Genomic DNA, 55702 nt, shown 5'->3' with positions numbered 1-55702 from the left:
ATTGGGGTTCTTCTCGAGCACCACGCGCGAGCTGCGCCGCCACTCTGCCAGGCGGAACGCGTTCGTCCCGACCGGATGCTCCATGATCTTGTCGCCATAGAACTCGACCACCTCGCGCGCCACGGCGCCGAGGAAGCCGGCGTCGCTGAACTGGTAGATGAAGCGCGGGTCGGCCACGCCCAGCTTGAGCTGGAAGGTGTAGCGGTCCAGCGCCTTCAGGCCTTCGACGGGGCGGTCGTAGTCGAAGGGCTTCCTGGCGCGCATGCCCTCGGTGCGCAGCTCCGACAGGCCCAGGATCTTGACGTTCTCCAGCAGGTAGAGGTTGCCGCTCTTCCAATACGGGTCGTAGTGGCGCTTGACGCTGTAGACATAGTCCTCGGCCGTCAGCTCACGCTTCCTGCCCTTGAAGGCCGGGTCGTCGGAGAAATAGATGCCCGGCTTGACGCGCATCGTGATGGTCTTGAAGTCGGCGCTGATCTCGGGCATTTCCGAGAGGGTCGCCGGCCGCAGCTTGAAGGGGCGGGCGCCGAAGTCGTATTCGAGCGGCGCGTCGAGGATGCCGCCGAGGATGTCCTTGGAATACTTGTCGGTCACCTGCACCGGGTCGAAGCCCGTCTCCGCCACCTTGAAGGCATAGCGCAGCACCTTCTGCGGTGGCGTGCCCTGCGCTTGCGTGGCGGTCAGCGCGCTGGTCAGCAACAGGGCGGTCAGCAGGGCGTGAAGCTTCATTGCGAGGGGTTGCGCGGGCGCTGGAAAAGCGCGCAGTCTAGTGAAACCGTCAAGCCGTGCCCCGTGCCGACTCGCATAGACTCCGACGCGTTTTCCCGTGTAACCCCGCATCCGTCGCGGGGTTTGTAGTTTCTAGGAGCCCCGATGGCGGCCTATCTCGTCCGACGCCTGTGGCAGATGATCCCGACGTTGCTCGGCGTCGTGCTGCTGGTGTTCTTTCTGTTCAAGTACTTCGGCAACGACCCGACCGTCATCCTCGGCGGCCTGAACGCGAGCCCGGAGATGATCGAATCGATCCGCGAGCAGCTCGGCCTGAACAAGCCGGTCTGGGAGCAGCTGTGGATCTTCGTCAAGCAGATCGTCACCTTCGACTGGGGCCGCAGCTGGGCCACCAACGAGTCGGTGGCCAATCTGTTTGCCACCCGGCTGCCAGCGACGCTGACGGTGACTGTGCCCGTCCTCATCCTCGAGGTGTTGCTGGCCATCCCTTTCGCGCTGGCCGTCGCCACCGTCCGCGGCAGCCTGACCGACCGCGCCGTGATGATCTGCACGACGGTGGCCGTGTCCATTTCGCTGCTGGTCTACGTGATCCTGTCGCAGTACTTCTTCGCCTTTCGCCTGGGCTGGTTCCCGGTGCAAGGCTGGACGGGCAGCCACTGGACCAACCTAACGACCTATGCGCCGCTGCCCATCCTTGTTGCCGTGGCCGTTTCGCTGGCGCCGCAGATCCGCCTGTACCGCAGCTTTTTCCTTGACGAGCTGGGCCATGACTATGTGCGCACAGCGCGCGCCAAGGGGCTGACCGAGGGCACCGTGCTGCTCAAGCATGTACTGCGCAACGTGATGATCCCCATCCTGACCAATGTCTCGGTGCTGCTGCCGGGCGTGCTGGTAGGCAGCTTTCTCATCGAGGTGTTCTTCTCCATCCCTGGCCTGGGCCGTGAGCTGTATCTGGCGGTCAACCGCGGCGACTACCCGGTCATTCAGGCGTTCGCCATCTATCTCGCCGCGTTGACGATGACCGTGAATCTTGTCGTCGACCTGCTCTACAAGCTCGTTGACCCGCGAGTCGTCCTCAAATGAACGCCGTGTCCAATTCCTCCGGCGGCGTCTGGGCCGCTTCCTGGCGGCGCCTGCGCACCGACCGCGTCGGCGTCGTGTCGATGGCCGTCGTCGGCGCCTTCCTCCTCCTGGTGCTGCTGGCCGCCACCAACCTGGTCGCATCCAGATGGCAGCAGGAGGTGGGCGTGCCGAATGCGCCGCCGACCCTGCTCGGCCCTCAGCCTCAGGAAGACACCGGCACCATCGCCGCGCCCAAGGGCCCTAACGTCGACCTGTCTGACATCGACCCCCTGGCGCCGCGCTATGCCGAGTGGGCCGAGCGCGCCAAGGCCTTCAAGACCGACGAGATGGTCAAGTCCGAGACGCTGCCGTTGGGCGGCGACCGCCTGGGCCGCGACGTGCTGGCCAAGGTCATCAAGGGCGCCGAGGTGTCCATCTTCGTGGGCCTGGCGGCAGCCGTCGTCGCGACGTTGATCGGCACCCTGCTTGGCGCCATCTCGGGATTCTTCGGTGGCAAGGTGGGCGACCTGCTGGAGTGGGTCTACAACGTCTTCACGGCCATTCCCAGCATCCTGCTGATCTTTGCCTTCGCGGCCATCTTCCCGCGTGGCGTGGGTGCGGTCGTGTCCATCCTTGCGCTGACCGGCTGGACCGGCATCTACCGCCTGATCCGGGCGGAGTTCATCAAGCACCGTGGGCGCGAGTATGTGCGCTCGGCCGAGGCCATCGGCGCCTCGCAAGCCTCACGCATGTTCCGGCACATCCTGCCCAATGTGTCCCACGTGGCGCTGGTACAGCTGTCGCTGCACGTGGTGAGTTTCATCAAGAGCGAGGTCATCCTGAGCTACCTGGGCCTGGGCGTTCGCGTTGACCAGGTGTCCTGGGGCACGATGCTGGCCGAGGCGCAGAACGAGCTGATCCTGGGCTACTGGTGGCAGCTCGCCGTCGTGGCCGCCTTCATGGCCGTGTTCGTCACCGCGTTCGCGCTATTCACGGATGCGCTGCGGGATGCGTTGGACCCGAAGTTGAGAGGTCTGGAGTGACCATGTTGCTCAGTATTCAAGACCTCAAGGTCGCCTTCCGCATGGGCAAGGCCGGCGGCGTCATGCAGCGCCAGCTGGCCGTCAAGGGCGTCAGCTTCGACGTGCCCGAGAACAGCACCGTGGCGCTGGTGGGCGAGTCGGGCTCGGGCAAGAGCGTGACGGCCATGTCCGTCCTCAACCTGCTGCCCAGCAATGCCGAGCGCGAAGGCCGCATCCTGTTCCAGGGCCGCGACCTGCTGCAGGCCAGCATGCGCGAGCTGCAGGCCATCCGCGGCAAGGACATCGCCTGCGTGTTCCAGGACCCGATGAGTTCGCTCAACCCGGTCTTCGACGTCGCCACGCAGATCAGCGAGCCCTTGCGCAAGCACTTGGGGCTCAGCCGCCGCCAGGCGCTGGTGCGCGCCGAGGAACTGCTGCACGAGGTCGGCATCCCCGAGCCCAGGCGGCGCCTGAAGGCCTATCCGCACGAGATGTCCGGCGGCCAGCAGCAGCGCGTGATGATCGCCGTGGCGCTGGCCTGTTCGCCCAAGCTGTTGATCGCCGACGAGCCGACGACGGCGCTGGACGTGACCATCCAGCGCCAGGTCATGGAGCTGATGGCGCGGCTCAAGGAATCGCACCGCATGAGCCTGCTGTTCATCTCGCACGACCTCGGCGTCGTCGGCGAGATCTCGGACCAGGTCGTCGTCATGCGCCATGGCCAGGTGCGCGAGAACGCGCCGGTCGCGCAGATCTTCAACGCCCCGCAGGACGCCTACACCAAGGCTCTGCTGGCGTGCCGCCCGTCGCTGTCTGACAACGCGCCGCGGCTGATGGTCATCGACGACCACATCGCGGGCCGCGCTGCCGGCAGCCCGGGCAAGGCCAAGGACCCCGACGCACCGGTGGTGCTGGAGGTCAGCGGCCTGAAGAAGAGCTTCTGGCTCAAGGACGGCCTGTTCGGCCGGCGCGAGTTCCAGGCGGTCAAGGGCGTCAGCTTCAAGCTGAAGCGCGGCCACACGCTGGGCGTCGTCGGCGAGTCCGGCTCGGGCAAGACGACCATGGGCCTGGCGCTGCTGCGGCTGCACGAGCAGACCGGCGGCACGATGAGCGGCCAGGCGCTGTTCGACGGCCGCGACCTGCTGACGCTGGGCGGTGCCGACTGGCAGCAGATGCGCCGCCGCATCCAGGTCGTGTTCCAGAACCCCTATGCCTCGCTGAACCCGCGCTTCACGATCGGCCAGACGCTGCGCGAGCCGATGGAGATCCACGGCATCGGCGCCAGCACGGCCGACCGCGAGGCGCGCGCCGTGGCGCTGCTGCAGAAGGTGGGCCTGGACGAGAGCGCGATGGCCAAGTACCCGCACGAGTTCTCGGGCGGCCAGCGCCAGCGCATCGCCATCGCCCGCTGCCTGACGCTGCAGCCCGAGGTGCTGGTGCTGGACGAGGCCGTGTCGGCGCTGGACGTGTCGGTGCAGGCCCAGGTGCTCAACCTGCTGAAGGACTTGCAGGACGAGTTCGGCCTCAGCTACATCTTCATCAGCCACGACCTGGCGGTCGTCAAGTTCATCGCCGACGAGGTGCTGGTGATGCAGAACGGCGACGTCGTCGAGCAGGCGCAGACGCAGGCGCTGATCGCCGCCCCGCGTGAGGAATACACGCGCCGCCTGCTCGGCGCCGTGCCGCGCGGCTACCAGGGCCAGGCCGGCTGAGGCCAACGCCTCGCTGCGCGTGCAATTTGGACGTTCCGCCGTCGCGGTGCCCGCGGCTTGCCGGCGGAAACGCGATGAAATGAGTGGACCCGGCGCCATCAATGCGTGCCGCTATTGCCGCGATGCTCCAACCTTTGGCTTCCCGTTCGACGCTGTGTGCAGCGCTGGCCGCGCTCGCGCTGGCGGCCGCCTGCTCGGACGGCGGCGAGGCCGGTGGGCGCGCCACGCGGGCAACGGCCGCCGCGGCCTCGGCGCCGGGCGATGCCAGCCTGGCCCAGGATTTCGAACGCCTGGAGCGTGCCGCACGGGCCAAGCCGGCCCTCTACGAGCAGCAGCTGCGCGCCCGCGCGGCCCGGTTGCCGGCGGGCAGCGCCGCGCAGCTCGACGCGCTGGCGCTGCGCGGCCTGCTGGCCGCCTATGCGCGTGACCGCCCGCTGTGCGACCAGATCGCGGAGCAGCTGCGCCAATGGCCGGCCGGCGCGCTGCGGGCCGACGCGGTCGTCGCGGCCGCCAACGTCAGCGCCGAGTACCTGGTCACCCAGGGCGACCTGCGCGAGGCGCGCCGGCTGCTGACCGCGGTGGACCCCCAGCAGCTGGGCGCCGCGGGGCTCGCCTTCCGCTGGCGCCACCACTACCAGCTCGCTGCCGTCACCAGCGACATCGGCGACCTCGACGCCGCGCTGACCGAAAGCCACAGCGCGCTGCGCCTGGCCGAGCAGCTCGGCCGGCCGTGGCGCGTGGCGGTGACGCTGTCGGACCTGGCCTTCACGACGCTGCGCGCCGACACGCCGGCGCGCGCCCGCCAGATCGTCGCGCAGGCGCTGGCCGAGGCGCTGAAGGACCCCGACCCGATGACGCTGAACCAGGTCCACACGATGCGCGGCATCGTGCATGCCGACGATGCGGACCAGTCCATCACGCTGCAGGCCACCTTGGATGCGCTGGAGGAGGCTACGCGCGCCGGCGCCGACGCCGTGCGCGCGACCGGCCTGGCCAACTTCGCCGACTACTACCTGCAGCACGCCCAGCCGGCGCGGGCGCTGGAGCTGGCCGGCCAGGCCCTGCCGCTGGCGCGCGCCACGGGCAACATCGGCGCCGAGAGCATCGCCCGCTCCAACATCGGGCTGGCCAAGATCGCGATGGGCCGCGTCGCCGAAGGCCGTGCGGACGTGCAGGCCGGCATCGCGTTGCTGGAGCGGCAGGGCGCGCTCGCCTACGCGTCGGGCAGCTGGAACGAACTGGCCGGCTACCTGGAGAAGGCCGGCGACCTGGCCGGCGCCTTCGGCGCCTACCGCGAGCACCGCCGCGTGGGCGAGCAGGTGTTGCGCGACGAGACACGCAAGCTGCTGCTGGAAGCCCAGGAGCGCCAGGACGCCGAGCAGCGCGCCCGCGACATCGAGCTGCTCAACCGCGACAACGCGCTCAAGTCCGAGCAGGTCCACCAGCACAACCTGGCGCTGATGCTCTGGGCCGCGCTGGGTGGCTGCGTGGCGGCGTCGCTGGGCCTGCTCTACCAGGCCTTCCGGCGCGTGCGCCGCACCAACGAGGCGCTGGCGCACAGCAATGCGTCGCTGAAGCGCCAGAGCGAGACCGACCCGCTGACCGGCCTGGCCAACCGCCGCCATTTCCAGGCCGCCATCAAGAGCCTGTCAGGCCCCGAGGGGCTGACGGCCAGCGTCTTCCTCGTCGACGTGGACCACTTCAAGCGCATCAACGACAGCTTCGGCCACTCCGCCGGCGACGCCGTCCTCGTCGAGATCGCGCGGCGGCTGCGCGAAGCGGTGCGCGACGACGACCTCATCGTGCGCTGGGGCGGCGAGGAGTTCCTCATCGTCGCCCGCACCCGCGAGGGCCTGTTCGCGCCGCAGCTCGCCCAGCGCCTGCTCGACCTGATCGGCGGCAGGCCCGTCGCCCACGCGGGCCGCGACATCCCCGTCACCGCCTCCGTCGGCTTCGTCAGCCTGCCGGTGCCGCCGCACGGCCTGCGCTTGTCGTGGGAGCGTGCCATCGACCTCGTCGACACCGTGCTCTACCTCGCCAAGGGCCATGGCCGCAACAAGGCCTATGGCGTCGAGCGCATCGATGCTGCCGACGCCATCGCCGCGGCCCAGCTGACGGCGCGCCTGGAGGCCGCCTGGAGCGAAGGCCGGGTCGGCCTGCTGGCGCTGAGCGGCCCCGGCGTGGCCACGGCGCCGTCCGCCAGCGCCGTGCCCTCCCTCGACGGCGGCCCGCGGCCGGCCAACGCATGAGAGCCGCCCTGATCGCCTTCGTGCTGCTGCTGCTGGCCGCTGCGGCGTCACCGGCCGCGCCCGCCGCTGACCTCCGGACCGACCTTCTGGCCGAGCGCAGCCTGCTGGCCACCCTCACGCGCCGCGCCTTCGACGACCCCGACGCCATGCGGGCCGAGCTGGACCGCCGCTGGCCCGCAGACATGACGCCCGCACGCGAGGCCGCCTGGCTGCTGGCGCGCGGCCGCGTGCTGCTGGCCGGCGGCCAGACCGATGCGGCCGATGCCGTTGCGGTGCAGCTGTTGTCGCACGAGGGCGGCGTCGACCGCAGCTGGGTGCTGCGCGCGCTGATCCAGGAGCGCCTGGGCAAGCCCGCCGGCGCGCTGGCCGCGCGCGCGCTGACGGGCCTGGACAAGCACTGCCCGGCCGGCGACGAGGTGCGCGCCGTGGAGGTGCTGGACTGCGATGTCCAAAGCGCCTGGGAGGCGCTGCGCCTGCTGCACCGCCAGCAGTACGCCCAGGGCGCCTTCATCGACGCCGAGGCCAGCCTGCGCCGCGCGCTCGCGCTGGCCCGCGCCGGCAAGGACCGGCATCTCGCGGCGCTCGCCCACGGCATGCTGGCCGGCGTGCTGCAGACCCGGGAGCATGGCGACGCGGCCCGCGCCGAGATTCGCGCGGCACTGGCCGAGGCCCAGGGCGACCTGGTCGCAAGCGCCCGCGTGCGCAACTACGAAGGCGTCGTCGAGCACCGCGCCGGCAACCGCGAAGGCGCGCGCGACGCGCTGGATGTCGCCCTGCAGCTGGCCGCGCAGGCCGACGCGCCCCACCTGACCGCCATCCTGCAGTCCAACCAGGTGGACGCCCTGATGCGCCAGGGCTTGCTGAAGGAGGCCCTGGTCACCGGCCAGCGGGCGATGCCCGTGCTGCAGCGCTTCCGCGATCGGCTCTTCGAACGCGGCCTGCACCACAACCTCGCCCTCGCCCACATCAAGCTGCGCCAGTTCGACGCGGCACGCCAGGAGCTCGCCCGGGTCGGCGAGTTCGGCGCCGACCCGGCCGAACTGGTGCCGCGCGCCCGGGAACTGCGCGAGCTCAGCGACAGCTGGGCCGAGGCGGGCCAGTACAAGGAGGCGCTGGCCGCCTTCCACGCCGAGCGCGAGCTCAATGCGAAGAGCAACGAGCGCAATCGCGCCAGCGCGCTCGAGGAGCTGCGCCGCAAGTACGACAGCGCCGCCAGGCAGCGTGACCTCGACCTCTTGGCGCGCGACGGCCAGCTCAAGGACCAGCAGCTCGAGAACCGCCGGCTCGCGACCCAGCTGGGCATCGCCGTCGGCGCGCTGCTGCTGCTGTCGAGCGCGCTGATCGGCCTCACGCTGCTGCGCATGCGCCGGGCGCAGGCGCGGCTGACGGCCAACCAGCGCCTGTTGCGCGCGCAAAGCGAGCGCGACCCGCTGACCGACCTGTCCAACCGCCGCCATTTCCTGGCCGTCATGGACCAGCGGGCGCGCGAGATGCGGTCCGAGGGCTTCCAGGGCGCGCTGATGATGATCGACATCGATCACTTCAAGAACGTCAACGACCAGCATGGCCATGCGGCCGGCGACGCTGTCATCGTCGAGGTCGGCCGGCGCATCAGCGCCGCGGTGCGCGACACCGACCTGGTGGTGCGCTGGGGCGGCGAGGAGTTCCTGGTCTTCGCGCCCGAGCGGCCCGGCAACGACCTGGCCCTGATGGCCGAGCGCGTGCTGCGCAGCATCGGCAGCGAAGCGATCACCACGCCCGACGGCCCGCTGCGCATCACGGCCTCGGTCGGCTTCGCCAGCTTCCCGCTGGGCGGCAGTGGCGGCTCCGCGCTGCGCCTGCATTGGGAGCAGGCCGTCAACTGGGCCGACATGGTGCTCTACAAGGCCAAGTCCGAGGGCCGCAACCGCGGCGTCGGCATCGCCGCCGTCGAGGCGGTGGACGCCGACACGCTGGCCGCCATCCTGCAGGACTTCGACGCCGCCTGCCTGCACGGCCAGGTGCGGCTCACCGTGCTGCTCGGGCCGCAGGGCTGAGCCGGTACAGCGATGCGCAAATGGCCACCGACATGACGCCGATCCCGCGCCGCAGCCTGCTGTTGTGGCTGGCCGCTGCCGGCGCCCCTGTCGCGTCGGCGCAGCCCTTGGCCGCGTGGCCGACGCGGCCGTTGCGCATCGTCGTGCCCTACCCGCCGGGTGGCGCGGCCGACCTGGCCGCGCGCCTGCTCGCACCCGAGCTGCAGCGTGGCCTGGGCCAGCCGGTCGTCATCGAGAACCGGCCCGGTGCCGACGGCAACATCGGCAGCGCCGAGGTCGCCGTCGCCAGCGACGGCCACACGCTGCTGATGGGCAGCGTCAGCACGCACGCCATCAACCCGCTGCTGTCGCGCCGCTTGCCGTATGACGCGGTGAAGGACTTCGCGCCCGTCAGCCTGATCGCGACGATGCCGCTGGTGCTGGTCATCAACCCGGCCATCGCCCAGAAGCTGGGCATACGCCGGCTCGCCGACCTCGTGCACGCCGCCAGCGCCCAGCCGGGCCGGCTGCACATCGCCTCGGGCGGCAACGGCAACCCCTCCCACCTGGCCGGCGAACTCTTCAAGCGCCTGACCGAGACCTACATGCTGCATTTCCCCTACCGCAGCCCGGCCTCGGCCCAGCAGGACGTCATCGCCGGCAACATGGACTTGATGTTTGACTTCCTGCCCGCGGCGCTGCCGCAGATCCGCGCCGGCAAGCTGCTGCCGCTGGCCGTGACGAGTTCGCGGCGCATCCCCGGCCTGCCCGACCTGCCCACCGTCGAGGAGGCCGGCGGCACGGCGCTGAAGGGCTACGAGGCCAGCGCCTGGATCGGCCTGTTCGCGCCCAGCAGCCAGCCGGCCGAGCAGCTCGCCCGGCTGGAGCGCGACACGGTTGCGGCGCTGTCGGCCGCCCCGCTGCGCGAGCGCCTGACGGCCCGCGGCATGCTGATGCCGGGCAGCGGCGGCGCGGAGTTCGCCGCCCTCATCGCCGCCGAAACCACCAAGTGGGCACGTGTGGTGCAGCTGTCTGGCATCAAGGTCGATAGGTAGAGTAGGCCTCTCGCCCGATCTTGCCCTGCTGAACGCGGGCGAGCACATCGCCAGGCGGGCCGGCTTGAGGCGGCCCTCGGCCCGGATACGAAAGCCAGAGGAGATCGCCATGACGCTGAACCGCCGCAAGATCTGCAGCTTGGCCGGCGCCTTGTCGCTGCCTGCCATGGCCCAGCCCGCCTGGCCGGCCAAGCTCATCCGTCTCGTCGTGCCCTTCACGCCCGGCGGCACGACCGACCTGCTGGCGCGCGCGATGGCGCCCGAGCTGCAGCAGCGCCTGGGCCAGGCGGTCGTCGTCGACAACAAGCCTGGCGCGGGCGGCAACATCGGTGCTGCGGAGGTTGCCAAGGCCACCGACGGCCACACGCTGCTGATGGGCACCGTGGGCACGCATGCGATCAATGCGGCCCTCTACCCCAAGCTGCCCTACGACCCGCTGAAGGACTTCGCGCCCGTCACGCTGGTCGCGGCGGTGCCCAACGTGCTGGTGCTCAACCCCGCCAATGCCGAGCGCCACGGCATCAAGAGCGTGGCGGACCTGATCCGCGTCGCCCGCACCCATCCCGGCAAGCTCAACATGGCGTCCAGTGGCAACGGCACCTCCATCCATCTGGCCGGCGAGCTGTTCAAGACGATGACGGGCAGCTTCATGCTGCACTTTCCCTACCGCGGCTCCGGCCCCGCGCTGCTGGACCTGATCGCCGGCAACACCGACCTGATGTTCGACAACCTGCCCTCGGCGCTGCCGCACATCAAGTCGGGCAAGCTGCTGGCCCTGGCCGTCACCAGCGCCCAGCGCAGCCCGGCGGTGCCCGAGCTGCCGACCGTCGCCGAGGCCGGCGGCGCACAGCTGGCCGGTTATGAGGCCAGCTCGTGGTTCGGGCTGCTGGCGCCCGCCGGCCAGCCGGCCGAGCAGGTGGCCCGCCTGCAACGCGAGGCCGCCGCGGCGCTGAACACGCCGGCGCTGCGCGAGCGCATGGCCGGGCAGGGCGCCGTGGCCGGTGGCGGCTCGTCGGCGGAGTTCGCGGCGCTGATCGCCAGCGAGACGGCCAAGTGGGCCAAGGTCGTGAAGGTCTCGGGGGCCAAGGTCGACTGATGCGCCTGCCGTCCACCTGGCGCGCGGACCTGCTTGCCGGCGCCGTCGTCGCCGTGTTGCTGATCCCGCAAAGCCTGGCCTACGCGATGCTGGCGGGCCTGCCGCCGCAGGTGGGCCTGTACGCCAGCCTGCTGCCGCTGCTGGCCTATGCCGCCTTGGGCTCCAGCCCGGTGCTGGGCCTGGGGCCAGTGGCGGTGCTGGCGCTGATGATCGCGCAGGCCCTGGCCGGGCTGCCGGCGGGCGTGCCGGCGGAAGCGGGTGCGCTGGTGCTCGCGGCCGAGGTGGGGCTGCTGCTCGGGGCCGCCGCGTTGCTGCGGCTGGACGCGCTGTCCAGCCTGCTGTCGGTGCCGGCGCTGCGCGGCTTCGAGAACGGCGCGACGCTGATGATCGCGGCCAGCCAGGTGCCGGTGCTGCTGGGCAGCGCGGCGGTGGGGTTCACGCTGCCGGACCTGCTGCTGTCCGCGCGGCACGGCGGCTTCGTCATCGCGAGCGCTGCATGGGGTGGCGCCGCGGTGGCCTTGCTGCTGCTGTCGCGCCGCGCCGGCCCGCGGCTGTTGGCGCGGCTGGCGCCGCTGGGGCTGCTCGTCGCGGCGATGGCGCTGTCGGCCTTCACGCCGACGGCCGCCGGCGTGGCCCAGGTCGGTGCGCTGCCGTCGCTGGCCCTGCCGTTGGGCCTGCCGTCGCTGGACAAGGCGCTGTGGCTGCAGCTGCTGCCGCCGGCCGCGTTGATCGCGCTGATGGCCTTCGTGTCCAGCCTGGCGGTGTCCGAATCCCTGGCCCAGCGTCGCGGCGAGAAGCTGCTGCCCGCGGCCGAGCTGCGCGGCCTGGCGGCGGCCAACGTCGTCGCCGCGCTGAGCGGCGGCATGCCGGTGGCCGGCAGCTTCTCGCGCAGCATCCTGCTGCACGAGGCCGGTTCGCGAAGCCGCTGGACGCTGGTCTTCGTCGCCGCCTTCATGCTGCTGGCGATGCTGTTGCTGGCCGTCCCGCTGGCCCACCTGCCCAAGCCGGTGCTGGCGGCGACCATCGTCGTGGCCGTGCTGGGCGGCTTCACGCTGCGCCATTACGGCGAGGCCTGGCGCTATGCGCGCGCCGAGGGCCTGCTGATGATGGCCGTCACGGCGACCGTGCTGCTGTGGAGCGTCGGCGCGGCGCTGGCGCTGGGCGTCGTCGGGTCCATCGCGCTGCTCATCCAGCGCACCGCGCGGCCGCACATGGCGCGCATCGGCCGCGTGCCCGGCACCCAGCATTACCGCAACGTCGAGCGCTATGCCGTCGAATGCCAGGCCGAGGTGGTCGGGCTGCGCATCGACGAGAGCCTGGTGTTCACGAACGCCCGCGGCCTGGCCGACGTGGCGCTGGCCCTTGTGCGCGAGCACCGCGAGAAGGTCGGCGTACCGCGGCGCGTGCTGATGCTGATGGCGCCGGTCAACCACATCGACGTGTCCGGCCTCGTGGCGCTGCAGGAGCTGCATGCCGCGCTGGCGGCCGAGGGGCTGCGGCTGGAGTTCTCGGAGGTGAAGGGCCCCGTGCTGGACCGCCTTAAGGCCATTGGCTGGCTGGAGCGGCATGACGTTTCCCTCTACCTCAGCCACCACGACGGCATCCAGGCCGGCCAACATGACCTGAAGCCCAGCCTGGCCGACATGGACGCGCCTGGGCAGCTGTAGCCGGCATCTGCTACCGTGTCGCGCCCTGCTGCCCAACCGCCATGGACGACAAAGAGACATTGCTCGGCATCCGCCGGGGCATCGAGAAGGAAAGCCTGCGCGCCCTGCCCGGTGGCGGGCTGGCGCTGACGCCGCATCCCATCGCCCTCGGCTCCGCGCTGACGCACCCGCACATCACGACCGACTACAGCGAGTCGCAGCTGGAACTGATCACCGGCGTGCATGCCGGCGTGGACGCCGTCCTTGGCGAGCTGACCGAGATCCACCAGGCCGTGTATCGCGCGCTGGCCGACGAGCGGCTGTGGGTCAGCTCCATGCCCTGCGGCCTGCCGACCGACGAGACCATCCCCATCGGCCGCTACGGCTCCAGCAACGTCGGCCGCGCCAAGAGCGTCTACCGCATGGGCCTGGGCCAGCGCTACGGCCGGCGCATGCAGACGATCTCGGGCATCCACTACAACTGGTCGCTGCCCGGCGTGTCGACCGAGGGCTACTTCGGCGCCATCCGCAATTTCCGCCGCGAAGGCTGGCTGCTGCTGTACCTGTTCGGTGCCAGCCCGGCGCTGTGCGACAGCTTCGTGCACGGCCGCGAGCACGGCCTGGAGCGGTTGTCCGAGCACAGCCTGTACCTGCCGCATGCCACCTCGCTGCGCATGGGGCGCCTGGGCTACCAGAGCGACGCGCAGGCCAGCATCGCCGTCAGCTACAACTGCCTGGAGAGCTACGCCGCGTCGCTGCAGGCCGCGCTGAGCCAGCCCTATCCGGCGTACGAGGCCATCGGCGTGCAGACGCCCGGCGGCGACTACAACCAGCTGTCCACCAGCCTGCTGCAGATCGAGAACGAGTTCTACAGCACCATCCGCGCCAAGCGCGTGATCCGCTCCGGCGAGCGCCCGCTGCATGCGCTGCGCGAGCGCGGCGTCGAGTACATCGAGGTGCGGCTGATGGACCTGGACCCCTTCGAGCCGGTCGGCATCGGCGCCGACGCCATCCGCGTGCTGGACGCCTTCCTGCTGCACTGCCTGAAGAGCGACAGCCCCGATGACACGCCGGACGAGATCGCTGCGAACGCGCGCAACCAGCACCGCGTCGCCGCGCGCGGCCGCGAGCCGGGGCTGGTGCTGGAGCACTGGCAGGGCGGCGAGCGCAGCCTGCAGGACTGGGCCGGCGAGATCCTGGCCGGCTGCGCGGCCCACGCCGAGGCGCTGGACGCAGCTCATGGCGGCAACGCCTACCGCGCGGCGCTCAAGCGCGTGGCCGAGCGTTTGAAGCATCCCGAGCTGTGCCCGTCGGCGCGCGTGCTGGCCGTCATGGCGCAGGACTTCGACAACAGCCACGTCGGCTTCATCCGCCACCAGAGCGACGCGACCCGCGCGGCGCTGCTGGCCCTGCCTTTCCCGGATGAACTGCAGCGCCGCTTCGAGAAGCTGGCCGCCGAGTCACTGGCCGAGCAGGCCCGCATCGAAGCGGCGGACACGATGGACTTCGAGGAGTTCCGGCGCCATTACGTCGCGCCGGAGCGGATGAAGGTCTAAACGCCCGCGCCCGTTTCAAGCCAACCGTAGACGGACGAGCTGAAGCGCAGCTGGGAGTTGGCGGCGTCATGGCCGCGGGCCCAGCGGGTCAGCGCCTCGGCCGGCATGGGCCGCGCGAACAGGAAGCCCTGCAGCTTGTCGCAACGCTTGCCGCGCAGCACCTCGGCCTGCCCTTCGGTCTCGACGCCTTCGGCCACCACCTGCAGGCTCAGCGCATGGGCCAGCTCGATGACGGCCTTGACGATGGCGCGGGCGTCGGCGCTGGTCTCCAAGTCCTGGATGAAGCTGCGGTCGATCTTCAGCTGCGACACCGGCAGGCGGCGCAGGTAGGCCAGGCTGGAGTAGCCGGTGCCGAAGTCGTCGATGGACAGCGACAGGCCCAGCGTGGCCAGGCGCTGCAGCGCGCGCTCGGTGGCCGCGGCGTCGTCCATCGCGACGGATTCGGTGATCTCGCAGGTCAGCTGGCGGGCGTCGACGCCGTGCGCGGCGATGGCCTCCTCGAAGCGCCGCACCAGCGCGTCGGGCTGGCGCAGCTGCTGCACCGACAGGTTGACGGCCACGCGCATCTGCAGCCCTTCGTCGCGCCAGGCGGCCAGCTGGCGGCACGACTCCTTGATGACCCAGTCGCCCAGCGGCACGATGAGGCCGAAGCGCTCGGCCACCGGGATGAAGACGCCCGGGCCGACCGCGCCGCGCCGCGGGTGCTGCCAGCGCAGCAGCGCCTCGACGCCGGCGACCTCGCCCTCCGCGGTGGCCACCTTGGGTTGGTAGTGCAGGGCCAGCCGCCCGCTGCCGGGCTCGCGAGCCAGGGCGGCGCGCAGGTCGTGGGCCAGCTCCACCTGCTCGCGCACGCCGGCCTGCATGTGGGCCTCGAAGAAGGCGAAGCCGTTGCCGCCGGCGCGCTTGACCGACTGCGCCGCGGAATCGGCCTGGGCGATCAAGACCTCGCCGGGGCCCTCGCCGCCGTACAGCGCGATGCCGATCGAGGCCGACAGGCGCAGCGGCTGGTTGGCGGCACCGGGCACGCCGTGCATGGGCTCGGCCAGCGCGTCCAGCAGGCGCTGGGCGATCTGCGCCAGCGTGGCATCGGCGGCCTCGCCCTCCAGCAGCAGCACGAACTCGTCCGCGGCCAGCCGCGCCAGCGTGTCGTGGCCGCGCGCCAGGCCTTGCAGGCGGCGGGCGGCCTCGCGCAGCACCTCGTCGCCGGCGGCCAGGCCGAAGCTGTCGTTGATGGGCTTGAAGCCGTCCAGGTTGACCGTCAGCAGCGCCAGGCGGCTGCCGTCGCGCTGGCCGCGCGCGGCGGCGTGCTGCAGGCGGTCGTTCAGCAGCTGACGGTTGGCCAGGCCGGTCAGCGCGTCGCGCAGCGCGATCTCATGCAGCTCCGTCGTGGCGGCGTGCAACGACTGCTGCAGCCGGCTGCTGCGACGCTCGCCGCGCGCGTCCAGCGCCGAGGTGAACAGCGTCAGCAGCAGCAGCGCGAAGGTGGCGCCGGCGACCAGGGTGCCGAGGTTGTCGCCGCGCAGCGCATCGGCGCTCAGGCAGACCGACGCGGCGTCGATGCCGGCGGCCGCCATGCCGGTGTAGTGCATGCCCGCGACGGCCGCGCCCATGACGAGGGCGGCCGCGAGCTGGCCCCAGCGCGCCCAGGCGCGCGGCAGCCGGCGCAGCCAGAAGAAGATGTACAGCGCCGCCGCCGCCGCGCCGGCGGCCACCGCGGCCGAGGCGGCCACCAGGTCCCAGCGCCAGCGAACGCCCGGCGCCAACACCAGCGCGGCCATGCCGGTGTAGTGCATGGCGCAGATGCCCGCGCCCATGCTGACGGCGCCGACGGCCAGGCGCGTCGGTGTCAGCCGGTCCTGGGCCGCCACGCGCAGCGCGATCGCCGATGCGCCCACGGCGGCCAGCCAGCTCAGCAGCGTGATGCCGGTGTCGTAGCCGGCGGCGAACGGCAGCTTCAGCGCCAGCATGCCGACGAAGTGCATGGCCCAGATGCCCGTGCCCATGGACAGCGAGCCGGCGATCCACCAGCTGCGCGCCACCGCCCGGTCGGGCGTGCGCACGCGCTGGGCCAGGTCGAGCGCCACATAGGACGCGAAAACGGCGGTGAGGTAGGACAGCACGACGACCGCGGGATCGAAGCGCAGCGCGAGGTCGGCGGGCATGCCGTCAGTATCGAAGCGCAAGCGGGGTTTGCGGCGTGGCGCAAACGGCAGGCCCGTGAAGGGATGACGCCCGACACAAAAAAAGACCCGGTCAGCAAGCTGCCGGGCCTGGAAGCCCCCGGGTGGGGGCGTCGTTGGGAAGAGGCACTTTAGGCCGTGCCTCCGGGGCGTGTGCAGGCAATATTCACTGGCGGCTGCCGATAATCCCGTCATGACCGCCCCCTTGCACCGCGCCACCGAAGCCCTGTCCGAAGCCGACCTGGAGCGCCTGCAGGCGCTGCTCGATGCGCTGCCGGCGCCGCTGGAGCCGCTGGACGTCAGCATGGTGGACGGCTACCTGTGCGGCGTTCTGCTGCAGCCCGAGGCCGTGCCGCTGGAGCGCTGGCTGCCGCCCATCTTCGACACGAACCATGAGCCCCCAACCCCCCAGGGGGGCGCTGCCGGCCTCGGGAGCGGCCCAGCGGCCGGCGGCCGGCCCATGCCGGCGCGCATCAACGACGAGCTGATCGCGCTGCTGCGCCGCCGCCACAAGGAACTCAACCTCGCCATCGTCGGCCGCCAGTGGTTCGACCCCTGGGTGTTCGAGCTCGACGAGGACGCCAGCCCCAGCGAGACCGTGCTGCCCTGGGTGGCCGGCTTTGCGCACGCGCTGGACGCCCATCCGGCGCTGATGAAGCTGCCCGAGGAGCCGCTGCTGGAGCCGCTGGCCGCGATCTACCTGCACCTGGACCCGGACGACCTGGAAGACGCCGACACGCTGCTGGAGGAGATCGAGGCGCTGGAGCCGCCGGCCGATCTGGAACAGGCGGTCGAGGGGCTGGTCAGCGCGGTGCTGATGCTGGCGGACGTTTCGCGCCCGCTCAAGCCGCAGCAAAAAGCCGCTGGGCGTGCAGGCCCAGGCCGGTCGCGACCGAGGCAAAGCGGTCGCCGGTGACGCGCGCCGCCTGCGGGAAGCCGGCGGCCATGCCGTCCACCAGCAGGCGCAGCCCGGTCGAGCCGCCGGTGAAGTAGAGCGCATCGACCTGGTCGGCCTTCAGGCCCGCCAGGGCCACGGTCTCATGGGCGGTGGCGATGATGCGGTCGAGATCGGCGCGCAGCGCGTCCACCGCCAGCCGTTCGCTCAGCGGCAGCACCAGGCCGCGCTCGACATGGCTGAGGTCCACCGTCGTGTCGGCGCCGCCCGAGACGGCGATCTTGGCGCCCTCGGCGCGCGCGGCCAGTTCGTGGCCCAGGCGTTCCTCCAGCACCGTCATCAGCCGCGCATGCTGGCGCACGTCGTTGAACCAGCTCTTCATGCCGCGCCACTCGGCCACGCGCAGCGGCGCGTAGCAGGTGTTGATGAGGTGCCAGGTGCCCAGGTCGAAGTAGATGCCGCTGGGCACCTCGCGGCCGGTGGGCCCGAGCGCCCGGTAGCCGAATTCGGGCAGCAGGCCGGCCAGCTCGATGTGGCGGTCGAAGTCGGTGCCGGCGATGTGCACGCCGTGGCTGGCCAGGATGTCGTCGCGGCGCGCCAGGCGCTGCATGCGCTCGGGGCCGACGCGCACCAGCGAGAAGTCGCTCGTGCCGCCGCCGATGTCGGCCACCAGCACGATCTGCTCGCGCGTGGCCCGCTGCTCGAAGTCGAACGCCGCGGCGATGGGCTCGTATTGGAAATGCACCTCCTCGAAGCCGACGGCGCGGGCGCAGGCCTCCAGCTGCGTCTGCGCGGCGGCATCGCGCTCGGGCTCGCCGTCGACGAAGAACACCGGCCGGCCCAGCACGGCCCGCGGCGGCTCGCCGGCCAGGCGGCGCAGGCGCTTCAGGTAGCCGGCGACGATGTCCGAGTACTTCGCACCGCGGCCGCCGCCGACGTCGGTGGTCTGCGCGATCAGCGGCGAGCCGAGGATGCTCTTCATCGAGCGCATCAGCCGGCCGTCGTGGCCGTCCACATAGGCCGCGACGGCGGCGCGGCCGAAGGCGCGCGGCGGGCCGTCGGCGTCGTGCCGGCCTTCGGCGAAATAGAAGACGGCGGTCGGCATGGTGCGCTGACCGGGTTCGAGTTCGATCAGGCGCATCGTGCCTGCATCAGGCACGGCGACCGCCGAGTTGGACGTGCCGAAGTCGATGGCGCAAAAGCGGGGTGCGGCATTCATGGCGCGTTTCGTGTCCTATGGCCGGCCCACGGGCCAGCCCTGAGAAGGGGCGCGCATTCTAGGAACACAATCCGCGCCGACAAGGAGACCCCATGAAAACGCGCGCCATCGCCCTCATCCTGACCGCCGCTCTGGCCGCCTGCGGCCAACGCTCGGAGCAGGAGCTGCTCGCCGCGGCACACAAGCGCATGGAGCAAAAGGATGCGGCCGGCGCGGTCATCGAGCTGAAGAACCTGCTGCAGAAGAATCCCGACAACCCCCAGGGCCGTCACCTGCTCGGCAAGGCGCTGCTGGAGGCCGGCGACCTGGCCGGTGCCGAGATCGAACTGCGCCGCGCGTGGGAACTGGGCGCGCCGCGCGACGAGCTGGCGCCGCTGCTGGCGCATACGCTGCTGAACTCCGGCCAGTCGCGCAAGCTGATCAGCGAGTTCGCGGACCAGAGCCTGGCCGACCCGCAGGCCATGTCGACGCTGCAGCAGCACCTGGCCATGGCCTTCCTGGCACAGGGCAACCTGATGGAGGCCAAGGCCGCGTCCACCCGCGCGCTGCAGCTGGCACCGGAGTCCGAACCAGCCGCCATCGTCAGCGCGCGCACCAAGCTCGCCGCCGGCTTCGCCGATGAGGCGCTCGCGGCGCTGGACGAGTTGCTGCTGCGTGCGCCGCGGTCCACCAAGGCGCTGCAGCTGAAGGCCGAGTTGCTGCTGTCGCGCGGCAAGTCGGAGGACGCCGAGCCGCTGCTGGCGCAGGTGCTGGCGCTGGACCCGAACAGCTATGAAGCCCGATCGCTGCTCGTGCGCCTGGCATTCAGCCGCCAGCAGGTGGACGCGGCGGCCAAGCTCGTCGACGGGATGCCCCCGGCGGTGGCCAAGCGGCCGCAGGGGCGCTTCCTGCAGGCCCAGCTCGCGCTGGCCAGGAACGACGCGGCCAAGGCCCGCGAGCTGGCGCTGCCGCTGCTCAAGGCCATGCCCAACTACCTGCCGCTGCTGCGCCTGGCCGCCGGCGCGCACCAGCAGCTGGGCGAACTGGCCGACGCGGAGAACCTGCTCAACCAGGCCCTCAAGCTGGCGCCGGAGGACCCGTCGCTGCGCCGCCAGTTCGCCAGCCTGCAACTGCAGCGCCGTGCGCCGGGCAAGACGCTGGAGACGCTGCGCCCGCTGCTGGACAGCGGCAAGGCCGACGCCGAGACGCTGCTGCTGGCCGGCAAGGCGCAGCTGATGCTGGGTAATTTCGAAGGCGCCGACCAGGCCTTCGGCGCGGCCGCCAAGCTGCGCCCCGATGACAGCAAGACCCAGGCCGCGCTGGCGCTGTCGGCCATTGCGCGCGACACCGTCTCGCCCGGCGGCGGTGGCCGTGCCAAGGCCGATGCGGCGCTGGGGCAGCTGCGCGAGCTGGCCGCCAAGGACAGCGGCAGCAACTACGACCTGATGCTGGTCAATGCGCTGATGCGCCGCCAGGACCTTGCCGGCGCGCTGGCCGCGTTGGACAAGCTGGCACCCAAGATGAAGGACAGCCCGGTGCCGGACGGCCTGCGCGGCCGCATCCAGCTGGTGCGCAAGGACACGGCCGCGGCGCAGGCCGCGTTCGAGGCCGCGCTGAAGACCGATGCCGGCTACCTGCCGGCCGTGCTGGGGCTGGTGGCCATCGACATGCAAGCCAGCCGCGGCGACGCCGCCGTCAAGCGCCTGGACGGCTTCATCGCCAACCAGAAGCACGTGCCGCAGGCCCGCCTGGCGCTGGCCGAGCTGCTGCTGCAGACCAAGGCGCCGGCCGAACGCATCACCGAGGTGCTGAGCACCGGCGTGCGCGAGGAGCCCGGCGAGGCCGGCCTGCGCCTGGCGCTGATCGACCACCTGCTGCGCCACGGCGAGACCGCCAAGGCCGCACAGGCCGCGCAGGAGGCCTCGGCCGCGCTGCCGCTGAACCCCGACCTGCTGGAGCGGCTGGCGCGCACCCAGCTGGCGGCCGGCGACAAGGCCCAGGCCGGCAAGACCTATGCACGGCTGACCGCGCTGGCGCCGGCACGCGCGCACGGCTGGCTGGGCCAGGCGCAGCTGCGCTTCATGGACAAGGACTACGCCGGTGCGGAGCGCGAGGTCAAGCGGGCATTGGAGGCCGAGCCCGGCTCCGCCATGGCCCAGCGGCTGCTGATCCAGCTCGCCGTGCGCCAGGGCCGTGTGGACGAAGCCCAGGCCGCCCTGCGCGAGCGCCAGAAGAAGTACCCGCAGGAGGCCTACGCGCTCGTCGCGGAGGCCGATATCGAGCTGGGCAAGCAGCGGCTGGAGCCGGCCATCGCGCTGCTGCGCAAGGCCACCACGCTGCGCGACCCGGGCGACGCCGCGCCGCGGCTGTTCGCGCTGCTGCTGTCGGCCAGGAAGCGCGATGAGGCGCTGGCCTTCGAGGCGCAGTGGCAGGCCTCGCATCCGCAGGACGCCGGCTTCGCCGCCGCCACGGCCGATGTGCTGCTCGCGCGCGGCGATGCCGAAGGCGCGCTGAGCCGCTACGAGGCGCTGCTCAAGCGCAACCCCGATGCGGTGCCGCTGATCAACAACGTCGCCTGGCTGCGCAGCAAGTCCGGCCGGCCCGGCGCGCGCGAGCTGGCCGAGCGCGGCCTCAAGCTCAAGCCCGACGACGCCGCGCTGCGCGACACCTACGCCACCGTGCTGGCCAACGAGAAGGACTTCGGCAAGGCCATCAGTCTGCAGCGCCAGCTCGTCAACGACCAGCCCGACCAGCCGGGCTACAAGTTCAACCTCGCGCAGATCCTCATCCAGTCCGGCGACAAGGCGGCCGCCAAGGCGGAGCTGGAGAGCCTGGCCCGGCTCGGCAACAAGTTCGCGCAGCAGAAGGAAGTCGACGCGCTGCTGAAGGCGCTGTAGTCAGGCGCCGTAGAAGCTGAAGGCCATCTCCGGCCTCCGGCCGGCGATCAGTTCGGCCATGGCGCGACCGGATCCGGCGCCATGCGTCCAGCCCAGCGTGCCGTGGCCCGCGTTCAGCCACAGGTTGCGCGCCTTCTTGCTGCGGCCGATGTAGGGGATGTTGGTCGGCGTGCTGGGGCGCAGGCCGGTCCAGTAGTTCGGCTCACTGGTGTCGGCCACGCCGGGGAAGAGCTCCTCGTAGCGCTTGACCAGCGCCGCGCAGCGCACCCGGGCGGTGGGCGTGTCCAGGCTGAGGTCGAAGCCCGACAGCTCGGCCGTGCCGGCGATGCGGATGTGGTCGCCCAGGCGCGAGATGGCGATCTTGCGGCTGTCGTCCAGCAGGCTGACGACGCTGGCGGCCTCGGGCTTTTTCAGGCGCAGCGTGGCCGAGTAGCCCTTGGCGGGGTAGATGTTGAGGTGCTCGCCGAGCGGCCGCACCAGCGCCGGCGTGTAGGAGCCCATCGCCGCGACGAAGGCGTCGGCCTTCAGCGCCTTGCGCTCGCCGGTGCGCGTGTGGGCGACCTGCACGGCCTCGATGCCGTCACCGGCACGCTGCAATGCCAGGATGTCGTGCTCGTACAGGAATTGCGCGCCGCGCCGGGCGCAGAGTTCGGCCAGCTTCTGCGTGAAGACCTTGGCATCGCCGCTTTCGTCGCTGGGCGTGAAGGTGCCGCCGAAAACGTGGGCGCCGAAGCTGGCCAGCGCCGGCTCGACCTTGAGCACCTCCTCGCGGTTCAGCACGCGGCGGTCCACGCCGTGGCGGCGCATGATCTCGGCGCCGGAGGCGCCGGCGTCGAAGTCTGCCTGGCTGGAGAAGAAATGCAGGATGCCGCGCTCCAGCCGGCAGTACTCGATGCCGGTCTGCGCGACGAGCTCCTTCAGCGACGCATGCGAGTAGCGGCCCAGCTGCACCAACTCCTCCACATTGCGCTCGAATGCGGAGGTTGTGCACTGCGCCAGGAAGGCCAGGCCCCAGCGCCATTGGTTCGGGTCCAGCCGCGGGCGGAACAGCAGCGGCGAGTCGTCGCGCAGCAGCCACTTGGCCACCTTGAACGGCGCGCCGGCATTGGCCCAGGGTTCGCAGAAGCTGACCGAGATCTGCGCCCCGTTCGCGAAGCTGGTCTCCAGCGCCGCATCGGCCTGGCGGTCGACGACGATGACCTCATGGCCCTCGTCCAGCAGGTACCAGGCGGTGGCGATGCCGATGATGCCGGCGCCGAGAACGACGATCTTCATGAGGGGCCTTGTTGTTCTTAGAGCGGTTGAAGCAGGAGTTGTAAACCGAGGCCGGCCATCAGCGCAGCCACCAGGGCATCGATGACCCGCCAGGTGTGGGCGCTTTGCAGCCGCGGTGCCGCGGCCGCCGCGCCGAAGCCCAGCAGGCTGAACCACATCGCCGACGCCACGCCCGCCCCGGCCGCAAAGGCCGCGCGCAGCTCGGGCGGCTGGCGCGCGCCCAGGCCGCCGAGCAGCACGACGGTGTCGAGGTAGACGTGGGGGTTCAGGTAGGTGAAGGCGAAGGCGGCCGAGACGGTCGCGCCGAGGCTGGCGGTCGCACCGGCGGCCTGCAGCCCGGCGGCCGGCCGCCAGGCGCGTTTCGCGGCCAGCAGCGCATAGCCGAGCAGGAAGGCGGCGCCGCCGAAACGGAACACCTCCAGCAGCAGCGGGCTGCCTTGGATGAGCGCGCCAAGGCCGAAGACGCCCAGCGCGATCAGCAGCCAGTCCGACAAGGTACACACGGCGACGACCGCGCCGACATGCTCGCGCTTGAGGCCCTGGCGCAGCACCAGCGCGTTCTGCGCGCCGATGGCCAGGATGAGTCCGGCGCCCATCGCCCAGCCCTGCAGGAACACGGCAGGCGCGGTGCTGGAAGCGAGGCTGGTGGCGGGCATCGGTGGATTCTCCGCAGTGCGGCTCGTTTCAAGAAGGGCGATTCATATTCTTCGTTCTACATTAGAGATGCTTATGAACGACTTCGATCCCGCCGCGCTGGACTGCCTCGCCGCCCTGGCCGACGAGCAGGGCTTCGAGCGTGCGGCTCAAAGGCTGTCCATCACGCAGAGCGCGGTGTCGCAGCGGCTGCGCACGCTGGAGATCCAGGTCGGCCAGCCGCTGGTGGTCCGCTCCCGGCCGCTGCGCCTGACCGAGGCCGGCAAGGTGCTGCTGCGCTTCGCCCGCCAGCTGCAAGCCTTGCGGGTCGATGTGGCACGTGAACTGGGCCAGCGCGTTGCACCGCAGTCGCGCCTGGCCATCGCGGTCAACGCCGACAGCCTGGCCACCTGGGTGCTGCCGGCGCTGGACGGCCTCGTCCAGCAGGGGCTGCGCGAGGGCTACGGGCTGGAGTTGGTGGTCGACGACCAGGACTTCACCCACGACAGCCTGCGTCAGGGCGCAGTGCTGGGCTGCGTGTCGACGGTGGCAGAGGCGCTGCAAGGCTGCCGCGTGCAGCCGCTGGGCGTCATGCGCTATGTGGCGGTGGCCAGCCCGGGCTTTTTGTCCGAGCAACTGCCCGGGGGCCTGCATGCGGGCAACTTCGCGGACACGCCCTTCCTCGTCTTCAACCGCAAGGACGACAGCCAGGTGCAGTGGGTCTCGAAGGCTTTCGGCGTGCGATCGCCGCGGCTGCGCGAGCGCTTCGTGCCGTCCAGCGAGGCCTATGTGAATGCAGCCGTGATGGGCTGGGGCGTGGGCGTCGCGCCGGAGATCCAGGTGCGGGCCTTTGTCGAGGCGGGGCAGCTGGTGCGGCTCAGGCCGGAACTGGGCGTCGACGTGGCGCTGTACTGGCACCAGTGGCAGCTGCAGGGGCGTGGCGCCCTGCTGGACCAGATCGGCCAGGCGCTGGCCGAGGGTGCGAGGCGCGCGCTGGGCTGATCAGCGCAGCGGTGCCGAAGCGCCCTGCTGCGCTGGCGCGGCGACAGCCTGCGCCACCAGCACGGCGCTCGGGTCCACGGCACCGGGCTGCACCGTCTGAGCCATCCACAGGGTGCCGACCACGACGAGACCGATCACGCCGTTGGCGATCCATTTCAAAACTGCTGAACTCATGCGGGTAAGCCCGGGGGGAGGGTGGGAGCGCGGAGCTTAAGTGCATCTGCACTGTTTGAGTCAGCTGAGTTAGGGAGCTTTGTTGTTCATTTGCGTTCACGCAACGCGCAACGAATGATGCAAATCGACCACAAACCCCGATGCCTATTGGGCCGGCGCTCCCCCCTGGATGTGTGGTAATGCGCCCGCCGGCAATATTTACTCACACGTGGGGGTGCTCTTGTCATATGGATCCCGCACACTGGCCGCACTGAGCTGATGCGGTTGTCGGCTACCAGCTAGGGGATTTGCCATGCGATTCGTTCCAGCGCTGCGTTTTTTCCGCCGTGACGCTGCCGTTCGCAGCGAACCGGATCCCGCCGACCTCGGCACCGCCTTCGGCCTGGACGCCTGCCTGGATGGCGGCATGGTCAGCGAGTACCGCAACCAGTCGCCGGGCGACTTTCTGGAATCGCAGTCCGACCGCTCGTCGCAGGACTCGCCGCTGAGCTGGCTGTCCCGCCGTACCGCCTAAAGCTTGGGAATCCGGATCCGGCTCACCATCAGCGAGCCGGACAGCGCGAACAGCAGTGCCAGCGGATGCAGCCGGAAGCCGGCAATCCACCAGACGCCTCCCCAGAGCGCGTCGCCGATGGCGCCCTGCGCCGCAGCCGCCCACAACACGGCCACCAGCACCATCGAAGTCGGGATCGGCGTGCCCTCGAAATAGGCCACCTTGTCCGAACCCGCGCTGAGCTTCTCGGCCGTCACGTTGTAGCGGGCCAGCCGGCTGACGCCGCAAGCGACGAAGAACACCAACACGATGCGGTCGTACAGGCCCTGCATGCCGCAGCCGTAGGCAATGGCGGCCGGCGCGACGCCGAAGGAGATGACGTCCGCCAGCGAGTCCAGCTCGCGGCCCAGCGCCGAACTCTTCTGGCGCCAGCGCGCGATGCGGCCGTCCAGCACGTCAAAGACCAGGGCCAGCGGGATCAGTGCGCAGGCGTACTGCAGGTGGTGCGTGTCGCCGCTCTGCAGGAAACTCATCACCGCGAACAGCGCACCCATGCCGGCGCAAGCATTGCCCAGCGTGAACCAATCGGCGAGGTGGAACTCGCGGATCATTGAAAACGGCTTGGGACGGTCCATCGGGAGTCAGTGGCGGTTGTCTTCCAGGGCCTCGGTATGGGCGGGCCGCAGCGCCTTGTGCAGCAGATGGTAGGCGAGCAGCGGCAACGGCATGCGCAGCCAGTGTGAGCGAACGTAGAGGGCGCGGCAAGCCCAAGCCGTCCAGGCGTCTGATGCGGTGGCATGCATGGGCCGAAGCGCGCGGGCGTACATGAAATCCAGCATGCGTTCCCGCCAACTGGCCGAGCGGTCGGCGCCGCTGCGCTGCATCACTTCCGGAGGGACGGGTGTCTGCAGCTCTTGCTGGCAGTAGCGCAGCGCGAGGCGCAGCGCGCCGGCCAGACCGTGCGCCTCGGCGCGGGCAAGCAGGCGCGGCCAGAAGTCGGCCTGGGATCCGAAATGCCGCATCAGGAGATCGAGGTCGCTGAGGTCCCGCAACAGGTTGTCGGGCTCGCCCTCGTGGAACAAGTGTGCGGCGCTGTGCAGCACCATGTCGACCGGCGCCAGCACGTAGACGCCGGGGGAGCCGGGCAGCTCGACGCTGTCCTTCAGCAGGGCGGCCGCGTCGACATGGCTGCGGCTGGTCGGCGGCAGGATGGTGTGGTGCACGTCCAGCGCCGTGCCGCGGAACAGGTGTTGCAGCGGCGGCAGCTCGTGCATCCAGCGGCGGTAGTAGCGCTGGTCATAGGCGCCGAGCTTGTCGCCGCTCCAGCCTTGCACGGTGAGCAGCGATTCGGCCTCGTCGAGCCGCTCGCGGGCGACGAGGATGTCCACGTCGGCGAACACGCGGCCAGACGCCGCCGGCAGGCCGGCCATCACATAGGCCGCGCCCTTGAGCAGCACCAGCGGGCCCTGCAGCGGCTCGAGCACCTCCAGCAGGGTCCGCACCTCGTAGCGCACGGACAGATGCTGGCGTGCCGCCATGGTCGCCGCCGACAGCAGGTGGCGCGCGGGGCGCTCGGGCACGGCCACGCGCGCCGCGGCCAGGTGGTGGTGCAGCCGGCCCAGCAGATTGGCGTGCCGGGCCTGGCGGACCAGCACGTCCCAATGCGGCATCGGCAGGTTGCGGGCCACGTCCGCGTCCCGCATCACGCGGGTCAGCAGGGACGGCGTCATGCCGAGCCGCGGGCCAGGTCGTCGAACACCTGCATGGCTTCGTCGAGGTTGCCGTAGCGGAAGCTGAAGTGGGCGCAACGCGCAGCCAGCGCGCCCACCGTCTCGAAGCCCTGGCGGCCGAGGATGTTGTAGTTCATCGCGTTGTCGGCGATCTGCAGGAAGGCTTGGCCGCGCGGCATGGGTGCCAGTGTCGCCGCGGCACCGGCCTCATAGCGGGGCAGCACCATCCAGCAGGGCCGTGCCGGCGCACTGCCGTCCTGCACGCTGGCCACCGGCGGTGCCATCAAGGCCACGGTGCCCTTGCTGGTGTCGTGCACCGGTGCGGTCAGGTAGGCCTCGGGCGCGAAGCGGCGGATCACATCAATGGATGCGTTTTTCAGGTTGACCGGCCGCGCCAGCCCCCGCACGAGGCCGGCGTCGAAGTCCACCAGCGTCAACTCGTCGCTGAGCAGGCGCCAGCCGCGGTTGACCAGGGCGGCGCACAGCGTGCTCTTGCCCGAGCCGGGCGGCGCCGGCAGGATGACGGCGCGGTCGTCCCGCGCGACGCAGGCCGCATGCAGCACGAGCAGGTGGTGGCTGTAGGCGGTGACGCACCAGTTCAATCCCCACTCCAGCATCGGCAGGGCCTGCGCGCGTGGCAGGGGTGTGAAGGGGGTGACGCCGTCGGCCAGGAACTGCACCTGCGGGCGCAGCCAGCGCCGCAGCCCCGGCGTCGAGGCGACCTCGACGTGGAAGTCGATCATGTCGCCGGCCGGCGCAAGTTCATGCTCGCCGTACAGCGCCGCCAATTCGGCGGCCACGCCATCGACATCCGTGCGCAGCGAGCAGTTGAAGGGGCCTGTGACGATGCGCAACCCGCCGCGCAGCGCGGCCCGGCAGCCGTCGACTCCCAGCTCCTTGACGCGCATCACGCGCCGCCGCCGTGGGTCACCAGGCCGGCGCGCTGCAGCTCGTTCAACGCCTGCGCCACCAGCTCGGCGGCAACGTCCTTGTCTGCTGTCGAGTCGTCCACAGCCAGCACCTCGGCCAGCAGTTCGTCGTGCACCATGGGCCGGCCGGGGTGCTGCGCCCAGAGCTCCAGCAGAAAGCTGGAGAGGTGCGACAACAGCAGGGTTTCGCTGGTCTGCGGGTCGAAGCAGACGGTGCCGTCCTCGAACTCCCGGGCCAGGAGCCTGGCGGCGGCGGGCGTGGCTACCCAGCTCTGAGCAGCGCTCAGAAGCATGGGCTCAGACCACTTGGGCGGTCAGGAACTTCAGGTAGGCGATGACCTTGGCCTTGGTCCAGGCGGTCGTCTGGTTGGCCGGCAGGTAGCTGCCGCCAATGACGCCCTGGTTCCACATAGCGAGGATCTTTTCCTTGCGCGGGAACGTGCTGTCGTTGCCTGCCAGGCAGGCGTCCAGGTAGCACGCCATGATCAAGCCGGTGTCCGAGAGGTCGCTGCTGAGCCAGGTGTCAACCGTCGTGTTGGCATCACCGTAGCCCGTCGTGGTGAAACCCAGCGACGAAACCTTCGTTCCCTTGTGAATCGTCAGCACCGAGCCGCGGGTGTAGCGGTACTCATATTTGTTGACGCCGACCATCACCTTCGTGACGCTCGACTTCCAGGTCAGCGGCTTGTAGGCCGGGTCGGCGCAATTCTTCGGGCCGCGGCTGGCGTTGCCCGACACCGTGAAGCCCGAGGGCAGCTTGCAGGTGCAGCCGATCACGGGGGCCGGCTTCAACGCGATCAGCGCCGGGGCACCCAAGGCACCGGCACGCAGCAGTGTGCGGCGCGTGGGAGATACGCCACGAGCGGCCACAGCCGCAGGCTGCGCTTCGGGCAACTGCTGCGGGTCGTGGGAGTGATGTTCGCTCATGACAATGGCCTCGCGGATCCGTTTTTTGCTCTGTTTTGGAGTGGGCCGATGCTAAGTGAGGGCCCGGCGGATTGAACGGCAGTGTTTCACACAAAGCCGCCGCGGGGTCATCTGGCGCCCCCTCGATTGGGTGGGCCGCCGCTATGGGGTTAGAGGGCAGTGGACGAAAAAGTGTCACACGCCTTCAGGTCGCCGGCCTCCAGGCCGCGTTTGAACCAGCGCACGCGCTGGGCGCTGCTGCCGTGGGTGAAGCTTTCCGGCACGACGGCGCCGCGGCCGCGCTTTTGCAGCGTGTCGTCGCCGATCTGGGAGGCGGCGTTCAGCGCCTCGTCGACGTCGCCCTGTTCGAGCCAGCCTTTGCCGCGCTGCGACAGGTGGGTCCAGGCGCCGGCATAGCAGTCGGCCTGCAACTCCAGCCGGACGCTCATCGCGTTCATTTCACGCTCGGAGACGCGCCCGCGCGAGCTGTCGAGCTTCGCGGTCGTGCCCATCAGGTTCTGCAGGTGGTGACCCACCTCGTGCGCGATGACGTACGCCTGGGCGAAGTCGCCCGGCGCGCCGAGGCGCTGGCGCAGCGTGTCGTAGAAGGCCAGGTCGATGTAGACCTTCTGGTCGGCCGGGCAGTAGAACGGGCCCATGGCGGCCTCGCCGGTGCCGCAGGCGGTGGGGTACTGGCCGCGGAAAATCACCAGGCGCGGCGCGGCGTACTGCTGCCCGCTGCGCTGGAAGTAGGCCCCCCAGACGTCTTCAGTGTCGGCAAGCACGACGCTGACGAACCGCGCGGCCGGGTCGGTCGGGTGCGACGGCTCGGGCGCCGTTTCCTGGACAGGCGCGCCGCCGCCGCCCTCCAGCAGGCCCAGCACCGTCAAGGGGTTGATGCCCAGCGCCCATGAAGCCAGCAGCGCCACGACCAGGCCACCCACCCCCAGCCCGCGCCCGCCGATCGGCAGCCCGCCCAGCCCCCGGCCGCTACGACCGCGGGCATCTTCGACGTTGTCGCTCTCGCGCTGGCCTTCCCATTTCATGCTGGTCTCCTGGCTGGTCGCCCGATCCTACGGCCCATGACCGCGGAAATGCAGTCCATCGCGCGTCGCGGGCCCCACGCCGCGCGACTGGCCACACTAGCGCCGCACCGCTGAAACGGGAGTTCCCAGATGAAACGCCTTGCCCTGCTGTCCCTAATGGCTGCCTTCGCCGCCAGCGCCGCCGTCGCCGGTGATGACGATTGGAAACTTCGCATCAAGAAGGAGTCGGACGGCTGGTCCGCCAGCTTCACCGGCCCGATCCAGTACGGCAGCAGCCACAACCGCGTCAAAGGCTCGGGCATCAAGGTCGAGAAGGTGCGCCCGCTCGGCGCCTTCAGCAAGTTGCGCATCGAGGGGCCGTTCGACGTCAAGCTCATGCAGGCTGGCAGCGACCAGGCCACCGTCATCGCCGATGACAACATCGAGCCGCTGGTCGAGACCGCCGTCGAGGGCGACAGCCTCGTCGTGCGCATGAGGCGGGACGCGGGCTTCACGACGCGCTCGGCGCCGGTCGTGCGACTGGACGCCCGCGCGTTGCAGGCCATCACGGTGAACGGCTCGGGGGACCTGGCCGTCGAGCGATTCAAGGCGGATGGCCTCAGCCTGAACGTCGTCGGCTCGGGCGACGTGCATTTCGGGCTGGTCGAGCTCAAGGACTTGAGCGTGGGCATCAGCGGATCGGGCGATGTGCGCCTGGCCGGCCGCGCCGAGCAGCAGAGCTGGAGCATCAGCGGCTCGGGCGACGTGGACGCCCGCGCGCTGGCCGGCCGCACGGCCAAGGTGGCCATCAACGGTTCGGGGGACGTGGCGCTGGGCGTGACCGAGCAGTTGGACGTGCAGCTCAGCGGTTCCGGCGACCTCAGCTATGCCGGCCGGCCGCAGTTGCGCCAAAGCGTCAGTGGTTCGGGCGAAATCCACCGCCGGTGAGTTCCAATCGCCCGGGTGAATCCGAGCGATCTCTGGTGGCAGACGCTGGCCGATGGCCCGCTGCTGCTGGCCCTGTTTGACGCCGACGGCCGGCTTCGGCTGGCCAACCCGGCGTTTCGCGCCGCCTGGGCGCTGGGCGACGAAGACAGGCCGACATGGGCCGGGATGGTCGACGCGGCCCGCGCCGCCAACATTGGGCCGGTCGACATGCCGGCCCGGCGTCCACGCACGGTGCAGTCAGGCCACGAGCAGGTTTGGCGCGACGGCCGCCGGCTTTGGTGGGTGGAGCAACCCGCGGACGATGGCGGCTGGGCCTGCACCGGCGTCGACATCAGCGCCTTGGCGCGACCGCGGCCGCCGTCGGGGCTGCTGCTGCCCGCCCAGGCCGGGTTGGAGTTGCTGCAATCTCTGTTGACCGACCCGCGAGCCTGGCCGCTGTGCGTGGCGACCACCCGCCCCGGCGCCGATGAGCAGGCGTTGTTGGCGCGCATCCGCGGCGAGGACGGCTGCGCCCGGCTGGACGACGGGCGGTTGCTGCTGATGCTGCCGTCCACCGGCCCGGCGCAGGCGGCGGCCCTGGTCGAGCGCTTGGGCGGCTTGGTGCTGACCGAGGCGCAGTGGGGCGAGTCGGCCGAGGCGCTGTTGCTCAGGGCCTGAGCTTCAGGTCCCGCCCCTGGGCCTGCGCAGGCGCGGGCAGTCCGGCAATGGCGGCCAGCGTGGGCGCCAGGTCCGCCACCTCGACACGGGCCTTCACCTCGCCCTGGCCGACATGGCCCGGCCCCCAGAACAGCAGCGGCACATGGGTGTCGTACGCGTAAGGGCTGCCATGGCTGCTGCCGCCGGCGCGGTAGCTGAAGATCCAGTTCGGTTTCAGCACGACCTGCAGCTGTGCGGCGCGTGCCGGGTCGAAGGACTTTCGCATCGCTTCCAGGTAAGGCGTCGTCGTGTCGCCGCCCAGCAGCTGCTCGCGCGTGAAGACGGCTGCGACGCCGGGCAGCGTCAGCAGCGCATCCCGGGCGGCGGCCTGCACATCGGCGAGCTTCAGGCCGCGTTCCGCGGCGAGTGTGTCGTTCAGCAGCAGGCCGGCGGCGGAGAAGTCGCGCGCCAGCTTGTCGACGCCGAACTTGGCCGACAGCGCCGCGTTGACGACGGCCAGCGAGGGCGATGAGGCGAAGCGGCCGGCGTCGCGCCCCTGGGTGGCGGCCCATTCCGGCGTGTCGGTGAAGCCATGGTCGGCTGTCAGCGCCATCACGTAGTTGCCGGCGCCGACCTGGCTGTCCAGGAACTGGAAGAAGGCCTGCAGGTGGCGGTCCAGCTGCAGCAGGTGGTCGTGCGACAGCCGCGACTCGGGGCCGAAAGCGTGGTTGATGTAGTCGTGGCTGGACAGGCTGACGGAGAGGAGGTCCTGCACGCCACGCTGGCCCAGCTTCTCGTTCGTGACGGCGGCACGCGCAAAGGCCAGCGTCAGCTCGTCGCCGAACGGCGTGGCCAGCAGGTTGCTGTAATAGCGCGGGCCGGGGCCGTCCATCTTGTCGCCGATGACGGCCGGCAGGCGGTTGCCGTTGCCGCTGGCGATCTGCCAGGACTGGCCGTCGGGGACCGAATGGGCATAGGCCGCCTCCGGTAGCAGGGGCGTCCATGTCTTCTTGAAGAAGGCGTCGGCCGGCTTGGCGGCGTTGAAGTCCGTCACCCATTGCGGGTGGCGTTGCATGTAGTAGGTGCTGGACGCGAAACGGCCCGTCTCGGTCATGTACATGTAGGCGGTGCCCTTGTGGCCGGCCGGCAGGATGGCGCCGCGGTCCTTGCCCGAGATGCCGATGACCTTGGACTGTGGCGAGCGTGTCCGCAGCACGTCGCCGAGCGTCTCGACCTTGAGGTTGCGCGGGCTGGTGCCCGACAGCGGCGCCGTCGGACTGTCGATGTACTGGTAGTCGGCGTCGCCGGTGTTGTAGACCGGGGCGCCCGTGGCCGGGTCGCGCCACTCGTTGCTGATGATGCCGCTGCGCTGGGGGTAGGCGCCGGAGAGCATCACCGCATGCCCGGCCGCCGTGACCGTGTGGCCGTGGCCGTAGTGCGCGTCGGCGAACCAGCGGCCGCGGTCCAGGAAGCGCGCGAAGCCGTCGGGGGCGAGCTGGTCGCGGTAGCCGGTCACCTGGCGCATCGGCAGGCCATCGATGACGACGAGGACGAGCAGCTTCGGGGCTTGCGGGGCGGCGGCGGGGGGCGCCGTCGTGCAGGCGGACAGGGCGAGGCTGGCGAGGGCCAGGCCAAAAAGGCGGCGGCGTGTGTGTGTCATGACGTGACTGTGACAACGAGGCCGTGAGCTTACGTCGTCACAATGTCGCATGGCCGTGCCCGCCTCCGACATCCAAGACCCGACGCGCGTGTTGGACGGCTGGCGTGTGCCGGCGCCTGCGCCGCTGGAAGAACTCGAGTTGCGCACGCTGCTGAAGGCAGGGGGTGCGGGCCTGGACGAAGCCAAGAAGGCGCGGCTCAAGGCGCGCGGCTACGACATGCGGGACGTCGAGGACATCGAGCTGCACGAAGTCCTGCCACCGCCCGTGGCCGAGGCGCCGGTGCTCGAACTGGCGCCCAGGAGCACGCCGCCCGACGCCCGCCTGCTCCGGCAATGGCAGCCCAGCGCCTGGACGGCGCTGGCCCGACGCATACGCGGCGCCAGCGCCGAGGTCGTGCAGACGCTCCAAGGGCCCGTCGTCGAGAACCACGAGCCGCAATGGCTGTGCGCGCTGTGGCCGCCCCAGCGGCTGGAGGCTCCTCTGCTCGGCCGCTGGCCGGAGATGGCCACGCTGGTTGGCGCGGAGACGCTGTTTGGGGCGCTGCACCAGTTGCTGGGCCAGCTCCCGCCCGAGGCCTCGCTGTGGGCAGCCGATCTGGACACCGACTGGGGGCTGCTGGCCAACCTCGTGCTGCACCACGACGCCAATCTGCGCCCCGTCCATGCCGAGGCCTTGCGCGAACTCGTCGAATCCGAGCGCCGCGCCAGCTTCGCCCGCGTCAACGATGGCTATGCCCGCCAGGGCGACGTGGCGAGGCGGCGCGCGTGAGCGGCCAGGCGCCGCTGATCGAAATCGAAGAGGGCGTCGCGCGCATCACGCTGCGCCGGCCACGCCAGGCCAACCGGCTCGCTGCCGAGGACCTCGGCACGCTGCGCGGCTTCATCGACGCTGTCAATGCGAACGCCGCCGTGCGTGTGCTGGTGCTGGCCGGCGAGGGCAAGCACTTTTGCAGCGGCTTTGACCTCGGCGCGCTGGGCGCCATCGACGCCGGCGCGCGCTTCGGTGAACTGGCCGATGCGCTGGAAGCGGCCCGCCCCATCACCATCGCCCGGCTGCATGGTGGCGTTTACGGCGGTGCTGCCGATCTCGCGCTGGCCTGCGACTTCCGTTTCGGCACGCCGGCGGTCGAGATGTTCGTGCCGGCGGCCCGCATCGGACTGCATTTCTACGCCGGCGGGCTGCAACGCTTCGTCAACCGCCTGGGCCTCGCGACGGCCAAGCAGGTGCTGCTGGGCGGCCGCACGCTGGACGCACCGGCGCTGCTCGGCTGCGGCTATCTCGACCAACTGCTGCCCGACGTCGACAGCCTGGACAAGGCGCTGGCCGCCCTGACGGCGCAACTGCTGGACATGGCGCCGCTGGCGCTGCTGCCGATGAAGCAGCACCTGAACGCCATCGCCGCCGGCAGGCTTGACGCGGAACGCCTCGCGGCCGACATCTTGAGGGCGCGCGATTCGGCCGATCTGGCCGAGGGACAAGCCGCTTGGGCAGGAAAAAGGCCGGCCAAGTTCAAGGGGTGTTGAAAGCCCTAGCCCTGCCGTTTCGCACATCGTGGAAAATACGGGGCCCGCGCGTCTGCCCGCGCGCCCCCTTCTCAACACTCTTCGACAGGACCAGCGTGGCCAAAGAAACCACCAAGACCACCATCGAAGCGGATGGTCTGCGCTACCGCTCCAAAGCTCCGGGCTCGCCTTTCGCGGCGACCTCCTCTTTCGGCGCAGCAACGATGTCTTGCTTCCTCTGCGGCAAGCACCGCCCACGCGCGATGCTCAAGTCCAAGAAGCTATTGGGCAAATCCCAGCCCGTCTGCTCGCCGTCCTGCAAGGAACTGGACGCGCAGATCGCCGCCAAGTAAGTGGCCCCCGCCCGCGGGTACGCGGGCCGACCCCAGAGGGGGTCGATTCATTGGCAGGCCTTGGCCCGTCAATGAATCGAGCAGCGCCGCCTTGGGGCGGCCCGGCGGCGGCGCCATGGGGCACTACGCCCAGCTGGTGTCCATGGGCGGCCTCTGGCCGCCTTTTGTTTAGCCCTGCCGGAAGCAGCGCCCGCACACCGAGCGGTAGCGCGCATTGCCGCCGATCTCGACCTGCGCGCCCTCGGTGACCTTGCGGTTGCTGGCGTCGACGCGCATGTTCATCGTCGCCTTGCGGCCGCAGTCGCAGATCGTCTTCATCTCGTCCATCTCGTCGGCCAGCGCCAGCAGCGTGGCCGAGCCGGGGAAGAGTTCGCCCTGGAAGTCCGTGCGCAGGCCGTAGCAGATGGCTGGCAGGTTGCGCAGGTGCGCCATCTCGTGCAGTTGCTGCACCTGGCGCTTGGTCAGGAACTGCGCCTCGTCGATGAGGATGCAGGCAATGCCCGGGCCGTTGTCGTTGTGGCCCATCAGCGCGACGAAGTCCGTGTCGGCGTCGAACTGCTCCGCCTCGCGCTGCGGACCCAGGCGCGACGTGACGAAGCCGCGGCCATAGCGGTCGTCCAGGCGCGCGGTGAAGATGCGCACGCGGTGGCCGCGCTCTTCGTAGTTGTGCGCCACCTGCAGCAGCGCGGTGGATTTGCCGGCGTTCATCGCGGCATAGCGGAAAAAGAGCTTGGCCATGGGGGTGTGGATTGCAGGGGCGCATTGTCCCCGGCGCCCGACCCCGCGCTTGGGGGTAGGGGAAGCCCGCGGTTTGGGGCGGTTTGGGCCCAAACCGCGGGCTTGCGAGGTGGTGTTGTCATCTTCGACATGTCTCAATGGCCCTTTCGTCCCGACCTGTCTGAAGAATGAGCAAAGACACCGTGACCGCCGTCCGCCAGGATGGCCTGCGCTACCAGTCGAAAGTGGGCGGTTCGCCCTTCCTCGGTAGCGGCCACACCCGCTCCTGCTTCAAATGCGGCAAGCACCGCGCCCCGGCGAGCCTGCAGTCCATCCGCCTGCTCGGTCGCAACGAGGTGGTCTGCAAGCCCAACTGCAAGACGCTGCCGTAGTCATTTCATTCCAAGGCGCCGGCGCGGTTGACGTTCTCCAAGCGATTTCATAGCATGCTATGCATGTTGTTCTTGGAGAGGTCGCCGTGGTGGAGGACGTTGTCAAGGAACTGGGCCATCTGAGCCTGGGCACGCGGCTCAAGCGCATCGGCGAGACGCTGCAGGCGCAGACACAGGCCGTTCTGGCGGCGCATGGCTTCGAGCAGCCGGCGGCCTACTTCCCGCTGTTGGCGGCCCTGGACCGGCTGGGGCCGCTCAGCGTCGGCGAGCTGAGCCAGGCGGTCGGCGTCAGCCAGCCGGTCATCACGCGCTCGCTGCGCGGGCTGGAGGACGACGGTCTCGTCGGCTCGGAGACGTCCGAGGCAGACCGGCGTGTGCGCCGCGTCGCGCTCAGCCGCAAGGGCCACGGCCTGGTGCAGCGCTCGCAGCGCGAGGCCTGGCCGGCCATCGAGGCGGCCGTCGCACAGGCGTGCGCCGGGTTGCAGGGCGACCTGCTGACCCAGTTGGCCGCGCTCGAAGACGCATTGACCGAAGCGCCATTGCTGCAGCGGGTGCCCGCATGAATGCGCTCGACCGCCCCGTCTGGGCCAGCCTGCAGCACCAGCCGCATTGGGGCGTCGGCGACGAGCGGGCGCGTCGCTTCAAGGCGGACATCAACCGCTTCGCCGCGACGCCCGACGAAGGCGCCGACCACCTCACCGCGCTGGCCGAACTGGTGCAACCGGGCGATGACGCTGTCTACCTGCTGCAGGTGCCGCGCATCGTCGTGCCGGCGGGGCTCGAGACGGTCAAGGCTGCGCCGGGCGTGCAGATGGTGGCGACGCGCCGGCTCGCGGTCGACGACGCACTGCAGCGGCTCGGCGACGCCGACGCCGCCGAGATGCTGGCCCTGGCGACATTGACCGAGCCCGGGCCGTTCCTGCCCCGCACGCACACGATGGGCCGCTTCATCGGCTTGCGCATCGACGGCCGGCTGGTGGCGATGGCCGGCGAGCGCATGCGCTGGCCCGGTCATGTCGAGGTCAGCGGCGTCTGTACGCATCCGGATTTCCGCGGCCGAGGCCTCGCGCGCCGCTTGTCGGCGGCCGTGACGGCGGAGATCCAGCGCCGCGGTGAGCTGCCGTTCCTGCATGCATGGGCGACGAACACCGCCGCGATCGCGCTCTACGAAAGCCTGGGCTTCGAAGTGCGCACGGCGGTGAACGTCGCCATGCTCAGGCGTCTGCCAGCCTGACGGGGTGTCGCCGCGCCAGCCGCCGCGGTGGGCTCAAACGGCGCCGGCCCAGCCGCCGCCGAGGGCACGGATCAGCCCGACGGTGGCCTGGTACTGCGCCGAGCGCACCTGCAGCGCGGCGCGCTTGTTGGCGAGTTCGCTGCGGCGCGCGTCCAGCAGTTCGAGCTGGCTCACCAGGCCGTTGCGGTAGCGGGTGTCCGACAGCCGCAGCGCCTCGCCCGCGGCGCTGACGGCGCGCGCACTGGCCTCACCCTGCGCCTGCAGCAGGGCCAGTGCGCCGAGCTGGTCCTCCACGTCCTTCAAGGCCAGCAGGAACTGCTCGCGGAAGGCGATGGCCGAGCCATCCAGCTGCGCCTTGGCCGCGTTGACGCCGGCTTCGCGACGGCCGCCATCGAAGATCGGCAGCGCAGCGAGCAGGCCGATGCCCCAGGTGCTGGCGCCGCTCCTGAGCAGCTCGGACACTTCGCTTGACACGCCGCCGCCTTGCGCCGTCAGCGCGAGGTTGGGCCACCACGCAGCCCGCGCCACGCCCACGCGCGCCTGCGCGGCTTCGAGCTGGCTGCGCGCGGCGGCGAGGTCGGGGCGGCGCTGCAGCAGTTCGCTCGGCAGACCGGCGGGCACCGAAGGCAGCGCGGTGGCCCAGGTCGTCGGTTCAAGGCGGAAGTTGGACGCCGGTTCGCCCAGCAGCACGGCCAGTGCCGTCTCCAGCTCGACGCGGCGGCGGTCCAGCGCCAGCGCCTCGGCCTCGTTGGCGGCCAGCTCGGCGCGCACGCGGGCCAGGTCCAGGTCGGCCACGTCGCCGGCGCGGGCGCGCTTCTCGGTCAGGGCCAGCGTCTCGCCATAGGCGGCGACGGTGCCCTTGACGATGTCGCGCTCGGCGTCCAGCGCGCGCAGCGCCAGGTAGCCGCGGGCGACGTTGGCCTGCACCAGCAGGCGGGCGTCGGCCAGCAGCTGCTCGCGCGCCTGCACGTCCAGCGCGGCAGCATTGCGCTCGTGCAGCAGGCGGCCGCCCAGGTCCAGCTCATAGGCCAGGTTCAGGCCGGCGCTGTATTGCGTCACACCCTGCGCGCCGGGCTCGGCGGCACGGCCGGCGCCCGCGGAGGCGCCCACCTGCGGCAGACGCGAGGCCTGCGCCGAGCCTAGCGACGCCCGTGCCAGTGCCAGCCGGCTGGCGGCGGCCTGCACGCTGGTGTTGGCCGCCATCGCACGGGCGACGAGGTCGTCCAGCACCGGGTCGGCGAAAGGCTGCCACCAGCTGCTGGTCAGCGCAGGCGCGCCGTTCGCAGCCGTTGACTTGTAGGTGGCAGGCGCCTGGGGCAGCTGGGCCGGGTCGACGCTGCCAACCGACGCGCAGCCGGCCAGCAGCAGCGCTGCAAAAAGTGGGGTCAGGTTCAATTTCATAATGATCACTTTCCTCGTTGCGGCAGGGCATCAGTGACGGATGCAGCGACGGGCTGCGCCGGTGCGGCGACCTTGCCGCCGTGGTGGCGCAGCGGCGCATTGCCTGCCAGGCGGCGAAGGGTGACGTAGAACAGCGGCGTCAGGAACAGGCCGAACAGCGTCACGCCGATCATTCCGGCGAAGACGGCGATGCCCATGGCCTGGCGCATCTCGGCGCCGGCGCCGGTGCTCAGCACCAGCGGCAGCACGCCCATGACGAAGGCCATCGACGTCATCAGGATGGGGCGCAGCCGCAGCCGCGCGGCCTCCAGCGCCGCCTGCACCGGCGTGCGGCCAGCAAACTCAAGCTCACGGGCGAACTCGACGATCAGGATGGCGTTCTTGGCAGACAGGCCGACCAGCACGATCAATCCGATCTGCGTGAACACGTTGTTGTCGCCGTGGCTCATCCACACGCCTGTCATCGCCGCCAGCAGGCCCATGGGCACGATGAGCAGGATGGCGATCGGCAGCGTCAGGCTTTCGTACTGCGCGGCCAGCACCAGGAACACCAGCAGGATGGCCAGCGGGAACACCCACGCACCCGAGTTGCCGGCGATCTTTTCCTGGTAGGTCAGGTCGGTCCACTCGAAGCCGACGCCGGGCGGCAGCGTCTCGGCGGCGATGCGCTCCACCGCTGCCTGGGCCTGGCCCGACGAGAAGCCAGGCGCCGCGCCGCCGTTGATGTCGGCGGACAGGAAGCCGTTGTAGCGCATGGCGCGCTCCGGGCCAAAGCTCGGGTTGACCTTCATCAGCGCGGACAGCGGCACCATCTCGCCCGACGACGAGCGCACCTTCAGTGCGCCGATGTCCTCGGCGCGGGCGCGGTAGGGCGCATCGGCCTGCACGCGGACCGAGTAGGTGCGGCCGAACTTGTTGAAGTCGTTCACGTACAGGCTGCCGAGGTAGATCTGCATGGTGTCGAACACGTCCGTCACGGCCACGCCGAGCTGGCGGGCGCGGGTGCGGTCGAGGTCGGCGAACAGCTGCGGCACGTTGACCTGGTAGCTGGAGAACAGGCCGGCCAGTTCGGGCGCTGTTGCCGGATTTCCGGCCTTGGCCATGAATGCCTTGACCGCCTGGTCCATCGCCTCGTAGCCCACGCCGCCGCGGTCCTGCAGCTGCAGCTTGAAGCCGCCCGTCGTGCCCAGGCCCTGCACGGGCGGCGGCGGGAACATGACGATGAAGGCGTCCTCGATGGCGCCGTACTGCGCATTCAGCGAACCGGCAATCGCGCCCGCGGACAGGTCCTTGCTCTTGCGCTCGGCGAAGGGCTTCAGCGTCGCGAAGACGATGCCCGAGCTGGAGCTGTTGGTGAAGCCGTTGATCGACAGGCCGGGGAAGGCCACGGCGTGCTCCACGCCCGGCGTCTTCAGCGTGATGTCGGTCATGCGGCGGATGACGTCCTCGGTGCGGTCCAGCGTCGCGCCGTCAGGCAGTTGCGCGAAGCCGATCAGGTACTGCTTGTCCTGCCCCGGCACGAACCCGCCGCGCACGGCCTTGAACAGGCCCGCCGTGGCAGCCACCAGCACCAGGTAGACGACCATCATCACGGCCTTGCGCGACATCAGCGTCTTCACGCCGCTGCCGTACTTCTCCGAGCTGCGGGTGAAGAGCCGGTTGAAGCGGCCGAAGAAACCGCCCAGCACGCGGTCCATGCCGCGGGTCAGCGCGTCCTTGGGCTCGTGGTGGCCCTTCAGCAGCATCGCGGCGAGCGCGGGCGAGAGCGTCAGCGAATTGATCGCCGAGATCACCGTCGAGATGGCGATGGTCAGCGCGAACTGCTTGTAGAACTGGCCCGTCAGGCCGGTGATGAAGGCCAGCGGCACGAACACCGAGATCAGCGTCAGCGCGATGGCGATGATGGGGCCGGAGACCTCACGCATGGCCTGGTAGGTCGCGTCGCGCGGCGAGAGGCCGGACGCGATGTTGCGCTCCACGTTCTCCACCACCACGATGGCGTCGTCCACCACGATGCCGATCGCAAGCACCAGGCCGAACAGGCTCAGCGCGTTGATCGAGAAGCCGAAGCCATGCATCACCGCGAAGGTGCCGATGATGGACACCGGCACGGCCAGCAGCGGGATGATGGACGCGCGCCAGGTCTGCAGGAACAGGATGACGACCAGCACCACCAGCGCGACGGCTTCCAGCAACGTGTGGATGACGGACTCGATGGACGCGCGGACGAACTGCGTCGGGTCGTAGACGATGGTGTATTCGACGCCTTCGGGCATGGCCGCCTTCAGCTCTTCCATCGTGGCGCGCACGTTGGTGGAGATGTCCAGCGCGTTGCCACCCGGGGCCTGGAAGATCGGCACGGCGACGGCGGGCTTGTTGTCGAGCAGTGAGCGCAGCGCGTATTCGCTGGCGCCCAGTTCGATGCGGCCCAGGTCGCGCAGGCGCGTCACCGCGCCTGAGTTTTGGCCTTCACCGCTCTTGACGATGATGTCGCCGAACTCCTCGACCGATTGCAACCGGCCCTGTGCGTTGACCGACAGCTGCAGGTCGATGCCCTGCAGCCCCGGCGATGCGCCGACCACGCCGGCCGCGGCCTGCACGTTCTGGCCGCGGATGGCGGTCACCACGTCGTTGGCCGAGAGGCCGTGCTCGGCCACCTTCTGCGGGTCCAGCCAGACGCGCATCGCGTAGTCGCCCGAGCCGAACATCAGCACCTGGCCCACGCCGGGGATGCGCGCGAGGCGGTCCTTGACGTTGAGCAGCGCGTAGTTGCGCAGATAGGTCATGTCGTAGCGCTCGTTGGGCGAGGTCAGGTGCACGACCATGGTGAGGTCGGGGCTGCTCTTGACCGTCGTCACGCCCAGGCGCTTGACCTCCTCGGGCAGCCGCGCCTCGGCCTGGCTGACGCGGTTCTGCACCAGCTGCTGCGCCTTGTCGGGGTCGGTGCCGAGCTTGAAGCTGACGGTCAGCGTCATCAGGCCGTCGGTGGTCGCCTGGCTGCTCATGTAGAGCATGTCCTCGACGCCGTTGATGGCCTCCTCGAGCGGCGTTGCCACCGTCTCGGCGATGACCTTGGGGTTGGCGCCGGGGTACTGGGCGCGCACGACGACCGAGGGCGGCACGACGTCGGGGTACTCCGAGATCGGCAGCGCGCGGATCGACAGCAGGCCGCCGATGAAGATCAGCAGCGACAGCACGCCCGCGAAGATGGGGCGGTCGATGAAGAATTTGGAGAGGTTCATGGGTGCTCCGGGCAACGCGCCCCCCGCAGACCGGCTGAACCGGCCCGCTACAGGGGCATGCGCTGAGGTGGTGGCTTAGGAGTTCTTGTTGCCGGCTTGCTGGGCAGCCAACTCGGGTTTGGCGTCCATCGCCACGTCCTTGGGCGCGAGGACCGATCCCGGTCTCACCCGCTGCACGCCGCCGACGACGACGCGCTCGCCGGCCTTGAGCCCGCTGGTCACGACGCGCAGGCCGTTCACGTTCGCGCCCAGCGTCACCGGCCGCCACTCGGCCTGGTTGCCCTGGCCGACGACGATGACATAACGCTTGTCCTGGTCGGTGCCGACGGCACGTTCGTTGACGAGCAGCGCCGCCTCGTTGCGGGCCTGGCCCATGCGCAGCTTGGCGAACTGGCCCGGCATCAGGCCGCCGTCCTTGTTGTCGAAGACGGCCCGCACGCGCAGCGTGCCGCTCTTGGCGTCGACCTGGTTGTCGACGAGTTGCAACCGCCCGTGGGTGGCCTTGTCGCTGCCGGTCAGCATCTCCACCGGGATGCGGTCGATGCCGCGGCGATCGGCGGCGCCGTTGGGCAGCGAGGCCAGCGCCTCGCGCACCACCTTCTCGTCCGCGTCGAAGCTGGCGTAGATGGGGCTGACCGACACCAGCGTCGTCAGCACCGCCGAGCCCGGCCCCGCGGCCCCAGCGGCGACGAGGTTGCCCTGCGTGACCTCGATCCGGCCAACGCGGCCGGCCACCGGCGCGCGCACCTGGGTGTAGCTCAGGTTCAGCTGTGCCGACTGCAACGCGGCCTGCGCGGCGCGCAGGTTGGCGGCGGCCTCGCGTGCGGCGTTGTCCTTCTCGTCGAACTCGCGGCGGGCCACGGCGCGGTCTTCCCACAGCGCCTTGGCCCGAGCCGCCTCGCTCTGCGAGTAGGTCACGCGCGCCTGGGCTGCGGCTACCTGCGCTTCGAGGCGAGCCACCTCCGCCTGGTAGGGCGCGGGGTCGATGGTGACGAGCAGGTCGCCGGCCTTGACGAGGCTGCCCTCGCGGAAGTGCACCGCCTGCACGGCGCCCGACACGCGGGCCCGCACGTCGACGCGCTCCACGGCCTCCAGCCGGCCGGAGAACTCGTTCCAGGCCGCCACGTCCTGGCTGACGACCTGGGCGACGGACACCGGCGTGGCCGGCGGCGCCGCGGCGGCGGGGTCGGCCTGCGCGGGGCCGCTGCCGAACTGCGCAAAGCCCACGGCGCCCAGGGCGACGAGGGCGGCGGCGCCGGCAATCAAGCCGGCACGACGAGGGATGCGGTTGGAACGAGGGGTGGACTGCATTTCTATTTCTCTCCGAAGGGTCAAGCAGGAATCAAGCGGGTATCGACAACGCCCGGCCGGTGGCCTGGCTGAGGAAGTCGTGCACCGGCGCCAGCACATGGGCGGCGGCGATGGCGGGCAGCGTCAGGTCGCGGGCCGTGCCGCCGTGGGCGCGCAACGCGGCGGCATAGCGGCGCGCCTCGTCATTGAGCGGATGGCCGGCGACGCCCAGCACCAGCGCATCGGGCAGCCCGCCGAGGCGGGTGGCGTTCAGCGGCGCGGCATAGGGATGGTCGGCGCGCGTCGTGCCGCCCAGATAGGCCTGCCAGCCCTTGGCATAGAGGCATTCGCAGCCGCCGCATTCGCCCTCGCGCATGGAGGCGCTGCCGAGCTGCGGGTCCAGCATGGGCGAGATCAGCAACTGGCCGGCGAGCGCCGGCGCGTGCTGGTCGCGGGCCATCAGCGCCAGCGCCGCGGCGAGGTTGCCGCCGGCCTCCTCGCCGGCCACGAACAAGGCCGTCTGCGCACTGCCCGTCAGCTTGGCGGGCTTGGCAGCCAGCGCCTTCAGGGCCTCGAAGGCGGCGGCCAGCGCGGCCGGGAAGCGGTGCTCCGGCGCGAGCGGGTAGTCGATGGCGACGACATCGGCGCCCGCCTCGGCCAGCATCTCTGCCCGCGCCCGCGCCGACGCCAGCGAGCCGCCGGTGAAGCCGCCGTCATGCAGCCACAGCAGCAGCGCCCGCCCGCCGCCCGCCAGCGGCCGGCGCGCGGCATGGCGCTCGGCTGCAAGGCCGGGGGCAGGGCCCAGGCGCAGTGCGGTGGGCGGTGTGAAAGGAAAGGCGAGCTTGTCCATGGACCGAAAGATAGGGACTGGCGCCCTCCAGATAAACGCCCTGCAAAGCGACTCACTTTTCCTCGGCGTGGAACAATCGAAGGCTTCCGCAGCCCTCCGAAGCCCATGGACCGACTCACTGCCATGCAAGCCTATGTCCGGGTCGTCGAAGCCGGCACCTTCACGCGCGCCGCCGACTCGCTGGACCTGCCCAAGGCCACGGTCACGCGCCTGATCCAGACGCTGGAATCCCACCTGCGCACCAAGCTGCTGAACCGCACGACACGCCGCGTCACCGTGACGCCCGATGGCGCCGCCTACTACGAGCGCGCGCTGCGCCTGCTGTCAGACCTGGAGGAACTGGAGGGCAGCATGAGCCAGGCGCGCGTGACGCCGCGCGGGCGCATCCGTGTCGACGTGCCGGGCGTGGTGGGCCGCGAGATGATCATTCCGCACCTGCCGGACTTCTACGCCAAGTACCCGGACATCCAGATCGAGCTGGGCGTCAGCGACCGCACGGTGGACCTGATCAGCGACAACATCGACTGCGTCATCCGCGGTGGCGAGCTGACCGACCAGAGCCTGGTGGCACGGCGCATCGGCGAGTTCCACATGGTGACCTGCGCGACGCCGGAGTACCTGCGCCGCCACGGCACGCCGGCGCACCCGCTGGAGCTGACGCAACCGCCGCACCGCATGGTGGGCTATTTTTCGGCGCGCAGTGGCAAGCTGGTGCCCGACACCTTCCGCCGCGGCGACGAGGCGGTGGATGTGGTCGGCAACCACGTCATCGCCGTCAACGACGCCACCGGCTATCTCAATGCGGGGCTGGCCCATCTGGGCGTGATGCAGCTGACCTGCTTCATGGCCGCGCCGCTGATGAAGAGCGGCCAACTGGTGCGCGTGCTGGAGGACTGGCAGGCCGACCCGATCCCGGTGCACGTCGTCTACCCGCCCAACCGCCACCTCAGCAGCAAGCTGCGGGTGTTCGTGGACTGGGTGGTCGAACTGCTCGGGCAGTCGGCGACGGCCGGGCTGAAGGTCCGCTGCGCCGCTGCTTAGGCCTCGTCAGCCGCGGCGGTGACGACCACCGTGTGGCCGAAGTCCTCTGCCACCGGTGCCGGCGCGCTGATGGCCAGCAGCAGGCCCGCCGCCAGCGCCGTGACGGCCGTCGCGGCGGTGATCAGCGTGAAAAGCGAGCGGGTGTTGTTCATGGTGACTCTCCTGGCCGGCCACCGTGGAAGGGGTGGTGTGCCGGCTGGTTGTCACTTTAGGAATTGAGCGCCGCGAGAAAAAGTGGGCGCAATAGAACGGCGAGTTGCTGCGAGCGGAACAATCCGCCGCTTGAAGGTGCTCAGCCCTTGCGCAGGGCGCCCCGGCCGCGTTCTTCCAGCCAGGCCTTGGCAGTCGAGAAATGCCCGCAGCCGATGAAGGGCCGCGGCGGCTTGAGCGCCGACAGCGGCGATGGGTGGTTGGCCTTCAGCACGAGGTGGTCCTGGCGCGCGGCCTCGATCAGCGGCGCCTTGGCCTGCGCGTAGCTGCCCCACAGCATGAAAACCTTGGGCGCCGGGTCCTCGGCGGCGGCTTTGATGAGCGCGTCGGTCAGTGCCTCCCAGCCGCGGTTGGCGTGGCTGGCGGGCTGGCCGTCCTCCACCGTCAGCACGGCGTTCAGCAGCAGCGTGCCGCCCTTGGCCCAGCTGACGAGGCTGCCGTTGGGCGGGAAGGGCTTGCCGAGGTCGCGCTGGATCTCCTTGAAGATGTTGCGCAGGCTGGGCGGCAGCGGCACGCCGGGCGGCACGCTGAAGCTCAGGCCCTCGGCCTGGCCGGGGCCGTGGTACGGGTCCTGGCCCAGGATGACGACGCGGGTCTGCGCCAGCGGCGTCAGGGTCAGCGCGCGCAGCGGCTCGGGCGGGTAGATGGTGGCGCCGGCGGCGGCGCGCTCTTCCAGAAAGGCCTGCAGCCGTTGACCGGCCGGCGACGCCGCCCAGGCCTCGACGACGGGGCGCCAGTCGCTGTCGGGCAGTTCGAGCGGCAGTTTCATCCGAACAAGTTTGCGAGCGCTTGTCCCGGGTCCGGCGCGCGCATGAAGGCCTCGCCGACGAGGAAGGCGTTCACGTTGGCGTCGCGCATGAGCTTCACGTCCGCCGCGCCGAGGATGCCGGACTCGGTCACCAGCAGCCGGTCCGTCGGCACGCGCGGCAGCAACGCCAGCGTGGTGTCCAGCGTCACGTCGAAGGTGCGCAGGTTGCGGTTGTTGATGCCGACGAGTGGCGTCTTCAGCCGCAGCGCGCGGTCGAGTTCGTCGCCGTCATGCACCTCGACCAGCACGTCCATGCCCAGCGCATGGGCCGTGGCCTCCAGGTCGGCCATCTGCGCGTCGGCCAGGCAGGCGACGATCAGCAGGATGCAGTCCGCGCCCATCGCGCCGGCTTCCATGACCTGGTACTCGTCGACCATGAAGTCCTTGCGCAGCACCGGCAGCTCGCAGGCGGCGCGCGCCTCGCGCAGGTAGGCGGCCGAGCCCTGGAAGAAGCGTTCATCCGTCAGCACGGAGAGGCAGGAAGCGCCGTTGCGGGCGTAGGTCTCGGCGATGAGCCCGGGCTTGAAATCCTCGCGCAGCACACCCTTGCTGGGGCTGGCCTTCTTGATCTCGGCGATGACGGCCGCATGCCCGGCGGCGATGCTGGCGCGCAGCGAGCGCTCGAAGCCCAGGCGCTCGGCCTTGCGGGCCTCGGCCTCCTCGCGCTGCGACGCGAGCGAGCGCTTCAGCCTGGCCGCTGCGACCTCTTCCCACTTGACTTCGACGATGCGGTTCAGGATGTCAGACATCAGTGCGCTCCCAGGCTCTGCGTCGCCTTGACGAAGGCATCCAGCTTGCCACGCGCCGCGCCGCTGTCCAGCGCTTCGCGGGCGCGGTCGATGCCTGCGCCGATCGACGCCGCCACGTTGGCCGCGTACAGCGTCGCGCCGGCATTCAGCAGCACGATGTCGCGCGCCGGGCCGGTCTGGCCGTCCAGCACGCCCAGCAGCATCTGGCGGGACTGCTCCGGGCCTTCGACCTTCAGGCTGCGGTTGCTGGCCATCGGGAAACCGAAGTCCTCGGGATGGATCTCGTACTCGCGCACGGCGCCGTCCTTGAGCTCGCCGACCAGCGTCGTCGCGCCCAGCGAGATCTCGTCCATGCCGTCCTTGCCGTAGACGACCAGCGCATGCTCCGCGCCCAGGCGCTGCAGCACGCGCACCTGGATGCCGACGAGGTCGGGGTGGAACACGCCCATCAGGATGTTGGGCGCGCCGGCCGGGTTGGTCAGCGGGCCCAGGATGTTGAAGATGGTGCGCACGCCCAGCTCGCGGCGCACCGGGCCGATGTTCTTCATCGCCGGGTGGTGGTTGGGCGCGAACATGAAGCCGATGCCGCATTCATCCACCGACGCGGCCACCTGGCGCGGCGACAGCTGGATGTTGGCGCCCAGCGCCTCCAGCACGTCGGCACTGCCGGTCTTGCTGCTCACACTCCGGTTGCCATGCTTGGCCACCTGTGCGCCCGCTGCGGCGGCGACGAACATCGAGCAGGTGGAGATGTTGAAGCTGTGCGCACCGTCGCCACCGGTGCCGACGACGTCCACCAGGTGCGGCAGCGGCGCCAGCGGCACCTTGTTGCTCAGCTCGCGCATCACCTGCGCGGCGGCGGTGATCTCGCCGATGGTTTCCTTCTTCACGCGCAGGCCGGTCAGCAGCGCGGACGCGATGACGGGCGACATCTCGCCGGCCATGATGCGGCGCATCAGCGTCAGCATCTCGTCGTGGAAGATCTCGCGGTGCTCGATGACGCGGGTCAGGGCTTCGGTGTCGGTGATTGCCATGGGTCAGGCCTCGCGTCGTGAAGGGTCTTGTTGATGCAGATAACGGGTGAACAGGTCGCGCGGCGGCGGCTGGTCGACCTGCTTCATCAGCATGCCGACGTTGCCGCGGTGGTGGCTGCCGTGGTGGATGACGTGGGCCAGGATTTCCTCGCGGCTCATGCGGCCGGCGTCGCCGTCGGTGAAGCGAAAGCTCAGCACGTCCTCGAACTGGTCGGGCCGCAGCGAGCGCACGTGGTCGACGTACCAGCCGTCCACTTGCGCGACCGAGTCGCGCAGCTCTTCCAGCGTCGGGGTCGCCTGTGTGTTGCTGGCCGTGAAGCCGTGCGGCTCGCCGCGCAGATGGGCGGCAAAGATGCGGTCCACCGTGTGGATGTGGTTCAGCGTGCGGATCGCGATGTGGCGGTTCTCGGCAGACAGCGGCGCGCCGGCCAGCGCCGCGAAGAACTCGCGGTCGATGGCCGCCTTCTGCTCGAACAGCGAGGTCATCAGCGTGGAGATCGACATGCTCAGGCCTCCAGGAATTCGCGCGCTGCGGCGATGGCGTGGTCAATGCCGGCCGCGTCGACATCGAGGTGGGTGACGAAGCGCAGCCCGATCAGGCCGGTGGCCAGCACGCCGCGCGACTTCAGGTGCTCCAGCAGCGCCGTGCTACGGCCGTCGCTGATCTGCACGAAGACGATATTCGTCTGCGGTGGCGTGACCGTGACACCGGGCAGCGTGGCCAGGCCTTCGGCGAGGCGCTTGGCCAGCGCATGATCGTCGGCCAGTCGGTCGACGTGATGGGTCAGCGCGTGGTCTGCCGCGGCGGCCAAGAGGCCCACCTGGCGCAGGCCCCCGCCGACCATCTTGCGGATGCGGTGGGCGCGGGCGATCAGCGCGCGCGAGCCCACCAGCATGGAGCCGATGGGCGCGCCCAGGCCCTTGCTGAAGCAGATGGAGACCGAGTCGAAGGTGCGCGCCAGGTCGGCCACGCTGCGGCCCGAGGCGACCGCGGCGTTGAAGAGGCGGGCGCCGTCCAGGTGCGTGGCCAGGCCGCGCGCATGCGCCAGCTCGCAGGCGGCGTTGGTGTATTGGGTGGACAGCACCTGCCCGCTCCAGGTGTTCTCCAGCGCCAGCAGCCGCGTGCGCGCGAAGTGCGGGTCATCGGGCTTGATGGCCGCCGCGATGTCCTCGAGCTTGATCGTGCCGTCCGGCTGGTTGGGCAAGGGCTGCGGCTGGATGCTGCCCAGCACCGCTGCGCCGCCGCCCTCGTAGCGGTAGGTATGCGCCAGCTGGCCGACGATGTACTCGTCGCCACGGCCGCAGTGCGCCAGCAGCGCGCACAGGTTGCTCTGCGTGCCGCTGGGCATGAAGAGGGCCGCCTCCTTGCCCAGCAGCGCGGCGACGCGCTCCTGCAGCGCATTGACGGTGGGGTCGTCGCCGAAGACGTCGTCGCCCACCTGGGCGGCGGCGATGGCTTCCAGCATGGCCGGGGTCGGCTTCGTGACCGTGTCGCTGCGCAGGTCGACGAGGGCTGGAGACGCCGCGCTTGAAAACGGCGCGTAGTCAGTCATTGCTCTGGCCTCCGATGCCGCGAGCAGGCGCGCGGGCCGAGCGCCGGGCCGCCCCAAGCCGGCCCGTGGGCGATGTGCGTGCGGCTCAACGCCGCGTGCATCGCCGTCCCCGCGGGGGACCGACCGGGCTTGCCGGCGTTCAGCCGGAGCAAGACCGGGCGAGGGGCTTGTGTCATTTCAGCTCCAGGAAGTTGCGCAGCATCGCGTGGCCGTGTTCGCTGAGGATGGACTCGGGATGGAACTGCACGCCCTCCAGCGGCGTGGCCGTGCCGGCCAGCTCGCGGTGGCGCACGCCCATGATCTCGCCGTCCTCGCTGCGCGAGGTGATCTCCAGCACCGCGGGGCAGGTCGCCTCCTCGATGACGAGGGAGTGGTAGCGGATCACCGAGAAATCCTGAGGCAGGCCGGTGTAGACGCCGCGCTGGTCGGTTGTGATGGTGCTGGCCTTGCCGTGCATCTGGCGCTGCGCGCGGATGATGCGCCCGCCCAGTGCCTGGCCCATGGCCTGGTGGCCCAGGCACACGCCCAGCAGCGGCTTCTTGCCGATGAAATGCTGGATGGCCTCCACACACACGCCCGCCTCGTTGGGCGTGCAGGGACCCGGCGAGAAGACGATGTGGTCGGGGTTCAGGGCCTCCATCTCGGCGACGGTGATCTCGTCGTTGCGCACCACCTTCACGTCCGCGCCCAGTTCACCGAAGTACTGGACGATGTTGAACGTGAAGCTGTCGTAGTTGTCGATCATCAAGAGCATTTAGAAGCCCTCCTCAACCAGCTCGGCGGCGCGCAGCAGCGCCCGCGCCTTTGCTTCCGTCTCTTGCCATTCCAACTCCGGGACTGAGTCTGCAACCACACCTGCCGCCGCCTGCACGTACAGCATGCCGTTCTTGATGATGCCGGTGCGGATGGCGATGGCCAGGTCCATGTCGCCGGCAAAGCTCAGGTAGCCGCAGGCGCCGCCGTAGATGCCGCGCTGCATGGGTTCCAGCTCGTCGATCAGCTCCATCGCCCGCACCTTGGGCGCACCGGTCAGCGTGCCGGCGGGGAAGGTGGCCTTCAGCACGTCGAGCTGGCCGACCTCGGGCCGCAACACCCCCTCGACGTTGGAGACGATGTGCATCACGTGCGAGTAGCGCTCAATGGTGAAGGCCTGCGTCACCTTAACGCTGCCGGTGCGCGCGATGCGGCCGATGTCGTTGCGCGCCAGGTCGATCAGCATCAGGTGCTCGGCGCGCTCCTTGGGGTCGGCCTGCAATTCGGCTTCCAGTTCGAGGTCGCGCTCGGTCGTCGCGCCGCGCGGGCGGGTGCCGGCCAGTGGGCGGATCGTGACCTTGCGTGAGCCGTCACCCGCGTGCTCCTCGCGCACCAGGATCTCGGGGCTGGCACCGACGATCTGGAAGTCGCCCAGGTCGTAGAAGTACATGTAGGGGCTGGGGTTCAGCGCCCTGAGCGCCCGGTACAGCGCGATCGGCTCGGCCTTGTAGGGCTTGGAGATGCGCTGGCCCACCTGCACCTGCATCAGGTCGCCGGCGGCGATGTACTCCTTGGCCTTGGCCACGGCCGCCAGGTAGTCGGCCTTGGCGAAGCCGCGCGTCACCGGGTGCGCCTCGCTGCGCGCCACGCGCGGCACGCTGACGGAGTAGCTCAGCTTGTCGCGCAGGGCGGTCAGGCGCTTCTTGGCGCGGAAGTAGGCCTCGGGCTGGCGTGGGTCCGCCCAGACGATGAGGTACAGACGCCCGGACAGGTTGTCGATGACGGCGACCTCCTCCGACAGCAACAGCACGATGTCGGGCGTGCCCAGGCTTTCGCCCTTGTGCGCGTGATCCAGGCGCTTCTCGATGGCGCGCACGGCCTCGTAGCCGAAGTAGCCGGCCAGGCCGCCGCAGAAGCGCGGCAGGCCGCTGGGGATCTTGGGCTTGATGCGCTCCTGGTAGGCGGCGATGAAGTCCAGCGGGTTGCCCTCGTGCGTCTCGACGATGGCGCCATCGGTCAACACCTCGCACTGGTTGCCGGTCGCGCGGATCAGCGTGCGGGCCGGCAGGCCGATGAAGGAGTAGCGCCCGAAGCGCTCGCCGCCGACGACGGATTCGAGCAGGAAGCTGTTGCGGCACGGCCCGGAGCCCGGCGCACACAGCTTGAGGTACAGGGACAGGGGGGTTTCTAGGTCCGCCAACGCCTCGCTGATCAGCGGGATGCGGTTGTAGCCTTCAGCGGCCAGGCTCTGGAATTCGAGTTCGGTGATCACGTCTCAAACCTTGAAAGACAGTTTCAGGGCTTGGCGTGCAGCCCGGTGGAGGACGGGCAACGCGTGGAAGAGCGCGTCAGGGCGCGCCAAGCGGCATCAAACGGCGGTGGCCCAGGGACGCCAGGGCCAGGCTCCCCGGTCGCTCGACCCCGTGATGTACTTGCGCGTGATGAACATGGTCGGGCCAGTGTATCAGCGGGGTTTTGCGCCTGCCGAGCCATACTTCGGCTCACGAAGACGCCGCCATCGCGGCAGGACAACGGAGCGAGACATGCGCGCATACATCGTCGCGGCCCTGCTGGCCGCGGGCAGCCTGGGGGGAGCGACGGCCTGGGCCCAGGCCGTCGAGGTGGCCAACGTGAAGTACGAATCGGCGCTGGACCTGGCGGGCCAGAAGCTGGTGCTCAATGGCGCCGGCGTCCGCTACAAGTTCGTCGTCAAGGTCTATGCAGCCGGCCTCTACCTGACCCAGAAGGTCGGCACGACGGCCGAGGTGCTGGCGGCCCCGGGGCCCAAGCGCATCCAGATCCACATGCTGCGCGACATCGACGGCAATGAGCTGGGCAAGCTCTTCACCAAGGGCATGGAGGCGAACGCGCCGCGCGACGAGTTCGTCAAGTCCATCAACGGCGTGCTCAAGCTCAGCGAAGTGTTTGCCAGCCGCAAGCAGCTCAACAGCGGCGACCAGTTCTCGGTGGACTACGTGCCCGGCCTCGGCTCGACGCTGCTCGTCAATGGCAAGCCGGTGATGGCAGAGCCCATCAAGGAGCCCGAGTTCTTCACCGCGCTGCTGCGCATCTGGCTGGGCGACAAGCCGGCCGACGACAACCTCAAGGAAGCCCTGCTGGGCGTCAAGAAAGAGCGTCGGCGCTGATCTCGTCCAGGCGGTTCACGTGGCGCAGCGCCGACACGGCGCGGATGTCCTCGCCGTGGTTGTAGCCATAGGTCACCAGGACCAGCGGGCAGCCGGCCGCGCGGGCGGCCTCGGCGTCGTTGCGCGAATCGCCCACCATCCACGTCGCTGACGGCGGCGTGCCCAGCGCCTCGCAGGTCTTGAGCAGCGGCAGCGGGTCGGGCTTCTTGCGCGGGAAGTCGTCGCCGCCGAAGACGTGGGCGAAATAGCCGTCCAGCCCCTTGCGCCTGAGCAGCTCGCGCGCCGGCGCGGCGGGCTTGTTGGTCAGCACCGCCAGCGGCAGGCCTGCTGACCGCAGCAACGCCAGGCCTTCCACGACGCCGGGGTAGACGATCGCATGTTCGCCGTTCACCGCGGCGTAGTGCCGCTGGTAGAGCGCCCACGCGCGGTCGAACAGCTCCGGCGCACCGCCGGCCTCGGCCAGCGTCATGCGCACCAGGTGCTCGCCGCCGCGGCCGATGGTGTGCTCGATGAAGTCCCTGCCCACCGTCCGCAGGCCGAGATCGCGCAGCGTCAGCGCCAGCACGGCGGCGAAGTCGCCGAGTGTGTCGACCAGCGTGCCGTCGAGGTCGAGCATGAGGGCTTCGGGCCGGCTCTGGTACGACTTAATAGAGTTCACAAATCGATAAAAGAGTTCAAAAAAATCGATCTCTGTGGTCGCGCAGCGAAAGAAATAGAGTTCAAAAATGGCTCTGCTCTCTTCCATGCATACGCGAGCCCTGAAACCAAGAACGGCGCTTCGCCGCCCCTGATGAGGGTGCGCTGCCGGCCTGCGATGAACTGCGGTATCCGCGCTACTCCGGACGTGGGGCTAGAGAGTCTCTTCTATCATCACATCACACAGCAAAAACTAAAAGCACAGGGGTGGTATCTTGAATCAAGACGTTGCGAAAAGTCCGGCAGGGGCTAACCAATCGAACTTGGCGATTCCCGACGCAGTCGCCATGCTCGCTGATGAAGATGCATCGGATTTCTGGAGATTCACAGCTCGAATCGTTCAGACCCTGCATCCGCCGAAACGACCCAGTCACACGGCGCCGAGCGACTACGACAGCCTGTGCTCCGCGGTCCAGAATTCAGAGCGTAAGGTGCCAGTGAAAGGAGGGATCAATGGGATCCCTCGCGCCTCACGACGTTTGTCCACCGATGAGTTGCAGAAATCCGTATTGCGGCTAAAGGACAAATTGTTCAGTACGCCAGCAGTATGGCCATTCTTCAACAAGGCATTCTGCCGATGGATTCAAGCAAAGCGCCTGGAGACATTGCTGGCAATTCTTGACGCATTCAATTGCGCCCACGATGAGGTTGGCGTCCTTACGGCCCCGATGCCGGAGGTGTCTATCGAGCAGGTCGATTACGTAATCAATAGCTTAAGCAAGGAGTTCCGCAGCTACGATTTGATGGTTGTCTGTGCAGGACTAATGCTTGACCATGATTCCTGGCACGTGCTGTCCAGCGCCTTTGAAGCCCTGCGTTTGTCTGCGATCAAGGAGCTTCAGCAGGCTCTAAATCAGCCGTCCAGTGCCCAACCAACAGCTGTTCAAGATCAGACGTCAGATTCTGACTTAGCACCAGTCAAAGCTGCCTATCCGTCGGCGCAGCGAGCCGACGACACGGCGACATCCGCCGCTGCGGAAAGTCACATCACCTCGGAGTGGCAGAACAACCAGCAACAACGGATCGACAAGACCATTGGAAGTCCTGCAGTGGACATCCAAACGATCGACCTAGATGGACTGCACCTTGATCTGAATAGCCTGGCGGATGATTTGGCTGCGGCAACACAGCGGTTGCGTTTGGGAGAAATCGTCAACAAAGAAAGTTTGCTACTGGCGTGGTCGGCATTGGACGAGAGGCTCACGAATCATGCCAAGAGTCTCGGTGTTGATGTCTGCAGCTTCGCTGCGCTACAAGATCGCTTGGAGCGCGCCAAGGCGGAGGCCCGAGCCAGCCAGAGATTGCGAGAATTGCTGCAACGGTTAGTTGGTTTGGAGCATGCCTCCGATCCTGCCTTCCAGCCCGTCCGTAGCATCGTTGAAACGGCGCAGGCCCAGCTCGGCGCGATAGGCCGCGGCGATGAGATTAGTGCGGACCTTCTAACTGCACTCAGTGCATTAGCGACGCTTGTCACAAATGGTGAGTCGCTTGACGACGAGGTGGCCGCTGAAGCTGGTGAGGTAGTGCGCGCCCGATTCGGAAGTGCGCTCACCACTGCGGCTTTGCGCGGGAAGCTGCAATTTAAGAGCGTCGCGTCGGGCGACGTCGCTCCCGAAGATCAGCTTCCGTTAGCTCCCATCATCGCCGATCAGCAGCCAGAACTCTCGCAGTCGACGGGAACACTTGAAAAGGGCCGCAGCGAGCCGATCGACCGGGCGGCGGTTGTACCAGCAGTTGAAGTAGTTGCGCTTCCATCCCACCACAACGACAAAGTGGTCCCTGATGAAGGCTTGTCCGGGGTGGCGGTTGACGCGGCTGTCGAATCGGCGCAAGACCCGTTCGATGCGCCAACCGCAAACTCGATTTGCGAAGAGACAGCCGAACAGCCAGAGAGCGGGCTCAGTTCTGGTGCGGCCCCACACGGTTCGACGCCGGGCGAACCGCAAGAGAACCTTCAGCTATCCGCTGACGCTGAGACGAGTACTCGCCCCTCAGAAGGCGAAGATCGAGCAAGTGCATCGCTCCAAGTCCCCGTTTCGTTTGCGGAGTACGCACGCTCCCACTGGATTGGTAGCAATGGGCAGGTCGGAATTGCCCCTTGGAGCGGAAAGAACTTCGCCGCCGAACAGGCTACCAAGTCGTTAGTGAACTGGCGCGCGGGTCATTTCGGGCTGGCCTACTTGCGAACTGCGGCATCTCACAACCAGGCATCGACGCCACTGACCCTCGATGAGCTAAGGGCTGCGCATCGACTTTTGGTGGATCCGTTTGACATCTCTTCAGTGCTGAGCAGCAAGCGGCTGGCAAGATTGCGGTCAGACGTCGAGACGAATGCCGCGGATCGATTGTGCGCCGTCGGAGTGGTTCTGGAGGCTCTAAGTCCGACCCTCCCTTGCAACCTGTCGTCTGACGACGTCAAAGGGCTCGTTCGCCAAGCTCAGTTTGAGACCCCTTCGCTCGCGGCAGTGGTGGAGTTCTTACTCAACGGATGGGCTGCGGCGGCAGAACCGCTGGATCTGCTTCGAGCGCACTTGGCTCATCAAGGAAATGCTGATCCGACGGTCTTGGCCTCCGATCTGCGTGATGCTCAAAAACAGCTGAGATCAACCGTCGCCACACTTTGGAGTGCCGCTGGTGGCCGGCTACAAAACACCCACTGTAGACGCGCCTGGACGGAATTCATCCAGCGACATGTCGCTCCGATACGAGACTTGCTCGCCCCCAGTTCTGAACCGCCCCGGGAATCGCGGAGGCCCGTTGGTTTAAGTCAGACGGTCGCGGCCTGAC

At 69.7% G+C, this 55702-nt stretch carries 51 protein-coding genes (1 of these 51 cut by a window edge); 24 read left to right on the top strand and 27 right to left on the bottom strand.

Annotated elements, in window-relative coordinates; all coding sequences use genetic code 11:
- Positions 1-729 carry the 5' end (the start) of an ABC transporter substrate-binding protein gene (locus ASD35_RS13765; RefSeq protein ID WP_056875524.1) on the bottom strand. It extends 1080 nt beyond the left edge of the window, so only the first 729 of its 1809 coding nucleotides appear in the window; it begins with the start codon at positions 727-729; the stop codon falls past the left edge of the window.
- Between the two features lie 144 nt (positions 730-873).
- On the opposite strand from ASD35_RS13765, the gene ASD35_RS13760 reads away from it, so the two are divergent.
- The 9 genes from ASD35_RS13760 (at position 874) to gshA (ending at position 14142) form a co-directional block, all read left to right on the top strand.
- Positions 874-1812, top strand: a complete 939-nt coding sequence (locus tag ASD35_RS13760; RefSeq protein WP_056875523.1) for an ABC transporter permease — start codon at positions 874-876, stop codon at positions 1810-1812.
- The gene (locus ASD35_RS13755) at positions 1809-2834 is read left to right on the top strand and encodes an ABC transporter permease (RefSeq protein WP_056875522.1); all 1026 of its coding nucleotides are present in this window, start codon (positions 1809-1811) and stop codon (positions 2832-2834) included. The genes ASD35_RS13760 and ASD35_RS13755 overlap by 4 nt, the downstream gene beginning before the upstream one ends.
- 2 nt (positions 2835-2836) lie before the next feature.
- A complete protein-coding gene (locus ASD35_RS13750; RefSeq protein WP_056875521.1) occupies positions 2837-4525 on the top strand; it encodes an ABC transporter ATP-binding protein in 1689 nt (562 codons plus the stop codon).
- A gap of 122 nt (positions 4526-4647) precedes the next feature.
- Positions 4648-6774 (top strand): diguanylate cyclase, encoded by a 2127-nt coding sequence (locus ASD35_RS13745; RefSeq protein WP_157275557.1) that lies wholly within the window; start codon positions 4648-4650, stop codon positions 6772-6774.
- Positions 6771-8810 (top strand): diguanylate cyclase, encoded by a 2040-nt coding sequence (locus ASD35_RS13740; RefSeq protein WP_056875519.1) that lies wholly within the window; start codon positions 6771-6773, stop codon positions 8808-8810. Before ASD35_RS13745 ends, ASD35_RS13740 begins: the two co-directional genes overlap by 4 nt.
- A gap of 32 nt (positions 8811-8842) precedes the next feature.
- A complete protein-coding gene (locus ASD35_RS13735) occupies positions 8843-9844 on the top strand; it encodes a tripartite tricarboxylate transporter substrate binding protein (RefSeq protein ID WP_157275592.1) in 1002 nt (333 codons plus the stop codon).
- A 109-nt stretch (positions 9845-9953) separates the two neighbouring features.
- Positions 9954-10940 carry a tripartite tricarboxylate transporter substrate binding protein gene (locus ASD35_RS13730; RefSeq protein ID WP_056875517.1) on the top strand — a complete coding sequence of 329 codons (987 nt, stop codon included), beginning with the start codon at positions 9954-9956 and terminating at the stop codon, positions 10938-10940.
- Positions 10940-12607, top strand: a complete 1668-nt coding sequence (locus tag ASD35_RS13725) for a SulP family inorganic anion transporter (RefSeq protein WP_056875516.1) — start codon at positions 10940-10942, stop codon at positions 12605-12607. The genes ASD35_RS13730 and ASD35_RS13725 overlap by 1 nt, the downstream gene beginning before the upstream one ends.
- A gap of 41 nt (positions 12608-12648) precedes the next feature.
- Positions 12649-14142 (top strand): glutamate--cysteine ligase, encoded by a 1494-nt coding sequence (gene gshA / locus ASD35_RS13720; RefSeq protein ID WP_056875515.1) that lies wholly within the window; start codon positions 12649-12651, stop codon positions 14140-14142.
- Here gshA and ASD35_RS13715 read toward each other — a convergent pair.
- On the bottom strand, positions 14139-16304 hold the full coding sequence (locus ASD35_RS13715; RefSeq protein ID WP_056875514.1) for a bifunctional diguanylate cyclase/phosphodiesterase: 2166 nt from the start codon (positions 16302-16304) through the stop codon (positions 14139-14141). The genes gshA and ASD35_RS13715 overlap by 4 nt on opposite strands.
- Before the next feature lie 211 nt (positions 16305-16515).
- Between ASD35_RS13715 and ASD35_RS13710 the strand changes: the two genes are divergently transcribed.
- Positions 16516-17238: a YecA family protein gene (locus ASD35_RS13710; RefSeq protein ID WP_056875513.1), complete on the top strand. Its 723-nt coding sequence runs from the start codon at positions 16516-16518 to the stop codon at positions 17236-17238.
- Here ASD35_RS13710 and ASD35_RS13705 read toward each other — a convergent pair.
- Entirely contained in the window at positions 17165-18436 is a 1272-nt protein-coding gene (locus ASD35_RS13705; protein ID WP_056875512.1) for an Hsp70 family protein, read from the bottom strand. The two genes, ASD35_RS13710 and ASD35_RS13705, sit on opposite strands and share 74 nt — an antisense overlap.
- Before the next feature lie 92 nt (positions 18437-18528).
- Between ASD35_RS13705 and prsT the strand changes: the two genes are divergently transcribed.
- Positions 18529-21312 carry an XrtA/PEP-CTERM system TPR-repeat protein PrsT gene (gene prsT, locus ASD35_RS13700; protein WP_056875511.1) on the top strand — a complete coding sequence of 928 codons (2784 nt, stop codon included), beginning with the start codon at positions 18529-18531 and terminating at the stop codon, positions 21310-21312.
- Here prsT and ASD35_RS13695 read toward each other — a convergent pair whose 3' ends face one another.
- Together ASD35_RS13695 and ASD35_RS13690 are read right to left on the bottom strand one after the other, a co-directional pair.
- Positions 21313-22587 (bottom strand): D-amino acid dehydrogenase, encoded by a 1275-nt coding sequence (locus ASD35_RS13695; protein ID WP_056875510.1) that lies wholly within the window; start codon positions 22585-22587, stop codon positions 21313-21315.
- 17 nt (positions 22588-22604) lie between these two features.
- Positions 22605-23243: a LysE/ArgO family amino acid transporter gene (locus tag ASD35_RS13690; RefSeq protein WP_056875509.1), complete on the bottom strand. Its 639-nt coding sequence runs from the start codon at positions 23241-23243 to the stop codon at positions 22605-22607.
- Between the two features lie 73 nt (positions 23244-23316).
- On the opposite strand from ASD35_RS13690, the gene ASD35_RS13685 reads away from it, so the two are divergent.
- A complete protein-coding gene (locus ASD35_RS13685; RefSeq protein ID WP_056875508.1) occupies positions 23317-24222 on the top strand; it encodes a LysR family transcriptional regulator ArgP in 906 nt (301 codons plus the stop codon).
- Here the strand turns inward: ASD35_RS13685 and ASD35_RS27240 are convergent, their stop codons facing one another.
- Positions 24223-24396: a hypothetical protein gene (locus ASD35_RS27240; RefSeq protein ID WP_157275556.1), complete on the bottom strand. Its 174-nt coding sequence runs from the start codon at positions 24394-24396 to the stop codon at positions 24223-24225.
- A 292-nt stretch (positions 24397-24688) separates the two neighbouring features.
- Between ASD35_RS27240 and ASD35_RS13680 the strand changes: the two genes are divergently transcribed.
- Positions 24689-24910, top strand: a complete 222-nt coding sequence (locus ASD35_RS13680) for a hypothetical protein (protein ID WP_056875507.1) — start codon at positions 24689-24691, stop codon at positions 24908-24910.
- On the opposite strand, the gene pssA is transcribed toward ASD35_RS13680, so the two are convergent.
- From pssA to ASD35_RS13650, 6 genes are all read right to left on the bottom strand, one after another.
- Complete coding sequence (gene pssA, locus ASD35_RS13675; protein ID WP_056875506.1) at positions 24907-25524, bottom strand: CDP-diacylglycerol--serine O-phosphatidyltransferase; 618 nt, start codon at positions 25522-25524, stop codon at positions 24907-24909. The genes ASD35_RS13680 and pssA overlap by 4 nt on opposite strands.
- A 6-nt stretch (positions 25525-25530) precedes the next feature.
- Positions 25531-26619, bottom strand: coding sequence for a nucleotidyltransferase family protein (locus ASD35_RS13670; protein WP_056875505.1), 1089 nt, complete (start codon positions 26617-26619; stop codon positions 25531-25533).
- Positions 26616-27527: an HprK-related kinase A gene (locus ASD35_RS13665; protein ID WP_056875504.1), complete on the bottom strand. Its 912-nt coding sequence runs from the start codon at positions 27525-27527 to the stop codon at positions 26616-26618. Before ASD35_RS13665 ends, ASD35_RS13670 begins: the two co-directional genes overlap by 4 nt.
- Complete coding sequence (locus ASD35_RS13660) at positions 27527-27841, bottom strand: hypothetical protein (RefSeq protein WP_056875503.1); 315 nt, start codon at positions 27839-27841, stop codon at positions 27527-27529. Before ASD35_RS13660 ends, ASD35_RS13665 begins: the two co-directional genes overlap by 1 nt.
- Before the next feature lie 4 nt (positions 27842-27845).
- Positions 27846-28475 carry a hypothetical protein gene (locus ASD35_RS13655; protein ID WP_157275555.1) on the bottom strand — a complete coding sequence of 210 codons (630 nt, stop codon included), beginning with the start codon at positions 28473-28475 and terminating at the stop codon, positions 27846-27848.
- Between the two features lie 149 nt (positions 28476-28624).
- Complete coding sequence (locus ASD35_RS13650) at positions 28625-29500, bottom strand: neutral zinc metallopeptidase (RefSeq protein WP_056875501.1); 876 nt, start codon at positions 29498-29500, stop codon at positions 28625-28627.
- A gap of 129 nt (positions 29501-29629) precedes the next feature.
- Here ASD35_RS13650 and ASD35_RS13645 point away from each other — a divergent pair, with 129 nt between their 5' ends.
- Together ASD35_RS13645 and ASD35_RS13640 are read left to right on the top strand one after the other, a co-directional pair.
- A complete protein-coding gene (locus ASD35_RS13645; protein WP_082580143.1) occupies positions 29630-30427 on the top strand; it encodes a head GIN domain-containing protein in 798 nt (265 codons plus the stop codon).
- Positions 30428-30442: 15 nt separating this feature from the next.
- Complete coding sequence (locus tag ASD35_RS13640) at positions 30443-31084, top strand: hypothetical protein (RefSeq protein ID WP_056875499.1); 642 nt, start codon at positions 30443-30445, stop codon at positions 31082-31084.
- Here the strand turns inward: ASD35_RS13640 and ASD35_RS13635 are convergent.
- Positions 31074-32723: an alkaline phosphatase family protein gene (locus tag ASD35_RS13635; protein WP_056875498.1), complete on the bottom strand. Its 1650-nt coding sequence runs from the start codon at positions 32721-32723 to the stop codon at positions 31074-31076. The genes ASD35_RS13640 and ASD35_RS13635 overlap by 11 nt on opposite strands.
- A 49-nt stretch (positions 32724-32772) precedes the next feature.
- Here ASD35_RS13635 and ASD35_RS28070 point away from each other — a divergent pair, with 49 nt between their 5' ends.
- The 3 genes from ASD35_RS28070 to ASD35_RS13620 all read left to right on the top strand — a co-directional run bounded on the left by ASD35_RS28070 (position 32773) and on the right by ASD35_RS13620 (position 34579).
- Positions 32773-33492: a hypothetical protein gene (locus ASD35_RS28070; RefSeq protein WP_056875497.1), complete on the top strand. Its 720-nt coding sequence runs from the start codon at positions 32773-32775 to the stop codon at positions 33490-33492.
- Positions 33489-34247: an enoyl-CoA hydratase/isomerase family protein gene (locus ASD35_RS13625; RefSeq protein ID WP_056875496.1), complete on the top strand. Its 759-nt coding sequence runs from the start codon at positions 33489-33491 to the stop codon at positions 34245-34247. The genes ASD35_RS28070 and ASD35_RS13625 overlap by 4 nt, the downstream gene beginning before the upstream one ends.
- Before the next feature lie 95 nt (positions 34248-34342).
- The gene (locus ASD35_RS13620) at positions 34343-34579 is read left to right on the top strand and encodes a hypothetical protein (protein WP_056266878.1); all 237 of its coding nucleotides are present in this window, start codon (positions 34343-34345) and stop codon (positions 34577-34579) included.
- 168 nt (positions 34580-34747) lie between these two features.
- Here ASD35_RS13620 and ASD35_RS13615 read toward each other — a convergent pair whose 3' ends face one another.
- Complete coding sequence (locus ASD35_RS13615; RefSeq protein ID WP_056875495.1) at positions 34748-35317, bottom strand: thymidine kinase; 570 nt, start codon at positions 35315-35317, stop codon at positions 34748-34750.
- Between the two features lie 167 nt (positions 35318-35484).
- Here ASD35_RS13615 and ASD35_RS13610 point away from each other — a divergent pair, with 167 nt between their 5' ends.
- The 3 genes from ASD35_RS13610 (at position 35485) to ASD35_RS13600 (ending at position 36922) form a co-directional block, all read left to right on the top strand.
- Positions 35485-35688, top strand: coding sequence for a hypothetical protein (locus ASD35_RS13610; protein WP_056875494.1), 204 nt, complete (start codon positions 35485-35487; stop codon positions 35686-35688).
- Positions 35689-35774: 86 nt separating this feature from the next.
- Complete coding sequence (locus ASD35_RS13605; RefSeq protein WP_056875493.1) at positions 35775-36251, top strand: MarR family winged helix-turn-helix transcriptional regulator; 477 nt, start codon at positions 35775-35777, stop codon at positions 36249-36251.
- Entirely contained in the window at positions 36248-36922 is a 675-nt protein-coding gene (locus tag ASD35_RS13600) for a GNAT family N-acetyltransferase (RefSeq protein WP_056875492.1), read from the top strand. Before ASD35_RS13605 ends, ASD35_RS13600 begins: the two co-directional genes overlap by 4 nt.
- Positions 36923-36955: 33 nt before the next feature.
- On the opposite strand, the gene ASD35_RS13595 is transcribed toward ASD35_RS13600, so the two are convergent.
- From ASD35_RS13595 to ASD35_RS13580, 4 genes are all read right to left on the bottom strand, one after another.
- Positions 36956-38323 (bottom strand): efflux transporter outer membrane subunit, encoded by a 1368-nt coding sequence (locus ASD35_RS13595; protein WP_056875491.1) that lies wholly within the window; start codon positions 38321-38323, stop codon positions 36956-36958.
- Between the two features lie 5 nt (positions 38324-38328).
- Entirely contained in the window at positions 38329-41565 is a 3237-nt protein-coding gene (locus tag ASD35_RS13590; protein ID WP_056875490.1) for an efflux RND transporter permease subunit, read from the bottom strand.
- 75 nt (positions 41566-41640) lie between these two features.
- Positions 41641-42876: an efflux RND transporter periplasmic adaptor subunit gene (locus ASD35_RS13585; RefSeq protein WP_056875489.1), complete on the bottom strand. Its 1236-nt coding sequence runs from the start codon at positions 42874-42876 to the stop codon at positions 41641-41643.
- A gap of 31 nt (positions 42877-42907) precedes the next feature.
- Positions 42908-43705, bottom strand: a complete 798-nt coding sequence (locus tag ASD35_RS13580; RefSeq protein ID WP_056875488.1) for an alpha/beta hydrolase fold domain-containing protein — start codon at positions 43703-43705, stop codon at positions 42908-42910.
- A gap of 105 nt (positions 43706-43810) precedes the next feature.
- Here ASD35_RS13580 and ASD35_RS13575 point away from each other — a divergent pair, with 105 nt between their 5' ends.
- The gene (locus tag ASD35_RS13575; protein ID WP_056875487.1) at positions 43811-44746 is read left to right on the top strand and encodes a LysR family transcriptional regulator; all 936 of its coding nucleotides are present in this window, start codon (positions 43811-43813) and stop codon (positions 44744-44746) included.
- Here ASD35_RS13575 and ASD35_RS27235 read toward each other — a convergent pair.
- The 8 genes from ASD35_RS27235 to trpE form a co-directional block, all read right to left on the bottom strand.
- Positions 44743-44898 (bottom strand): hypothetical protein, encoded by a 156-nt coding sequence (locus ASD35_RS27235; RefSeq protein WP_157275553.1) that lies wholly within the window; start codon positions 44896-44898, stop codon positions 44743-44745. The two genes, ASD35_RS13575 and ASD35_RS27235, sit on opposite strands and share 4 nt — an antisense overlap.
- Positions 44899-45038: 140 nt before the next feature.
- A complete protein-coding gene (locus ASD35_RS13570) occupies positions 45039-45725 on the bottom strand; it encodes a uracil-DNA glycosylase (RefSeq protein WP_056875486.1) in 687 nt (228 codons plus the stop codon).
- Positions 45722-46513, bottom strand: a complete 792-nt coding sequence (gene trpC, locus ASD35_RS13565) for an indole-3-glycerol phosphate synthase TrpC (protein WP_056875485.1) — start codon at positions 46511-46513, stop codon at positions 45722-45724. The genes ASD35_RS13570 and trpC overlap by 4 nt, the downstream gene beginning before the upstream one ends.
- A complete protein-coding gene (gene trpD / locus ASD35_RS13560) occupies positions 46513-47547 on the bottom strand; it encodes an anthranilate phosphoribosyltransferase (protein ID WP_056875484.1) in 1035 nt (344 codons plus the stop codon). Before trpD ends, trpC begins: the two co-directional genes overlap by 1 nt.
- Positions 47548-47550: 3 nt before the next feature.
- Positions 47551-48051 carry a DinB family protein gene (locus ASD35_RS13555; protein ID WP_056875483.1) on the bottom strand — a complete coding sequence of 167 codons (501 nt, stop codon included), beginning with the start codon at positions 48049-48051 and terminating at the stop codon, positions 47551-47553.
- 2 nt (positions 48052-48053) lie between these two features.
- Entirely contained in the window at positions 48054-49100 is a 1047-nt protein-coding gene (ltaE, locus tag ASD35_RS13550) for a low-specificity L-threonine aldolase (protein ID WP_056875482.1), read from the bottom strand.
- Positions 49101-49272: 172 nt separating this feature from the next.
- A complete protein-coding gene (locus ASD35_RS13545) occupies positions 49273-49854 on the bottom strand; it encodes an aminodeoxychorismate/anthranilate synthase component II (protein WP_056875481.1) in 582 nt (193 codons plus the stop codon).
- A complete protein-coding gene (gene trpE / locus ASD35_RS13540; RefSeq protein WP_056875480.1) occupies positions 49855-51345 on the bottom strand; it encodes an anthranilate synthase component I in 1491 nt (496 codons plus the stop codon).
- A 271-nt stretch (positions 51346-51616) separates the two neighbouring features.
- On the opposite strand from trpE, the gene ASD35_RS13535 reads away from it, so the two are divergent.
- A complete protein-coding gene (locus ASD35_RS13535) occupies positions 51617-52219 on the top strand; it encodes a chalcone isomerase family protein (protein WP_056875479.1) in 603 nt (200 codons plus the stop codon).
- On the opposite strand, the gene ASD35_RS13530 is transcribed toward ASD35_RS13535, so the two are convergent.
- A complete protein-coding gene (locus ASD35_RS13530; RefSeq protein ID WP_056875478.1) occupies positions 52197-52835 on the bottom strand; it encodes an HAD family hydrolase in 639 nt (212 codons plus the stop codon). The two genes, ASD35_RS13535 and ASD35_RS13530, sit on opposite strands and share 23 nt — an antisense overlap.
- Positions 52836-53202: 367 nt before the next feature.
- On the opposite strand from ASD35_RS13530, the gene ASD35_RS27230 reads away from it, so the two are divergent.
- Positions 53203-55701 carry a hypothetical protein gene (locus ASD35_RS27230; protein WP_157275552.1) on the top strand — a complete coding sequence of 833 codons (2499 nt, stop codon included), beginning with the start codon at positions 53203-53205 and terminating at the stop codon, positions 55699-55701.
- Position 55702: the final 1 nt, after the last annotated feature.

Origin of the sequence: Pelomonas sp. Root1444 (assembly GCF_001426885.1) — a bacterium.
GTDB lineage: Bacteria > Pseudomonadota > Gammaproteobacteria > Burkholderiales > Burkholderiaceae_C > Pelomonas.
This window is presented reverse-complemented; position numbering and strand designations above follow the sequence as displayed.

What these genes read in the sequence shown, in the direction of transcription:
- ASD35_RS13710 (WP_056875513.1), top strand. Translation starts at nt 16,516, where the DNA reads ATGACCGCCCCCTTGCACCGCGCCACCGAAGCCCTGTCCGAAGCCGAC.
- ASD35_RS13725 (WP_056875516.1), top strand. Translation starts at nt 10,940, where the DNA reads ATGCGCCTGCCGTCCACCTGGCGCGCGGACCTGCTTGCCGGCGCCGTC.
- ASD35_RS13760 (WP_056875523.1), top strand. Translation starts at nt 874, where the DNA reads ATGGCGGCCTATCTCGTCCGACGCCTGTGGCAGATGATCCCGACGTTG.
- ASD35_RS13580 (WP_056875488.1), bottom strand. Translation starts at nt 43,705, where the DNA reads ATGGACAAGCTCGCCTTTCCTTTCACACCGCCCACCGCACTGCGCCTG.
- ASD35_RS13615 (WP_056875495.1), bottom strand. Translation starts at nt 35,317, where the DNA reads ATGGCCAAGCTCTTTTTCCGCTATGCCGCGATGAACGCCGGCAAATCC.
- ASD35_RS13665 (WP_056875504.1), bottom strand. Translation starts at nt 27,527, where the DNA reads ATGCGCGTCAAGGAGCTGGGAGTCGACGGCTGCCGGGCCGCGCTGCGC.
- ASD35_RS27230 (WP_157275552.1), top strand. Translation starts at nt 53,203, where the DNA reads ATGCTCGCTGATGAAGATGCATCGGATTTCTGGAGATTCACAGCTCGA.
- ASD35_RS13575 (WP_056875487.1), top strand. Translation starts at nt 43,811, where the DNA reads ATGGACCGACTCACTGCCATGCAAGCCTATGTCCGGGTCGTCGAAGCC.
- ASD35_RS13755 (WP_056875522.1), top strand. Translation starts at nt 1,809, where the DNA reads ATGAACGCCGTGTCCAATTCCTCCGGCGGCGTCTGGGCCGCTTCCTGG.
- ASD35_RS13535 (WP_056875479.1), top strand. Translation starts at nt 51,617, where the DNA reads ATGCGCGCATACATCGTCGCGGCCCTGCTGGCCGCGGGCAGCCTGGGG.
- ASD35_RS13715 (WP_056875514.1), bottom strand. Translation starts at nt 16,304, where the DNA reads ATGCCCGCCGACCTCGCGCTGCGCTTCGATCCCGCGGTCGTCGTGCTG.
- ASD35_RS13650 (WP_056875501.1), bottom strand. Translation starts at nt 29,500, where the DNA reads ATGAAATGGGAAGGCCAGCGCGAGAGCGACAACGTCGAAGATGCCCGC.
- ASD35_RS13730 (WP_056875517.1), top strand. Translation starts at nt 9,954, where the DNA reads ATGACGCTGAACCGCCGCAAGATCTGCAGCTTGGCCGGCGCCTTGTCG.
- pssA (WP_056875506.1), bottom strand. Translation starts at nt 25,524, where the DNA reads ATGGACCGTCCCAAGCCGTTTTCAATGATCCGCGAGTTCCACCTCGCC.
- ASD35_RS13660 (WP_056875503.1), bottom strand. Translation starts at nt 27,841, where the DNA reads ATGCTTCTGAGCGCTGCTCAGAGCTGGGTAGCCACGCCCGCCGCCGCC.
- ASD35_RS13680 (WP_056875507.1), top strand. Translation starts at nt 24,689, where the DNA reads ATGCGATTCGTTCCAGCGCTGCGTTTTTTCCGCCGTGACGCTGCCGTT.
- ASD35_RS13530 (WP_056875478.1), bottom strand. Translation starts at nt 52,835, where the DNA reads ATGCTCGACCTCGACGGCACGCTGGTCGACACACTCGGCGACTTCGCC.
- ASD35_RS13750 (WP_056875521.1), top strand. Translation starts at nt 2,837, where the DNA reads ATGTTGCTCAGTATTCAAGACCTCAAGGTCGCCTTCCGCATGGGCAAG.
- ASD35_RS13635 (WP_056875498.1), bottom strand. Translation starts at nt 32,723, where the DNA reads ATGACACACACACGCCGCCGCCTTTTTGGCCTGGCCCTCGCCAGCCTC.
- trpD (WP_056875484.1), bottom strand. Translation starts at nt 47,547, where the DNA reads ATGGCAATCACCGACACCGAAGCCCTGACCCGCGTCATCGAGCACCGC.
- ASD35_RS13695 (WP_056875510.1), bottom strand. Translation starts at nt 22,587, where the DNA reads ATGAAGATCGTCGTTCTCGGCGCCGGCATCATCGGCATCGCCACCGCC.
- ASD35_RS13555 (WP_056875483.1), bottom strand. Translation starts at nt 48,051, where the DNA reads ATGTCGATCTCCACGCTGATGACCTCGCTGTTCGAGCAGAAGGCGGCC.
- ASD35_RS13570 (WP_056875486.1), bottom strand. Translation starts at nt 45,725, where the DNA reads ATGAAACTGCCGCTCGAACTGCCCGACAGCGACTGGCGCCCCGTCGTC.
- ASD35_RS13740 (WP_056875519.1), top strand. Translation starts at nt 6,771, where the DNA reads ATGAGAGCCGCCCTGATCGCCTTCGTGCTGCTGCTGCTGGCCGCTGCG.
- ASD35_RS13735 (WP_157275592.1), top strand. Translation starts at nt 8,843, where the DNA reads ATGACGCCGATCCCGCGCCGCAGCCTGCTGTTGTGGCTGGCCGCTGCC.
- ltaE (WP_056875482.1), bottom strand. Translation starts at nt 49,100, where the DNA reads ATGACTGACTACGCGCCGTTTTCAAGCGCGGCGTCTCCAGCCCTCGTC.
- prsT (WP_056875511.1), top strand. Translation starts at nt 18,529, where the DNA reads ATGAAAACGCGCGCCATCGCCCTCATCCTGACCGCCGCTCTGGCCGCC.
- ASD35_RS13705 (WP_056875512.1), bottom strand. Translation starts at nt 18,436, where the DNA reads ATGAATGCCGCACCCCGCTTTTGCGCCATCGACTTCGGCACGTCCAAC.
- gshA (WP_056875515.1), top strand. Translation starts at nt 12,649, where the DNA reads ATGGACGACAAAGAGACATTGCTCGGCATCCGCCGGGGCATCGAGAAG.
- ASD35_RS27235 (WP_157275553.1), bottom strand. Translation starts at nt 44,898, where the DNA reads ATGAACAACACCCGCTCGCTTTTCACGCTGATCACCGCCGCGACGGCC.
- ASD35_RS27240 (WP_157275556.1), bottom strand. Translation starts at nt 24,396, where the DNA reads ATGAGTTCAGCAGTTTTGAAATGGATCGCCAACGGCGTGATCGGTCTC.
- ASD35_RS13600 (WP_056875492.1), top strand. Translation starts at nt 36,248, where the DNA reads ATGAATGCGCTCGACCGCCCCGTCTGGGCCAGCCTGCAGCACCAGCCG.
- ASD35_RS13655 (WP_157275555.1), bottom strand. Translation starts at nt 28,475, where the DNA reads ATGAGCGAACATCACTCCCACGACCCGCAGCAGTTGCCCGAAGCGCAG.
- ASD35_RS13590 (WP_056875490.1), bottom strand. Translation starts at nt 41,565, where the DNA reads ATGAACCTCTCCAAATTCTTCATCGACCGCCCCATCTTCGCGGGCGTG.
- ASD35_RS13645 (WP_082580143.1), top strand. Translation starts at nt 29,630, where the DNA reads ATGAAACGCCTTGCCCTGCTGTCCCTAATGGCTGCCTTCGCCGCCAGC.
- ASD35_RS13610 (WP_056875494.1), top strand. Translation starts at nt 35,485, where the DNA reads ATGAGCAAAGACACCGTGACCGCCGTCCGCCAGGATGGCCTGCGCTAC.
- ASD35_RS13545 (WP_056875481.1), bottom strand. Translation starts at nt 49,854, where the DNA reads ATGCTCTTGATGATCGACAACTACGACAGCTTCACGTTCAACATCGTC.
- ASD35_RS13585 (WP_056875489.1), bottom strand. Translation starts at nt 42,876, where the DNA reads ATGCAGTCCACCCCTCGTTCCAACCGCATCCCTCGTCGTGCCGGCTTG.
- ASD35_RS13690 (WP_056875509.1), bottom strand. Translation starts at nt 23,243, where the DNA reads ATGCCCGCCACCAGCCTCGCTTCCAGCACCGCGCCTGCCGTGTTCCTG.
- ASD35_RS28070 (WP_056875497.1), top strand. Translation starts at nt 32,773, where the DNA reads ATGGCCGTGCCCGCCTCCGACATCCAAGACCCGACGCGCGTGTTGGAC.
- ASD35_RS13745 (WP_157275557.1), top strand. Translation starts at nt 4,648, where the DNA reads ATGCTCCAACCTTTGGCTTCCCGTTCGACGCTGTGTGCAGCGCTGGCC.
- trpC (WP_056875485.1), bottom strand. Translation starts at nt 46,513, where the DNA reads ATGTCTGACATCCTGAACCGCATCGTCGAAGTCAAGTGGGAAGAGGTC.
- ASD35_RS13685 (WP_056875508.1), top strand. Translation starts at nt 23,317, where the DNA reads ATGAACGACTTCGATCCCGCCGCGCTGGACTGCCTCGCCGCCCTGGCC.
- ASD35_RS13670 (WP_056875505.1), bottom strand. Translation starts at nt 26,619, where the DNA reads ATGACGCCGTCCCTGCTGACCCGCGTGATGCGGGACGCGGACGTGGCC.
- ASD35_RS13595 (WP_056875491.1), bottom strand. Translation starts at nt 38,323, where the DNA reads ATGAAATTGAACCTGACCCCACTTTTTGCAGCGCTGCTGCTGGCCGGC.